The 56805-nt window shown below is 69.9% G+C and carries 51 protein-coding genes (2 of these 51 cut by a window edge); 18 read left to right on the forward strand and 33 right to left on the reverse strand.

Annotated features, from left to right (window positions below; genetic code table 11):
• The 5 genes from ASE16_RS05215 to ASE16_RS05235 form a co-directional block, all read left to right on the forward strand.
• Positions 1 to 1488, forward strand: the 3' portion of a protein-coding gene (locus tag ASE16_RS05215) for an ABC transporter substrate-binding protein (protein WP_055891825.1). Its footprint begins 36 nt before the window's first position; the window shows 1488 of its 1524 coding nt (coding positions 37–1524); the start codon falls outside the window, past its left edge; its stop codon occupies positions 1486 to 1488.
• An 87-nt stretch (positions 1489 to 1575) separates the two neighbouring features.
• Complete coding sequence (locus ASE16_RS05220) at positions 1576 to 2517, forward strand: ABC transporter permease (protein ID WP_055891829.1); 942 nt, start codon at positions 1576 to 1578, stop codon at positions 2515 to 2517.
• On the forward strand, positions 2514 to 4355 hold the full coding sequence (locus ASE16_RS05225; RefSeq protein ID WP_055891832.1) for a dipeptide/oligopeptide/nickel ABC transporter permease/ATP-binding protein: 1842 nt from the start codon (positions 2514 to 2516) through the stop codon (positions 4353 to 4355). Before ASE16_RS05220 ends, ASE16_RS05225 begins: the two co-directional genes overlap by 4 nt.
• Positions 4352 to 5191 (forward strand): ATP-binding cassette domain-containing protein, encoded by an 840-nt coding sequence (locus ASE16_RS05230; RefSeq protein ID WP_055891836.1) that lies wholly within the window; start codon positions 4352 to 4354, stop codon positions 5189 to 5191. The genes ASE16_RS05225 and ASE16_RS05230 overlap by 4 nt, the downstream gene beginning before the upstream one ends.
• On the forward strand, positions 5188 to 7524 hold the full coding sequence (locus ASE16_RS05235) for an arylsulfatase (RefSeq protein WP_055891840.1): 2337 nt from the start codon (positions 5188 to 5190) through the stop codon (positions 7522 to 7524). The genes ASE16_RS05230 and ASE16_RS05235 overlap by 4 nt, the downstream gene beginning before the upstream one ends.
• Before the next feature lie 75 nt (positions 7525 to 7599).
• On the opposite strand, the gene ASE16_RS05240 is transcribed toward ASE16_RS05235, so the two are convergent.
• A complete protein-coding gene (locus tag ASE16_RS05240) occupies positions 7600 to 9039 on the reverse strand; it encodes an aldehyde dehydrogenase family protein (RefSeq protein ID WP_055891842.1) in 1440 nt (479 codons plus the stop codon).
• 284 nt (positions 9040 to 9323) lie between these two features.
• On the opposite strand from ASE16_RS05240, the gene ASE16_RS05245 reads away from it, so the two are divergent.
• Positions 9324 to 10832: a GMC family oxidoreductase gene (locus ASE16_RS05245; RefSeq protein ID WP_055894289.1), complete on the forward strand. Its 1509-nt coding sequence runs from the start codon at positions 9324 to 9326 to the stop codon at positions 10830 to 10832.
• Here the strand turns inward: ASE16_RS05245 and ASE16_RS05250 are convergent.
• The 5 genes from ASE16_RS05250 to ASE16_RS05270 form a co-directional block, all read right to left on the reverse strand.
• Positions 10813 to 12075 (reverse strand): multidrug effflux MFS transporter, encoded by a 1263-nt coding sequence (locus tag ASE16_RS05250; protein WP_235500378.1) that lies wholly within the window; start codon positions 12073 to 12075, stop codon positions 10813 to 10815. The genes ASE16_RS05245 and ASE16_RS05250 overlap by 20 nt on opposite strands.
• Positions 12072 to 13088, reverse strand: coding sequence for an alpha/beta hydrolase (locus ASE16_RS05255; RefSeq protein WP_055891845.1), 1017 nt, complete (start codon positions 13086 to 13088; stop codon positions 12072 to 12074). Before ASE16_RS05255 ends, ASE16_RS05250 begins: the two co-directional genes overlap by 4 nt.
• A gap of 112 nt (positions 13089 to 13200) precedes the next feature.
• Positions 13201 to 14202, reverse strand: a complete 1002-nt coding sequence (locus tag ASE16_RS05260) for an alpha/beta hydrolase (protein WP_055891847.1) — start codon at positions 14200 to 14202, stop codon at positions 13201 to 13203.
• A gap of 58 nt (positions 14203 to 14260) precedes the next feature.
• On the reverse strand, positions 14261 to 15241 hold the full coding sequence (locus tag ASE16_RS05265) for an aldo/keto reductase (protein ID WP_235500379.1): 981 nt from the start codon (positions 15239 to 15241) through the stop codon (positions 14261 to 14263).
• 78 nt (positions 15242 to 15319) lie between these two features.
• Entirely contained in the window at positions 15320 to 16486 is a 1167-nt protein-coding gene (locus tag ASE16_RS05270) for a zinc-binding dehydrogenase (RefSeq protein ID WP_082581260.1), read from the reverse strand.
• Positions 16487 to 16598: 112 nt separating this feature from the next.
• On the opposite strand from ASE16_RS05270, the gene ASE16_RS05275 reads away from it, so the two are divergent.
• Entirely contained in the window at positions 16599 to 18068 is a 1470-nt protein-coding gene (locus tag ASE16_RS05275) for an amidohydrolase (RefSeq protein ID WP_055891850.1), read from the forward strand.
• Between the two features lie 170 nt (positions 18069 to 18238).
• Here the strand turns inward: ASE16_RS05275 and ASE16_RS05280 are convergent, their stop codons facing one another.
• Complete coding sequence (locus tag ASE16_RS05280) at positions 18239 to 18979, reverse strand: SDR family NAD(P)-dependent oxidoreductase (RefSeq protein WP_235500380.1); 741 nt, start codon at positions 18977 to 18979, stop codon at positions 18239 to 18241.
• 101 nt (positions 18980 to 19080) lie between these two features.
• Here ASE16_RS05280 and ASE16_RS05285 point away from each other — a divergent pair, with 101 nt between their 5' ends.
• On the forward strand, positions 19081 to 20055 hold the full coding sequence (locus tag ASE16_RS05285) for an aldo/keto reductase (protein ID WP_200949577.1): 975 nt from the start codon (positions 19081 to 19083) through the stop codon (positions 20053 to 20055).
• A 129-nt stretch (positions 20056 to 20184) separates the two neighbouring features.
• Here ASE16_RS05285 and ASE16_RS05290 read toward each other — a convergent pair whose 3' ends face one another.
• Positions 20185 to 20925, reverse strand: a complete 741-nt coding sequence (locus tag ASE16_RS05290) for an alpha/beta fold hydrolase (RefSeq protein WP_055891856.1) — start codon at positions 20923 to 20925, stop codon at positions 20185 to 20187.
• Positions 20926 to 21079: 154 nt separating this feature from the next.
• On the opposite strand from ASE16_RS05290, the gene ASE16_RS05295 reads away from it, so the two are divergent.
• Both ASE16_RS05295 and ASE16_RS05300 read left to right on the forward strand, forming a co-directional pair.
• Complete coding sequence (locus tag ASE16_RS05295) at positions 21080 to 22069, forward strand: acetylserotonin O-methyltransferase (RefSeq protein WP_235500381.1); 990 nt, start codon at positions 21080 to 21082, stop codon at positions 22067 to 22069.
• Positions 22070 to 22095: 26 nt separating this feature from the next.
• The gene (locus ASE16_RS05300) at positions 22096 to 23115 is read left to right on the forward strand and encodes an MBL fold metallo-hydrolase (protein WP_235500382.1); all 1020 of its coding nucleotides are present in this window, start codon (positions 22096 to 22098) and stop codon (positions 23113 to 23115) included.
• Positions 23116 to 23200: 85 nt separating this feature from the next.
• Here ASE16_RS05300 and ASE16_RS05305 read toward each other — a convergent pair whose 3' ends face one another.
• The 4 genes from ASE16_RS05305 to ASE16_RS05320 all read right to left on the reverse strand — a co-directional run bounded on the left by ASE16_RS05305 (position 23201) and on the right by ASE16_RS05320 (position 28510).
• Complete coding sequence (locus ASE16_RS05305) at positions 23201 to 23794, reverse strand: TetR/AcrR family transcriptional regulator (RefSeq protein WP_055891863.1); 594 nt, start codon at positions 23792 to 23794, stop codon at positions 23201 to 23203.
• A gap of 113 nt (positions 23795 to 23907) precedes the next feature.
• Positions 23908 to 25572 carry an amidohydrolase gene (locus tag ASE16_RS05310; RefSeq protein WP_055891866.1) on the reverse strand — a complete coding sequence of 555 codons (1665 nt, stop codon included), beginning with the start codon at positions 25570 to 25572 and terminating at the stop codon, positions 23908 to 23910.
• Positions 25569 to 26468, reverse strand: coding sequence for a molybdenum cofactor biosynthesis F family protein (locus ASE16_RS05315; RefSeq protein ID WP_082581262.1), 900 nt, complete (start codon positions 26466 to 26468; stop codon positions 25569 to 25571). Before ASE16_RS05315 ends, ASE16_RS05310 begins: the two co-directional genes overlap by 4 nt.
• 59 nt (positions 26469 to 26527) lie before the next feature.
• Positions 26528 to 28510 (reverse strand): primary-amine oxidase, encoded by a 1983-nt coding sequence (locus tag ASE16_RS05320; RefSeq protein ID WP_055891869.1) that lies wholly within the window; start codon positions 28508 to 28510, stop codon positions 26528 to 26530.
• 275 nt (positions 28511 to 28785) lie between these two features.
• On the opposite strand from ASE16_RS05320, the gene ASE16_RS05325 reads away from it, so the two are divergent.
• Genes ASE16_RS05325 through ASE16_RS05335 form a run of 3 tightly spaced genes read left to right on the forward strand, consistent with a single transcriptional unit; the run spans position 28786 to position 31861 of the window.
• Positions 28786 to 30231: an APC family permease gene (locus ASE16_RS05325; protein WP_082581342.1), complete on the forward strand. Its 1446-nt coding sequence runs from the start codon at positions 28786 to 28788 to the stop codon at positions 30229 to 30231.
• Positions 30232 to 30254: 23 nt separating this feature from the next.
• Entirely contained in the window at positions 30255 to 31019 is a 765-nt protein-coding gene (locus ASE16_RS05330) for an SDR family NAD(P)-dependent oxidoreductase (RefSeq protein WP_055891876.1), read from the forward strand.
• Positions 31019 to 31861 (forward strand): SDR family NAD(P)-dependent oxidoreductase, encoded by an 843-nt coding sequence (locus ASE16_RS05335; protein ID WP_055894299.1) that lies wholly within the window; start codon positions 31019 to 31021, stop codon positions 31859 to 31861. The genes ASE16_RS05330 and ASE16_RS05335 overlap by 1 nt, the downstream gene beginning before the upstream one ends.
• Before the next feature lie 22 nt (positions 31862 to 31883).
• Here the strand turns inward: ASE16_RS05335 and ASE16_RS05340 are convergent, their stop codons facing one another.
• The 9 genes from ASE16_RS05340 to ASE16_RS20065 all read right to left on the reverse strand — a co-directional run bounded on the left by ASE16_RS05340 (position 31884) and on the right by ASE16_RS20065 (position 40858).
• Positions 31884 to 32579, reverse strand: coding sequence for an ABC transporter ATP-binding protein (locus ASE16_RS05340; protein ID WP_055891879.1), 696 nt, complete (start codon positions 32577 to 32579; stop codon positions 31884 to 31886).
• On the reverse strand, positions 32576 to 34345 hold the full coding sequence (locus ASE16_RS05345) for an ATP-binding cassette domain-containing protein (protein WP_055891881.1): 1770 nt from the start codon (positions 34343 to 34345) through the stop codon (positions 32576 to 32578). Before ASE16_RS05345 ends, ASE16_RS05340 begins: the two co-directional genes overlap by 4 nt.
• The gene (locus ASE16_RS05350; protein WP_055891884.1) at positions 34332 to 35192 is read right to left on the reverse strand and encodes a branched-chain amino acid ABC transporter permease; all 861 of its coding nucleotides are present in this window, start codon (positions 35190 to 35192) and stop codon (positions 34332 to 34334) included. The genes ASE16_RS05345 and ASE16_RS05350 overlap by 14 nt, the downstream gene beginning before the upstream one ends.
• 67 nt (positions 35193 to 35259) lie before the next feature.
• Positions 35260 to 36447: an ABC transporter substrate-binding protein gene (locus ASE16_RS05355; protein WP_055891889.1), complete on the reverse strand. Its 1188-nt coding sequence runs from the start codon at positions 36445 to 36447 to the stop codon at positions 35260 to 35262.
• Between the two features lie 129 nt (positions 36448 to 36576).
• A complete protein-coding gene (locus ASE16_RS05360; RefSeq protein ID WP_055891890.1) occupies positions 36577 to 36966 on the reverse strand; it encodes a nuclear transport factor 2 family protein in 390 nt (129 codons plus the stop codon).
• A 58-nt stretch (positions 36967 to 37024) separates the two neighbouring features.
• A complete protein-coding gene (locus ASE16_RS05365) occupies positions 37025 to 37816 on the reverse strand; it encodes a MoaF C-terminal domain-containing protein (protein ID WP_055891894.1) in 792 nt (263 codons plus the stop codon).
• A 26-nt stretch (positions 37817 to 37842) separates the two neighbouring features.
• Positions 37843 to 38592 carry an SDR family NAD(P)-dependent oxidoreductase gene (locus ASE16_RS05370; protein WP_055891896.1) on the reverse strand — a complete coding sequence of 250 codons (750 nt, stop codon included), beginning with the start codon at positions 38590 to 38592 and terminating at the stop codon, positions 37843 to 37845.
• Entirely contained in the window at positions 38589 to 39722 is a 1134-nt protein-coding gene (locus ASE16_RS05375) for a zinc-dependent alcohol dehydrogenase (protein ID WP_055891899.1), read from the reverse strand. Before ASE16_RS05375 ends, ASE16_RS05370 begins: the two co-directional genes overlap by 4 nt.
• A 164-nt stretch (positions 39723 to 39886) precedes the next feature.
• Positions 39887 to 40858 carry a helix-turn-helix domain-containing protein gene (locus tag ASE16_RS20065; RefSeq protein ID WP_055894300.1) on the reverse strand — a complete coding sequence of 324 codons (972 nt, stop codon included), beginning with the start codon at positions 40856 to 40858 and terminating at the stop codon, positions 39887 to 39889.
• A gap of 168 nt (positions 40859 to 41026) precedes the next feature.
• On the opposite strand from ASE16_RS20065, the gene ASE16_RS20070 reads away from it, so the two are divergent.
• On the forward strand, positions 41027 to 41557 hold the full coding sequence (locus ASE16_RS20070; protein WP_055891902.1) for a hypothetical protein: 531 nt from the start codon (positions 41027 to 41029) through the stop codon (positions 41555 to 41557).
• Positions 41558 to 41588: 31 nt separating this feature from the next.
• On the opposite strand, the gene ASE16_RS05390 is transcribed toward ASE16_RS20070, so the two are convergent.
• On the reverse strand, positions 41589 to 41891 hold the full coding sequence (locus tag ASE16_RS05390; RefSeq protein WP_055891905.1) for a DUF1905 domain-containing protein: 303 nt from the start codon (positions 41889 to 41891) through the stop codon (positions 41589 to 41591).
• 94 nt (positions 41892 to 41985) lie between these two features.
• Here ASE16_RS05390 and ASE16_RS05395 point away from each other — a divergent pair, with 94 nt between their 5' ends.
• Positions 41986 to 42609: a hypothetical protein gene (locus tag ASE16_RS05395; RefSeq protein WP_055891908.1), complete on the forward strand. Its 624-nt coding sequence runs from the start codon at positions 41986 to 41988 to the stop codon at positions 42607 to 42609.
• 70 nt (positions 42610 to 42679) lie between these two features.
• Here ASE16_RS05395 and ASE16_RS05400 read toward each other — a convergent pair whose 3' ends face one another.
• The gene (locus ASE16_RS05400) at positions 42680 to 44119 is read right to left on the reverse strand and encodes a lipase maturation factor family protein (protein ID WP_055891911.1); all 1440 of its coding nucleotides are present in this window, start codon (positions 44117 to 44119) and stop codon (positions 42680 to 42682) included.
• A gap of 77 nt (positions 44120 to 44196) precedes the next feature.
• Positions 44197 to 44868, reverse strand: a complete 672-nt coding sequence (locus ASE16_RS05405; protein ID WP_055891914.1) for an endonuclease/exonuclease/phosphatase family protein — start codon at positions 44866 to 44868, stop codon at positions 44197 to 44199.
• Between the two features lie 147 nt (positions 44869 to 45015).
• Between ASE16_RS05405 and ligD the strand changes: the two genes are divergently transcribed.
• Positions 45016 to 46035, forward strand: a complete 1020-nt coding sequence (ligD, locus tag ASE16_RS05410) for a non-homologous end-joining DNA ligase (RefSeq protein ID WP_200949578.1) — start codon at positions 45016 to 45018, stop codon at positions 46033 to 46035.
• 13 nt (positions 46036 to 46048) lie between these two features.
• Here ligD and ASE16_RS05415 read toward each other — a convergent pair whose 3' ends face one another.
• Positions 46049 to 47119 (reverse strand): ATP-dependent DNA ligase, encoded by a 1071-nt coding sequence (locus ASE16_RS05415; RefSeq protein ID WP_055891916.1) that lies wholly within the window; start codon positions 47117 to 47119, stop codon positions 46049 to 46051.
• Positions 47120 to 47224: 105 nt separating this feature from the next.
• Here ASE16_RS05415 and ASE16_RS05420 point away from each other — a divergent pair, with 105 nt between their 5' ends.
• Entirely contained in the window at positions 47225 to 47671 is a 447-nt protein-coding gene (locus tag ASE16_RS05420) for an SIP domain-containing protein (RefSeq protein ID WP_055891919.1), read from the forward strand.
• Positions 47672 to 47690: 19 nt separating this feature from the next.
• On the opposite strand, the gene ASE16_RS05425 is transcribed toward ASE16_RS05420, so the two are convergent.
• The 7 genes from ASE16_RS05425 to ASE16_RS05455 form a co-directional block, all read right to left on the reverse strand.
• Positions 47691 to 48557, reverse strand: coding sequence for an SDR family NAD(P)-dependent oxidoreductase (locus tag ASE16_RS05425; RefSeq protein ID WP_055891922.1), 867 nt, complete (start codon positions 48555 to 48557; stop codon positions 47691 to 47693).
• Complete coding sequence (locus ASE16_RS05430; protein WP_055891925.1) at positions 48554 to 48919, reverse strand: hypothetical protein; 366 nt, start codon at positions 48917 to 48919, stop codon at positions 48554 to 48556. The genes ASE16_RS05425 and ASE16_RS05430 overlap by 4 nt, the downstream gene beginning before the upstream one ends.
• Before the next feature lie 4 nt (positions 48920 to 48923).
• On the reverse strand, positions 48924 to 50372 hold the full coding sequence (locus ASE16_RS05435; protein WP_055891928.1) for a dihydrolipoyl dehydrogenase family protein: 1449 nt from the start codon (positions 50370 to 50372) through the stop codon (positions 48924 to 48926).
• Between the two features lie 86 nt (positions 50373 to 50458).
• A complete protein-coding gene (locus tag ASE16_RS05440) occupies positions 50459 to 51244 on the reverse strand; it encodes a crotonase/enoyl-CoA hydratase family protein (RefSeq protein WP_055891930.1) in 786 nt (261 codons plus the stop codon).
• Positions 51245 to 51266: 22 nt separating this feature from the next.
• Complete coding sequence (locus ASE16_RS05445; protein WP_082581264.1) at positions 51267 to 52238, reverse strand: arginase family protein; 972 nt, start codon at positions 52236 to 52238, stop codon at positions 51267 to 51269.
• A 52-nt stretch (positions 52239 to 52290) separates the two neighbouring features.
• Complete coding sequence (locus tag ASE16_RS05450; RefSeq protein WP_055891932.1) at positions 52291 to 53067, reverse strand: PspA/IM30 family protein; 777 nt, start codon at positions 53065 to 53067, stop codon at positions 52291 to 52293.
• Between the two features lie 40 nt (positions 53068 to 53107).
• Positions 53108 to 55165 carry a TPM domain-containing protein gene (locus tag ASE16_RS05455; RefSeq protein ID WP_055891934.1) on the reverse strand — a complete coding sequence of 686 codons (2058 nt, stop codon included), beginning with the start codon at positions 55163 to 55165 and terminating at the stop codon, positions 53108 to 53110.
• A 169-nt stretch (positions 55166 to 55334) separates the two neighbouring features.
• On the opposite strand from ASE16_RS05455, the gene ASE16_RS05460 reads away from it, so the two are divergent.
• Positions 55335 to 56084: a gamma-glutamyl-gamma-aminobutyrate hydrolase family protein gene (locus tag ASE16_RS05460; RefSeq protein ID WP_055891936.1), complete on the forward strand. Its 750-nt coding sequence runs from the start codon at positions 55335 to 55337 to the stop codon at positions 56082 to 56084.
• A 64-nt stretch (positions 56085 to 56148) separates the two neighbouring features.
• Here the strand turns inward: ASE16_RS05460 and ASE16_RS05465 are convergent, their stop codons facing one another.
• Positions 56149 to 56805 carry the 3' portion of a protein-L-isoaspartate(D-aspartate) O-methyltransferase gene (locus ASE16_RS05465; RefSeq protein WP_268765803.1) on the reverse strand. Its footprint extends 24 nt past the window's final position, so only the last 657 of its 681 coding nucleotides appear in the window; its start codon lies beyond the right edge, outside the window; the stop codon is at positions 56149 to 56151.

Raw genomic sequence — 56805 nt, forward strand, 5'->3', positions numbered from 1 at the left:
GTGACCGCGCTTGCGTTGACCGCGTGCGGCTCCGGGGGAAGCGACACGAAGACCACGACCGGCGCGTCCGGCGGCCCGCTCAACATCGGGAACTTCGCCGATGTGACGAGCTGGGATCCTTCCCTCGCCGACATCGGATTCGACGGCCCGTACCTGTCGGCGGTCTACGACCCGCTGGTCAGCGTCGACGGGGACGGCAAGCCCACCCCGGCCCTCGCCACCTCCTGGAAGGTCTCGGATGACTTCCTGAAGGTCACCATGACCCTCCGCACCGGCGTGAAGTTCAGCGATGGAGAGGCGTTCGACGCGGCAGCAGCGGTGAAGAGCCTCGACTACCTGAAGAAGGGCGCCCGCTCCGGCGAGGCGTACGAGAACGTCTCGAAGTTCGTGGCGGTCGACGACAAGACGCTGGAGATCGACCTCACCAAGCGCGACGACACCCTCCTCTACTTCATGGGCATCGGCCGCAGCTGGATGATGGCGCCCAAGGCCATCGCGGCAGGTACGCTCGCGAAGACTCCGGAGGGCTCCGGCCCGTACACGCTCGAGTCGTCGAGCGTCGCCGGCTCCGAATACCACTTCAAGAAGGTCGCGAACCACTGGGACGCGAAGCAGTTCCCGTTCGACCCGCTGGCGATCTACCCGATCCAGGATGCGACGGCCCGCGACAACGCGATGGCTTCCGGTCAGATCAACGTGAACTACGCGGACGACACCGCGCTCAAGCAGGCCAAGGAGAACAACTGGAACGTCGCGGCCAAGGTGTCCGGCTGGGTCGGCCTGCAGTTCACCGATCGCGCTGGTGAGAAGTTCAAGCCGCTCGGCAACGAGAAGGTGCGCCAGGCGCTGAACTACGCGTTCGATGGTGCGAGCATCCTGAAGTCGGTCGGCAGCGGGGCCGGAGCCGTGTCGAACCAGGTCTTCCCCGACGGCACGCCTGGCAACGTGAAGAGCCTGAACAGCAAGTACACGTTCTCCATCGACAAGGCCAAGTCGCTCCTCGCCGACGCCGGATACGCCAACGGCTTCGAGCTGCACATGCCGATGTCGCAGGTCTTCCAGGTCTGGCAGCCCGTCGTCGACCAGACCTTCGGTCAGCTCGGCATCAAGGTCACCTGGGACGACATGCAGTACATGGACTACCAGAAGAACGCCCCGACGTACCCGATGTTCGTCTCCTTCCTCGCGATGGACTCGAACCCGGTCGCGACGGTGCAGCGCATGATCAACCTGCCGCAGTGGTTCAACCCGACCCCGCAGGTCGACAAGTTCCCGGACGTGCAGGCTCAGGTCGAGAAGGTCCTCTCCGCCGACCCGAGCGACCAGACCGCCCAGATCGAGAAACTGAACACCCTCGTGACAGGCAAGGCGTGGTTCGACGTCTGGTACCAGGCGAACAACAGCTACGTCTCCACGTCGAACATCCAGATCACCCCGGTGACAGGAATGATGTTCCCGACCCTGCGCCAGATCGCCGTCAAGGGCTGACGCACCCCCAGGCGGGCCGCGCGCGAGCGCGGCCCGCCATCCCCGTTCCACCCCACCCGTTCCACCCAGGCTCCGACAGGACAAGACATGATCAGATTCACGGTCAAGAGGCTCGTCTCCGGCGTGATCCTCCTGCTCGTCGTGGCGACAGGCACGTTCTTCCTCGCCCACGCCGCCATCGGCGATCCGACGGCCGGGCTCCTCGGCACGTCGGCGACCCCGGCCCAGCAGGCAGCGCTCGCGGCGAAGATCGGCACAGACCGCCCGCTTCTCGTGCAATTCTGGGAGTGGGGATCACACGCGATCGTCGGAGACTTCGGCACATCATGGCGCAACTTCCAGCCGGTGAACGCCCAGATCGCGATCAAGCTGCCCGTCACCCTCTCCGTGGTGACAGCGGCCACGCTGCTCTCCGCCGTGTTCGGTGCGCTGTTCGGCGTGCTGGCAGGCCTCCGTCCCGGCTCCGTCCTCGACAAGGTCATCAAGGCGGCGTCGGTGATCCTGTTCGCTCTGCCAGGCTTCTGGGTGAGTCTGGTGCTGGTGATCTGGTTCGCGGTGAACCTGCACTGGTTCCCCGCCGTCGGCTACGTGCAGCCGTCGCAGAGTCTCGACGGCTGGCTGCGTTCGATCACCCTCCCGTCGATCGCGCTCTCGCTCGGCGCCATCGTGATGATCGCCGAACAGCTCCGCAATGCGATCATCTCCGCGAACAACCAGGACTACGTGCGCACCCTGCGCAGCCGCGGCCTCTCCCAGCCGCGCGTCGTCGTGCACCTGATCAGGAACGCTGCCCCCGCATCCCTCACCGTGCTCGCCCTCATGTTCGTCGGTCTGCTCGGCGGCGCGATCGTGGTGGAGCAGATCTTCTCCCTGCCCGGCATCGGAGCGCTCACCAGCGGCTCCTCGCAGAACGGCGACATCCCCATCCTGCTCGGCATCACCGTGGTCACCGTCATCTTCGTGGTGATCGTGAACTTCGTCCTCGACGTGGCGCTCGGCTGGATCAACCCGAAAGCGCGAGTGCAATGACGACGCCGACCGAAGTGATCATCGACCCGCGCGCAGGCCGCCGCGGCTCCACGTTCGTCCGCTTCATCAAGCGACCGGCAGGCGCGATCTCGCTCGCCGTGCTCGTGCTGGTGCTGCTGGTGGCGTTCTTCGCCCCGCTGCTGTCGCCGCACGACCCCAACTTCGTCGATCTCGCGCTGACGAAGGCGCCGCCGAGCCCCGCGCATCCACTGGGCGGGGACAGCGCAGGCCGGGATGTGCTGAGCCGCCTGATCTGGGGGACGCAGTCGACCCTGTGGGGTGCGTTCGTGACCATCCTGGTCGCCGTGGTCGTCGGCGTGCCTGCCGGGCTGGCAGCCGGATACTACGGCCGCTTCTTCGACAGGGCGGCCACCTGGGTGAGCGACGCGCTGCAGGCCATCCCCGCCATGATCATCCTGCTCATCGTCGCCGCCGGCACGCGCAACGACTTCACCGTGCTGATGGCGACGCTTGGTGTGTTCATGGCGCCCGGCTACTTCCGCCTCACCCGCTCGACTGTGCTGGCCGTGCGCAACGAGCCGTACGTGGACGCCGCCAAGGTCTCCGGCCTCGGCAACGCGCGGATCATGGCCAAGCACATCGTGAAGGCGGTGTACGCGCCCGTGATCATCCAGACCGCGCTGACCGCCGGGATGGCGATGGGGATGCAGGCGGGCCTCCAGTTCCTCGGCATCGGCGGGGCCAAGACGCCCGGCTGGGGCGCGATGATGAACGAGGGCTTCCGCAACATGCTGACCAACCCCCTGCTGCTGCTCTGGCCGTCGCTCGCGCTCGGCATCACCATCGCGGCGCTGGCGATCCTCGGCTCGACGCTCGCCGACGTGGTGAGCGTGCGGACGCCGATCGGCAGGCGGAGGAAGGGTGCGCGCACCTCCCGTGCGCGGGCGGCCGCCGCAGGTGCCGAGCCGTCGACGGTCACCTCCTCCACCGGCTCGATCGCGCACAAGTCGGCCGACTCGGCGGTGCAGCTCCAGAACCTGCGCGTGAACTACGCGACGCCGGACGGCGGGACGGTCGAGGTGGTGCACGGCATCACTCTCGACGTCGCGCCGGGCGAGGTGCTCGGCATCGTCGGCGAGTCCGGCTCCGGCAAGTCGCAGACGGTCTTCTCGATCCTCGACCTGCTCCCCGCCGGCGGCGAATACACCGCTGATGCCCTGTGGATCGGAGGTGCAGACGTCACCAGGATGCCGCACAAGGAACGGCAGAAGCTGCTCGGCCACGAGGTGGGGTACATCCCCCAGGAGCCGATGTCGAACCTGGACCCGTCGTACACGATCGGCTTCCAGCTCACCGAGCCGCTGCGCACGGTGCACAAGCTGTCCAAGGCGGACGCGAAGGCGCGCGCCCTGGCGATGCTGGAGAAGGTCGGCATCGTCGACCCTGCCAGGGTGATGAAGTCGTACCCGCACCAGCTGTCCGGCGGCATGGCCCAGCGCGTGCTGATCGCCGGGGCCATCGCAGGCAAGCCGTCGGTGCTGGTCGCCGACGAGCCGACGACCGCGCTCGACGTCACCGTGCAGGCCGAAGTGCTCGAGCTGCTGCGCGAACTGCAGCAGGAGTACCGGATGGCCCTGGTCATCGTGACCCACAACTTCGGCGTCGTCGCCGACATCTGCGACCGCGTCGTGGTGATGCGCGACGGCGGCATCGTGGAGGTCGGGACGGTCGACAGGATCTTCTCGCAGCCGACCGACCCGTACACGGCCGAGCTGATCGCCGCCTCCCTCGACGGAGCGGCCAGCAGGTCGCAGCTCGACGCGCCCCTGGCCGAGCCGACAGAACCCACCGACCCGCGGAAGGCGGTCCTCGCATGAACACCCTCCCGCAGCCGGCGCCCCTGCTCACGGCCGAGAACGTCGTGGTCGACTACGGCACCAGGCGCGGATCGTTCCGCGCCCTGAAAGAGGTCTCGATCGAGGTGGGAGCAGGCGAGTGCGTCGGCCTGGTGGGGGAGTCCGGCTCCGGCAAGTCCACTCTCGGCAAGGCGATTCTCGGCCTCGTTCCCGTCACCAGCGGCACGATCCGGTTCGACGGGGAGGAAATCACCCATCTGAAAGGCGCCAAGCGCCGGGCGCTCGCGTCGAGCATCCAGGTGGTCTTCCAGGACCCGTACGGCTCGCTCAACCCGGCCATGACGATCGGCGACATCCTCGCAGAGCCGCTCGCGACGGCGGGCACGAGCCGACGGGATGCGCGCACCACCGTCGCCGACATGCTCGACAGAGTGAAGCTCCCTTCGACCGTGATCGACCGATACCCGAAGGAGTTCTCCGGCGGCCAGCGGCAGCGCATCGCCATCGCCCGCGCCCTGGTGCGGCGACCACGGCTGATCGTCTGCGACGAGCCGGTGAGCGCGCTCGACCTCACGACGCAGGCGACGATCATCGACCTGTTCATCGAGCTGCAGCGCGACACGGGGGTTTCCTACCTGTTCGTCTCGCACGACCTCGGGGTGGTGCGCAGGATCTGCCACCGCGTGGCCGTGATGTACCGCGGGGAGATCGTGGAGACGGGCGACGGCGAGCAGGTCACGCGCGACCCTGAGCACCCGTACAGCAAGCGCCTGCTGATGGCGTCGCCGGTGGCGGACCCCGCTGGGCAGGCCGCTCGGCGTGCTGCCTGGCTGAAACTGCGCGAGCAGGCAGCGTGAGCGCCGCCGCCGGCAACGGGGCGCCGCGGGAGAGCAGAGGGTACGAGGGGTTCGGCGGCTTCGTCGCGGAGACGGCGAGCGCATCCACACCGTCCTGGCCGGCGCGCGTGCGTGCCAGAGACGGCGCGCCGAACGTGATCGTGGTGCTGCTCGACGACCTCGGATTCAGCGACCTCTCGCCGTTCGGCAGCGAGATCGCCACCCCGGCCGTGCAGGAGCTCGCCGAGACCGGTTACCGGTTCACGAACTACCACTCCACTCCGGTCTGTTCCCCTGCACGCGCAGCGCTGCTCACCGGGCTCAACCCGCATCGCGCGGGGTTCGCGTCCGTGGTGCACGCCGATCCCGGATTCCCCGGCTATGTGATGGAGATCGCGGACGACGTGCCGACCATCGCCGAGTCGTTCCGCGCATCCGGATATGCCACCTTCATGGTCGGCAAGTGGCACCTGACCACGGAGTCGAAGATGCACGACGGAGCGGACAAGGCGTCCTGGCCGCTGCAGCGCGGCTTCGATCGCTACTACGGCTCGATGGACGGCTTCACCACGCTGTTCCACCCGCACCGGCTGGTGAGCGACAACAGCCCGGTCACAGTCGACGAGTTCCCCGACGACTACTACCTGACCGACGACCTCACCGACCGCGCCATCGGGATGATCCGAGGGCTGCGCGCCAACGACGGCGACAAGCCGTTCTTCCTCTACTTCGCACACCACGCCGTGCACGGCCCGATCCAGGCGAAGGCCGCAGACATCGCGACGTATCGCGGCGCGTACGAGCGCGGCTGGGACCACATCCGGTCGGAGCGGTTCGCCAGGCAGGTGCGCGACGGGCTGTTCCCGCCGCACACGGTCCCAGCGCCGCGCAACGAGGAGCCGCTCGCCCCCGTGGCGGCGTGGGACGAGCTCAGCGACGAGCAGCGCGCGCTGTTCGCCCGCTACATGGAGGTCTACGCCGCGGCGGTCGACAACGTCGACCAGAATCTCGCGCGGCTGATGGATGCGCTGCGCGCGTCGGGCGAGTACGAGAACACGATCGTCGTCGTCGCCTCCGACAACGGAGGCACGGGCGAGGGCGGCCCAGAAGGCACCCGCAGCTACTTCAGCCAGTTCGTGCAGCTCGCCGGGCTCCCGGCAGACTGGGAGCGCGACGTGGACCGCGACCCGGAGCTGATCGGCGGTCCGCGCGTGTTCGCGCACTATCCGGCGGGATGGGCGTACGCGTCGAACACGCCGTTCCGTCTTTACAAGGGCGCGACGTACGAGGGCGGCATCCGCGTGCCCCTGGTGGTCTCCTGGCCGGCCGGGCTGCCGCGCGCTGCCGGAGACAGCGGTGTGCGGGACCAGTACACCTACGTCACCGACCTCGGTCAGACCCTGCTCTCGCTCGCCGGGGTCGCGCCGCTGTCCTCCCGCGCGGGTCTCACCGCCAAGGAGGTCGACGGCGTGCCGTTCGACAGCGTGCTGCTGGATGCGTCAGCGCCGGCGGTGCGCACCGAGCAGTACTCGGAGTTCGCCGGCAACCGCGCATTCGTCAGCGGCCGCTGGAAGATCGTCACCGACCACCACTGGGCCGATGCGTTCACCGACGCCGAGTGGCGGCTCTACGACCTCGACGCCGACCCCACCGAGCGTGTGGACCTGGCGGGGACGCATCCAGAGCTAGTCGCCGAGCTGGCCGAGCAGTGGCGTGCAGCGGGCTGGTGGAACACGGTGTTCCCGCTCGGGGACGACGGCTCGCTGTTCACCCAGCGGCCGTCGACGGAGCTGGAGCTCGAGCGGCCGGTGACGCTCTACCCAGGGACGCCGACGCTGGAGCGGTTCCGCGCGAGCAAGCTCACCAAGCTGCGCAGCTTCGACGTCGTCGTGCGCGCCGACCTCGCGTCGGGGGAGGGCACCCTTGTCGCCCACGGCGACCAGGGCGGCGGTTACGTGCTGCGCGTGTCGGACGGATCGTTGACGCTCGCATACAACGAGTACGGCAGGATGCACAGGGTCGCGGTGCCGCTCGTCGCCCTGGGCGGACAGGACGTGACGCTGCGCTTCGAGGCGCTGCCCGGCATCCGGTGGCTGATCGGCGTCGAAGCGGGCGGCGCGCGCGTCGCCTCGCTCGGCCCGGTCCTGCAGCTCGTGGGCATGGCGCCGTTCACCGGCATCAGCGTCGGCGTCGATCGCGGCGGCCCTGTCGACTGGGACGTGTACGAGCAGCGCGGGTCTTTCCCGTTCGGTGGCGCGCTGCGTTCTGTGCGCTACCTGCCGGGCGACAAGGCGGACGAGAACCCGGAGGTCATCGTGCCGATCGAGCGGGAGATCGCGCGCATCTACGAGTGAGCCCACCCAGCGAAACGGCCGCGACCCCCTCCGGAGTCGCGGCCGTTCCTGCATCCGCTCGGTTCACTGCATTCGTCAGTAGTGCAGCCACACCGACTTGGTCTCGGTGTACGCGTCGATCGCCCACGGGCCCATCTCGCGGCCCCAGCCGCTCGCCTTGTAGCCGCCCCACGGCGCCGCCATGTCGGGGATGGACGGCATGTTCACGAACACCGCACCGGCGCGGATGCCGTTGGCGAGCCGCTGCGAGGTGGCGATGTCCTTGGTCCAGACCGTCGCGGCCAGGCCGTACTCCGTGTCGTTGGCGCGGGCGATGATCGCGTCGAGCTCGTCCTCGTCCTCGTAGCTGGTGATCGAGAGCACTGGACCGAAGATCTCGTCGTGCATGATCGTCATCTCGTCGGTGACGCCGGCGAACACGGTCGGAGTGAAGAAGTAGCCGTCGCGGTCGGCGCGGACGCCTCCGGTGACAAGCTCCGCGCCCTGCTGCCTGCCGACCTCCACGAGGCGCTCCACGTGGCCGAGGTGCTTGGCGGAGACGAGCGGGCCGAGGTCGACGCCCTCCTCCATACCATTGCCGAGCCGCAGCCCTGCGACACCGCCGGCGAGCTTCTCGACGAACTCCGCCTCGCGCTTCTTGTCGACGTAGAACCGCGTGTACGCGGCGCAGACCTGCCCGGAGTTCAGGATGCTGCCGGCGATGTTTCCTCCGACCGCCGCGTCGATGTCGGCGTCCGCCGCGATGATCGACGGCGCCTTCCCTCCCAGCTCCAGCGTGAGGCGCTTGAGGTTGGAGTCCGCGCTCGCGCGGGTGATGATGCGGCCGACGGCGGTGGAGCCGGTGTACGACAGATGGTCCACATCCATGTGCTCGCTGAGCAGCGCGCCGGTCGCGCCGTCACCGGTCACCAGGTTGACCACGCCGCTCGGGATGCCGGCCTCCGCACAGAGCTCCACCAGACGGATGCTGGTGAGCGGGGTGACCTCGCTGGGCTTGATGACCACGGTGTTGCCGGTGGCGAGTGCGGGGGCGAGCTTCCAGGCGAGGATCATCAGCGGGAAGTTCCACGGCGTGACCAGCGCGTTCACGCCGACAGGCTCGCGGCGCGTGTAGTGCAGGGTGTCGGGGAACGACACAGGGTTGACGGTGCCCTGGATCTTGGTGACCCAGCCGGCGTAGTAGCGGAAGTGCTCTGCTGCTCCGGTGACGCTGACCATTTTGGAGATGCCGAGCGGCTGGCCCTGGTCGCGCGTCTCCAGGGCGGCGAGCTCGTCGTGATGCTCGTCGATCAGGTCGGCGAGACGGAACAGCAGCGCCGCACGCTGGATCGGCAGGAGCCCTGCCCACTCGGCCTTTCCGAGGGCGGCGCGGGCGGAGGCGACCGCCGCATCCACGTCGGCACGGGATGCGGTGCCGACCTCCTCGATGACCTGCTCCGTTGCGGGGTCGACGGTGGCGATGGCGCCGCCGGACGCTTCCGTCCACTCGCCGTCGATGAACAGTTTGGTGGCCACTTTCGTGCTCCTTTGCGTAGCCGGACGAGACGCGTGGCCGCCGCAGCTGGACGCCCACGCAAGCAGTATCCGTGCGGCGGACGCACGGTGTCTTGACCGGTGCGGCACGAGCGTTGTCGGTGAGCGAATGGTCGGCCGGGGGCCGTTCCCCCGCGTGCGCGTGGCGTGCGACCCTCGGGAGGACTCGAGGGAGAGGAACCGTGGTGGAGACAGTGGATGCGCACGGCCAGGTCGCGCAGGAGCGGGAGCGGGAGCGGGAGCGGTTCGCGCAGGCAGCTCGCAGCGTGATCGTCATCGGAGCGGGATCCGCCGGGTCTGTCGTCGCCAGGCGCCTGGCAGACGCCGGCGTCGCCGTGACCGTGCTCGAAGCGGGAGGGGAGGACACCAACCCGGCCATCCACGACCCCAGCAGGATGGGCGAGCTCTGGCACAGCGCGGACGACTGGGACTACTTCACCGTGCCGCAGGAGCACGCGGCAGGCCGCAGGCTGCACCTGCCGCGCGGCAAGGTGCTCGGCGGCTCGCACTCGCTCAACGCGATGATCTGGGTGCGCTGCGCCCCCGCCGACTTCGACCACTGGGCGTCGCTCGGCAACGACGGCTGGGCGTGGAGCGACGTGCTCCCCGTCTACCGGGCGATCGAGCGCTCCTCCGGTGGCGCATCCGAGCTGCGCGGTGCCGACGGGCTTCTCGACGTGACAGACGACTACCCTCTCGACCCCATCCAGCAGTCGATCGTCGACGCCGCGGTCGAAGAGGGGTTGGAGCGCAATCCGGACTACAACGGCGATCACCTCGACGGCGTCTCGCAGCAGCAGATCACCGTGCGAGACGGACGCAGGCTCAACACCTACCTCGCCTACCTCAAGCCGGCGCGCGACCGCGTCGACGTGCGCACGGGATGCTGGGTGCACCGCCTCCTGATCGCGGACGGGGACGACGGACTCCCGCGCGTGGTCGGCGTCGAGTTCGAGCGGAACGGCGAGGTGCAGGAGCTGCGCGCCGACGAGGTCGTGCTGTGCGCCGGCGCGCTGGACTCTCCGCGCATCCTGCTGCGCTCCGGCATCGGACCCGCAGGCGAGCTCGCTGCCGTCGGCATCGACTCCGTCGTCGACCTGCCGGGCGTGGGGAAGAACCTGCACGACCACCTGCTCTCCCCGGTGATCTTCACGACGGAGCGCGAGGTCGGCGCACCGAGGGAAGGCGTCTCGGTGACCCAGTCGCACCTGTTCTGGAAGTCCGACCCCGGCCTCGACGTGCCGGACACCCAGCCCATCCACTTCTCCGTGCCGATGTACCAGGACGGCATGACGGGACCGGCGGACGGGTTCAGCCTGATGGCCGGGATCGTCTCCCCGAAGGCGCGCGGCAGCGTGACCCTGTCCGGCCCAGGCGCGCACGACCCGCTGCTGATCGATCTGGATGCACTCGGTCACGCCGACGACGTGGCCTCCCTGGTCGCATCGGTGCGGCAGTGCCGCAGCATCGGCCGACGCCCGGCGCTCGCCGCCTGGGGCGCGACAGAGCTGTACCCTGGCCCCGACATCGGCGACGGCGACGACCTCGCCGACTACGTGCGGTCCACCGCCGTCACGTACCACCACCAGGTGGGGACGTGCGCGATGGGGGTGGATGCGCAGGCCGTGGTGAGCCCGCGGCTGCGCGTGCACGGGCTGAACGGCGTGCGCGTCGCCGACGCGTCGATCATGCCGCGGGTGACGACCGGGAACACGAACGCGCCGAGCGTGCTGATCGGGGAGAAGGCGGCGGCGTTCATTCTGTCGGGGGAATGACAGGAGAGACAGGAGTGGCGGGAGCGCGGAGCAGGCGCGGCACGACGGCCCAGGCGAGCACCCCTGCGATGGTGGCCGCGATGGCCACAGTGAGCGCCATCGCGATCGCCGTCGACCCGCCGAGCGAGGCGAACGGCCCGACGATCGGCCCGACCGTGAACGTGACGGTGCCGAGCACCGCCGCCGCTGTTCCCGCGCGCGCCGAGTGGGAGCCGAGGGCGAGCGTTGTGCCGTTCGGTCCGCCGACGCCGGCCGAGAACAGGAACAGCGCGAGCGAGGCGAGGATGCCGGGCAGCCCCCAGCCGAGCAGCACGGAGCAGAGCAGCAGCAGAGCGGCCGCCGCTGTCGCAAGCTGGCCGGTGAGGTACATCCGCGCCGGTCCGATTCGCCGGACGAGCAGGCGGCTGAGCTGCGCGCCGAGCAGATTGGCGAGTGCGTTGACGGCGAAGAACAGGCTGAAGAACTGCGGACTGAGGCCGTACTGGTCCTGCAGCACGAAGCTCGACATCGACAGGTAGGCGAAGAACGCGGCTCCACCGGCGGCGGCCGCGATCACGATCACGACGAACAGCCGGTCGCGCAGCAGTTCGCGCAGGTGGGTCGCCGTGGTCCGCAGACCGCCGCTGTGCCGCATCCCGGGCGGCAGCGACTCCGTCAGGCCGGTGAGGGCGATGACGAACAGGGCGAGGCCGATGCCGGTCAGCACCAGGAAGATCCCGCGCCAGCCCATCACCAGGGCGAGGGTGCCCCCGACGACCGGCGCGACGATCGGAGCGGATGCGCTGACCACTGCGAGCAGCGACAGCATCCGCGAGAGGTCGACGCCGCTGTACATGTCGCGTGCGACCGCCATCGTGATCACCAGCCCAGCCGACCCTGCGAGCCCCTGCAGCAGCCGGGCGACGAGCAGCACCTGGATGTTCGGGGCGAGCACGCAGGCGAGGGAGAACAGCGTGAACAGGGCGACGCCGATCAGCAGCGGCCGGCGTCGACCGTACCGGTCGCTGAGCGGCCCGGCGACGAGCTGGCCGATGCCGAGGCCGATCATGCAGACCGACATGGTCGCCTGGGCGAGCGCGTCGCTGGTGCCGAGAGAAGCGGCGAGCTGCGGCAGCTGCGGCAGATAGAGGTCCATCGACAGCGGCCCGAACGCCTCGAGCAGGCCGAGCACCAGGATGCTGCGGCGCACGCTCATCACCGGAATCACCGCCGTCTGCTGCGCGGCGGGCGACGGCGTGGTCACGCGACCGGTGTCGAAGCTGGAAGGCGCAGCGTGCGGCGCAGCCAGCTGTCCCTGGCGTCGAGGGCCGCTCTCGACACGATGGCGTCCGGCGAGAAGCCGGAGAAGCCGTGGTAGGCGCCGGACCAGACGTGGAGCTCCGCCTGGCCGCCCTCCGCCCAGATCCGGAGCGCGTACGCGATCGACTCGTCGCGGAACACCTCGGCGGCGCCGACCTCGATGTATGCGGGAGGCAGGCCGGACAGGGCGGCTGCCCGAGCGGGCGCGGAGTACGGCGACACCCGGTCGGTGAACCGGTCGGAGCCGAGGATCGCATCCCAGGCCGTGTCGTTGTTGTTGCGATCCCAGGCGCCGATGCCGTCGTACTGGCGGCTGGAGACGGTCTCGTTGCGGTCGTCGAGCATCGGGCAGTTGAGGAGCTGCCCGGCGAGCACGGGACCACCCCTGTCCCTGGCCATCAGGGCGACGGCGGCCGACAGGCCGCCTCCCGCGCTCGCCCCGGACACGATGATGCGCGCAGGGTCGACGCCCAGCTCTGCCGCGTTCGCCGCGAACCAGAGGAGGGCGGCGTAGCAGTCCTCCCCGGCTGCCGTGCCAGGGTGCTCGGGGGAGAGCCGGTACTCGACGGCGACGCCGACGGCGCCGTACTGCTCGGCCAGGTCGATCAGCTCGCCCGTGCCGAAGAACCGCGTGCCCAGCACCTGCCCTCCTCCGTGGATGCTCAGCACGCCTGGCGCATCCTGTGCCGGTCCGGCGGACGCCCGCTGCGGCCGGACGATGGTGATCTCCACGTCTGGCGCGCCATCAGGGCCGGGGACGACCCGATGCTCCGCCGTGACAGCGCGCCCGGCGACCTGCGCCTCGATCGGCGGGATGATCGTGGCGAAGTGCGCGCGGTTGGCGAGGATGGTGTCAGCCCGCAGCGGGATGCCTTCCACCAGCTCGAGGAACGCAGCGAGGCCCGGCTCGAGCGCGGGGTCGTACGGCACCGGGCGGATTGTGGAGTCGAGCGTCATTGCTGTCCCTTTCGTGCTGGCGGGGGGTGGTGGTGCGCGCTTTCGTGCTGGTGCGCGCTTTCGTGCTGGTGCGCGCTTTCGTGCTGGTGCGCGCTTTCGTGCTGGTGCGCGGTCAGCGGCCGAGGATGCGGCGCAGCCAGGAGAACCGGGAGGCGAGCGCCGCCCTGGTCAGCTCGCTGCCCGGCGCATACATGTCGAAGCCGTGGAATCCGCCTGACCAGACGTGCAGCTCCGCTTCGCCGCCGACCGCCCAGATGCGCGAGGCGTATTCCACGTCTTCGTCGCGGAACGGCTCGGCCGCGCCCACCTCGACGAACGCAGGCGGCAGGCCGCTCAGATCGGCGGCGCGGGTCGGCGCTGCGTAGGCTGGCGCCTCCGTGCTGTACGCGAGCTCTTCGCCCAGCACGCACTCCCAGGCGAGCAGATTGGCCTCGCGGGTCCAGGTGCCGATCCCCGCATACTGGTGGCTCGACACGGTGGTGTTGGTGTTGTCGATCATCGGGCAGAGCAGCAGCTGCCCTGCGATGGCAGGGCCCCTGCGGTCGCGCGCCATCAGGGCGACGGCGGCGGAGAACCCTCCACCGGCGCTGCCGCCCATCACGACGATCCTGTCCTGGTCGACGCCCAGCTCGGCGGCGTGCTCCGACAGCCAGGCGATGCCGGCATAGCAGTCCTCGACACCGGCGGGGAACGGATGCTCCGGAGCGAGCCGGTACTCGACGTTCACCGCGATCACGCCCAGCTCGGCCACCAGCTCGACCAGCCGCGCCGTCTCCCAGCTGCGGTGACCGACGATCATGCCGCCGCCGTGGATGTTGTAGAGCGCGGGAAGCGCTGCGCGGGTCGCGTCGTGGCCGCGCGGGGTGAGGACGGTGATCTCCAGGTCGGGGGCGCCCTCCGGGCCGGGGATGACGAGGTCGACGGCGTCGATCGGGAGGTCGCCGATGACCTCGGCGGCGCTCGGGAACAGGGTGTCCGCGCCCTCCCTGGAGAGGTGCAGGGTCTCCCTGCTGAGCGCGGGCTGCTGGTTCTGCGCCATGGCGTCGAGGACGGGGGCGATCTCCGGGTCGAACGGGACGCGGGTGACGGTGCTGGACTCTGCTGCGATGGTCATGCGTGCTCCTGGGGTGTGTGCTCTGCTGGATGGACGTGCCGGGGGTGCTTCGCCGTGCTCACGGGCCCTCGGGGTCGACGATGCCCTTGTCCGCCCAGAACGGTTCGACTGCGGCGCGCAGCCGGGCGGCGCCGACGCGCTCGACCAGGGCGACCGCATCCAGGTTCTGCTGCACCTGTTCGAGCCTGCTCGCGCCGAACAGCGTTGTCGTGGTGGCCGGGTGGGTGAGGGTGAACGCGACGGCGAGCTGCGCCGGCGTCGTGCCGAGCTCGTCGGCGACGGCGGAGAACGCGGGAACGTCGGCGACGATGCGCTCCCTGATCGCGCCGGGATCGCGGCCGACCTCACGGCCTGGCGTGACGTTGCCCGCCAGGATGCCGCCCTCCATCACATCGGACGCCTGCATGGTCAGCCCGTTGGCGAACAGCCGGGCGAACGGCTCGCCGTCCGGGATCGAGCGGCGCGCGACGCTGTACTTGAGCTGCGCGATCTGCGGGCCGGCGACCCCTTCCGCCGCTGCGATGTCGCTGAGCGACTGGATGTTCGCCGCCGACCAGTTGTTGACGCCCCACGCCCGGATCAGCTCGGCGTCGGCGAGTGCCGCCAGGTCGAGGACGATGTCGCGCAGGTCCAGGTCGTCGCGGCGCAGGTCGCCGAGGATCACCAGGTCGGCGTGCTCGCTGCCCACCCTGAGCAGCGCGTGCTCGAGCTGCGGGCGGAAGCCGCCGTCGCCGAACCCCTCCAGCCACAGCTTCTCCGACAGCAGGTAGTCCTCCCGCGGGATGCGCGCCGCCCGCACGATCGCGGAGAACAGCACGTCGGTGAACACCGGAGGCTGCATCCCGCGGAACCCGTACACGCCGACGTCGAACAGGTTGACACCGCTCTCGACGGCGAACGACACCATGTCGACCGCGTCGGCGAAGTCCATCCTGTCGTAGGTGTGCCAGGAGCCCAGAGACAGGACGGAGGCGTCGATGCCCGATGTGCCGATCGGGCGGCGGGGGATGGGGGCGGTGCTGGTGTCGCTGATGGTCACGGTGTCTCCTCGGTGGGGTTCGATGCTGGTGCGCGCATCCACGGGGTCGCGCGTGCGCGGGTTCTGGCACCCATGTGCTCAGCCGATGCGCGGGTCGATGACCGCTTTGATCTCGCCGAGCGCGGCCATCGTCGCGACCTTCTGCGACGCCTCAGCCAGCCCGACCGGCGCGCTGAACAGCTCGTCCCACGGCAGCCTGTCGCCGAAGCTGCGGAAGAACTCGATGGCCCGGTAGTAGTCGGAGATGTCGCCGTTGAGCGAGCCGACGACGGTCAGCTCCTTGCCCATGATCGTGCTGAGCGACACGGGGTCGCCCGTCGGTCCTGTGCTGCCGACCACCACGAAGGTGCCGCGCTGCGCGGCCATCGCGACCGCTTCCGGTCCGACGCTCTGCGCGCCGGCGAGGTCGAGCACGAGGTCCGCGCCCTGGCCGTCCGTCAGGTCGAGCACACGCTGCACGGTCGCCTCGGAGCCACCTGCGATGTCGACGACGTGGTCGGCTCCGAAGCGCTGCGCCACGGCGAGCCGGTCGGCCGGTGCGCCGACCGTGACGACAGTGCCTGCGCCGGAGAGGTGCGCGACCGCCGTCGCGAAGATGCCGAGCGCGCCGGAGCCCTGAACGACGACCCGCGACCCTGGACGAACGCCGCCCGCCCGATGGAAGGCGCGCAGCACGGTCTTGGCAGCGCATCCCGCCATCGACGCCCAGGTGTCCTCCACCTCGTCCGGGATCAGCAGTTTGGCTGCGCCGGGCGTCACATAGGCGTAGTCGGCGAGACCGGCGGTCGCGAACGGGGGCACGTCGGACCGCTGCAGGAAGCCGTAGCCGCGCTTCGAGCAGGCGACAGGCTCGCGCAGGACGGTGCAGCCGAAGCACTCCCCGCAGGTGGACTCAGACCAGCCGATGCGGTCGCCGACGCTGAGCGCGCGACCGAGCGCATCCCTGGTGCCGGTGCCGACCGCGACGATCTCGCCCACCATCTCGTGCCCGAGGATCATCGGCAGCATGCCGGGGAAGGTCATCTTCCCTGACCAGATCTCGATGTCGGTGCCGCACAGCGTCGCACAGTGGATGCGCACGAGCGCCGCGCCAGGTTCGAGCGTGTCTGGCAGGGGCACGTCCTGCATGGTGAGCGGTTCGCCGTGCGCCGTGAGGACGGCGGCGCGGGTGCTGCGCGGGAGGGCGGGCGCGTCGGTCGCCGACGCGTCGGTCGTTGGTGCGGTGGTGGTGCCTGGATTCGCCATCGAAGTCTCCGTTCCGTTCGACGGAATCCGGTGGCCTCACTGCGCATCCGGTCGTCGATGTGGGTTATTCTACATACGTTGACCAAAATAGCGAGCCTCTCGAGGAGGAGAAGTGCAGCGACGCGACACCCCAGACCCCAGCGCAGACCTCGTTCTGCGCGGCGGGACCGTGCACACCCTCGACGAGGACGACACAACGGGCACGGCCATCGCCATCCGCCACGGCCGGGTGCTGCGCGTCGGAAGCGATGCGGAAGTGACCGCATCCATCGGCCGCCGCACCCGTGTGATCGAGCTCGACGGGCGCGCGGTGATCCCTGGCATCAACGACTCCCACCTGCACGCGACGTGGCTGGGCGCGATGTGGCCGGAGACGGTGTTCGGGGCGGCGGGGGCGGCGGTTTCCGGCTCGACGGGGGATGCGGGTGGCGATTCCGCTCCTGCTGCCCCGGAGTCCGCGGATTCCGACCCGCACGACACCTCCCGCTCCGCGCCTCTCGTCACCACGCGCGCCGAGCGCCGGGCGGCGATCCTCCGCGCGGGAGAGCTGATCGCCTCGCTCGGCATCACCAGCTACACCGAGCCGGGCATCGGCCCCGGCGAGGACGCAGGGGCGACGGGCTGTTTCGCCCAGGACGTGTTCGATGCATACGTCGAGCTCGAAGCGGAGCGCCTCCTCACCGCGCGGGTCAACGTGCTCGCGCTGTTCGGGGTGCTCGACGGCCCGAGCACCCTCCACGAGGTGACAGCGGGTCTGCGTTCCCTGGAGCGCGAGACCACCAGGCCGGCCTGGCTGCGCGTCGCCGGCGTCAAACTGTTCGCCGACGGCATCCCGCCGATGCACCAGGCGTGGACCAGGCACCGCTACCCCGATGGCACGTCCGGTGGTCTCCTGGTGGCCGGTCTCGACGCTGACGAGCGAGCGGACAACCTCCGCAGGATGATCCTCGAAGCCAATCGCCTCGGCTACCAGGTGGGCATCCACGCCACGGGAGACCGCACCATCGACACGGCCGTCTCCGCGGTCGAGGACGCCATGCGCGACAGCAGGATGGAGCTGCGGCACTACATCATCCACGGCGACCTGGTGACCCCTGGCGCCCTCTCCAGGATGGCCGCGCTCGGGATGGGCCTGAATGTGCAGCCTGGGATCGCGGTCGCGACCGCGTCCTGGCTGGCGGCGGTCCTGGGCGACGAGGTCGCCGCATCCGCGTGGCCGATCGCGGCGGCGACCCGGGCGGGCGTGTCGGTGTCGCTCAGCTCCGACGCCCCCATCCTCGCCCCGGACTGGCGTCAGGGCATCGCCGACGCCGCCGCCTGGCTCGGCGCACCTGCCAGCGGCCACGAGGCTGAGGTCGACCGGATGCGCGCCATGCTCCGCGGCTACACGGTCGCCCCGGCGCGTCAGGACGGCGCCGACCCGTGGAAGGGCACGCTCGAGCCCCGCAAGGTCGCCGACTTCTGCGTGCTCGAGACCGACCCGCTGCACGTCCCGGCCGCGGAGCTGCCGGCCGTCGGCGTGGACCTGACGGTCGTCGACGGCGAGCTCGTCTACGAGCGCCTGCCCACGTACTCGCGCTGACGCGCTGCGTTGCGCTGCGCTATCGGCCTCCGTCCGGAAGGCGAATCCGCGCGAACCGTCGCGAAGCTCCGTCCAGACGGAGATTCCGCGCGAACCGTCGCGAAGCTCCTTCCGGACGGAGGATGGTGCGGCGTGTCGCTCGCGATCTCCTTCGGACGGACCGCGCGCCGTCAGACCAGCAGCTGGCCGCCGTCGACCGCCAGGCTCGTCCCGGTGATGTGCGCCGCTCCCTGGCCGGCCAGGAAGAGGACGGCCGGGGCGATGTCGTCCACGTCCGCGAGCTTTCCGAGCGGGATGCGCGCCGCCCAGGCCGCGCGCTCGGGCGACCCTTCCGGCATACCGAGCTGCAGCATCGGGGTGAGTACCGGCCCTGGCGCGACGGCGTTGACGCGGATGCCGGCCGGCGCGAGTTCGATGGCCGCCCAGCGGGTGATCGAGTCGACCGCCGCCTTGCTGGATTCGTACGCGCCCATCCCCGGCGTCGGCTGGCGTCCTCCGATGGAGGAGATGTTGACGATCGCGCCGCGGGTCCCCGCCGCGGTCATCTGGCGGGCGACTGCCTGCGTCACGGCGAACGTGCCGAGGATGTTGACGCGCACGATCGCGTCGTATGCGGCGACGCTGAGGTCGGTGAGGCGTCCGTGCACCGACAGGATGCCCGCGTTGTTGACGAGCACGTCGATCGGGCCGTGGTCGGCGGCGATCTCCTCGACCGCCGCGGCCACGGCGGCCTCGTCTGTGATGTCGGCGGCGATGGCGGATGCGCCGATCTCGCTCGCGACGCGGGCGACGGTGTCGGCGTCGACATCGGCGAGGACGACACGGTCGCCGTTCTCGATGAACGCCTCGGCGATGCCGCGGCCGATGCCGCCGCCTCCACCGGTGATGAGCACAGTGCGGGTTTCGGTCACGGATCTCTCCCTCTCAGGCATCGCGCCACCATGTCATGACGCCGACTGCAGTTATATTATACAAACGTAGAAAAAAGCGAAGCTGCTTCAGGAGGCCAGTCGTGTCATTCACCGGAACCGTCCCCACCCGCGCACTCGGCCCAGGCGGCCCCGAGGTGCCCGTCTTCGCACTCGGGTCGTGGAACACCTGGGACAGGATGGAGTTCGACGACGCGGTCTCGCTCATCCGGCGCGCGCACGAGGTCGGGGCAGCGTTCTTCGACGTCGCGCACTACAACATGGGCCCGCACGCGGAGAACGCGAAGACCGACCTGATCTTCGGCGAGGCTGTGCGTGCATCCGGTCTCGGCCGCGACGAGTACCTTCTCTGCGGCAAGCTCTGGCTGTGGGAGTATCCGCAGACGACGTTCGCCGACCAGATGCGGACCTCGCTCGACCGCATCGGCGTCGACAAAGCCGACCTGGTCGTCGTCGGCGACTATTTCGGCGAGGTGGATGTGCGCTCCATCGTCACCGATGTCGCCGCCGAGATCGCGGCAGGGCGCTTCGACGCCTGGGGCGTCAACAACTGGGCGATCGACGATGTGCGACTCGCCATCGCGTTCGCGCACGAGAGCGGACTGACCCCTCCGACCTTCGCGCAGCTCAAGTACGGGCTGGTCCGCCGCACGATGGCGGAGGGCTCGTACTACGGCGATCTGTTCCGCTCCGGCGCGCTCGCGCTGCAGGCGTCGGACGTGTTCGAGGGCGGTATCCTCGCCGGAAAGCTCGCGCCGTCCCGCAAGATCGGCGCGGACGTCGGCGGCATCCGGGAGCGGATCGTGGCTGCGTACCCGCGCGTGCTGCAGATCGCGGACGGCTTCGGCGCGACCCCGACACAACTCGGTCTCGCGTTCGTGCTCGCGCACCCCGCGACGGCCAATGTCCTCTTCGGTGTCAGCCGTGCCGACCAGCTGGAAGACAACCTCGGCGCGCTGGCCATGCTCGACCGGGTGGGGGTGGACGCGCTTCGTGCGGCGACAGAGGAACTGTGGCTTGACCGCGAGGTGAACGCGGACGGCACGTGGAGCATCTGATGCGTGTGATGCGTCTGGTGCGTCTGATGCGTCTGGTGCGTCTGATGCGTCTGGTGCCTCTGATGCTGGTGGGGTAGCGCGAGGCGGATCGCCGGGCGTCGAGGCAGGCGTTGGGGCCTGGCGGATGTGTCACTCCGCCAGGTACGCCACCGCCGCCTCCCGGAACTCGGCGCTGTCCAGCGCGCCTCTGTGGTCGCCAGGCACACGCACGATGCTCGCCCCCGGCACGGCGGCGACGAGCTGCTCGATGCCGCCCGACATGGGATCCTCCGAACCGGCGACGAACAGGGTCGGCACGTCCGGCGCGCCGTCCTGGGGTGAGAACGGTTCAGAGCCGAGTCCGGCGATGAGTGCCACGAGGGACGCGGTGTCCCTGCCAAGCGCGGACACCATGCCCGCCATCATCCCGGTCAGCGGGTCGATGGTCGCGCCCGCCTCCGCCCCCGCCCCTGTCGCCAGGAGGAGCGCATCCACATCCACTGCCGCGAACGGCTCGAACGGGCTCAGGCCGCCCAGCACCATGCGGCGCACCCGGTCCCCGGATGCGGAGGGCAGCTCCCAGGCGAGGCGCGCGCCGAGCGAGTACGCGACCACATCCACCTGGTCGACGCCGAGCGTGTCGATGGCGGCGACGATGGTGTCGACCACCGCCGTCGTGGTGGCGGATTCGGCGGCGACCGCCGGGGAGGCGCCGTGGCCGGGGAGATCGACGAGGTGGCTGGTGCGGCCGGCGTCGGCGAGCGCCTGGGGCCAGCCGGTCGCCGCGAAGTCCTCGTGTCCGCTCGATGCGAAGCCGTGCAGGAGCACCACAGGGGGCAGGGACGCGCCTGGCGCGACGATGGTCTGAATGCTGAGGGGAGGGGTGGGCATGTTGGTCTCCTTCGACGACTACCTGTTTTTCTATGTTAGTAGAAAATAAACGTCAACGTCTGTAGAGTCAGGTCATCTCCACTCAGACATCGCCGTCCGGAGGTCATCGCAATGGAAGGCCAGCGGCGGCGCCACGACAGAAAGAGCGTGACAAGTGACCTCAACCCGTGCAGCAACGCCAGAAGCGATCGTGGACATCGCCATCGGTTTCATGGGCGCGAAGCAGCTCTTCGCCGCCAGTCGCGTCGGCCTGTTCACCGCCCTCGCGGACGGCCCCCTCGACGTGGCGGGTCTCGCAGCGGCGACCACGGTCTCCGAGCAGCAGATCCGCGTGCTCGCTGACAGCATGGCGGCCCAGGGCCTCCTCACCAGGACGGATGGGCGCTACGAGCTCACCCAGGATGCAGCCGCCTACCTCACCGGCGATCGCGCGGACATCGACCTCGCCCCGTTCCTCGCCTTCCTCAACGCGACCAGCTACCCGCAGTGGCTCGGCTACGACTCGACCGTCGACACCAACGACGCAGGCGTCCTCGACCTCGACGACGCAGGCTGGGGAGCGTTCCTCGACGGCGTCATGACATACAACGAGCTGCACGCGGCGATGCTCGTGCGCCACTTCGACTTCGCGCCATACCGCAACGCGCTCGACCTCGGCGGTCTCAGCCCGGCGTTCGCCGCTCAGGCGATGCGCGCGAACCCCGACCTGCGAATGCGTTTCGTGTTCGACCAGCAGTCGGTGCCGTCCGTGCAGGCGGCCGTGGATGCGGCGGGGCTCGCCGACCGCTCTGTGGTCGAGGGCGCGGAGACGGCGACGGCGGAGCCGGGAGGGGAACACGACCTCGTGCTCGTCAATCACGTGATCCACCGCTTCAGCGACGCGGAGAACCGCGCGATTCTGCAGCACGCCCGGGCCGCAGCCGCGCCCGGGGCGACCCTGGTGGTGCTCGACTTCTTCCTCGACGACGACCAGGAGCAGCGCAAGATCGACGCCCTGCACGCCGGCGAGTACTACAACATCGACGGAACGGTCGTCTACCAGGAGTCCGTGGTGCGCGAGTGGCTCGCGGCAGCGGGCTGGACACCGCGCGGCACGATCGCCCTCCCCGGCAGCCCGCGCATCCTGGTCGCCGACGCCGCCTGACCCCGCGCGGCCGGTAGCCTGACGGGGTGACGGAGACGCGGGCCCAGGAGGTCGGTGCTGGCGTGCACGCGGTTCGCGTGCCGATGGCGCCTGGCGGTCTCCCGTACAGCCTGTGCTACCTGGTCGAGGACGCGAGCGGGCGCATCCACGTGGTCGACCCTGGCTCTGCAGGCGCTGGCAATCTCGCCTGGCTCACCGAAGCCCTGCAGGGCATCGGCCACGGGATGCGGACGGTCGCCTCGATCGTCGTGACCCACCTGCACCCCGACCACCTCGGCCTCGCGTTCGACCTGAGCGCTGCCGCCGGAGCGCCCATCCTGCTGCACGAGCGGGAACGGAATGCGCTGCTCGGGGCCGGGGCCGGGGCCGGGAACGGGGACGGGGACGGGGACGGGGGCTGGCCCACCGCGCCTGACCCTGCCGCGCGGCTCGACGGCTGGGGCATCCCGGACGAACGGCGGCAGGAGCTGTTCGCGGCGATGGCCAGACCAGCGGTGTCGGCCGCGGTGCCGGACGGGGCCGCCGAGCGGATCGTCGGCGTCGCAGACGGCGACCTGCTCCCGGTCCCCGGACGCAGCATCCGGGTGCTGTGGACACCGGGGCACACGGCCGGCCATCTGTGCCTCGACGACGCCGATAACGGGATGCTCTTCACCGGCGACCACGTGCTGCCCACGGTCAACCCTGGCATCGGGCTCGGCGCCGGGTTCACCAGGAACCCGATCGCCGACTACCTCGAATCGCTCGAACGCGTCGCTGCTCTCGGCGATCGCACGGTGGCTCCCGGCCACGAACGGGTGTTCGGCGCGCTGGGGGAGCGCTGCGACGAGCTGTCGCGGCACCACCTGCGACGGACGCGGGAAGTGGTGGCGCGGCTGGCGAAGGGCGACGAGCCCAGTGTGTGGCAGATCGCGCGATCCCTGACCTGGACGGGCGGCTGGGAGGGCCTCGGCGGCTTCACCCTCCTGTCCGCGCTCGCGCAGACCGCGATGCACGCGGAGTTCGCGCGTTCCGCTGACGCACGGCGATACGTGGGCGCCGGGTAGTCGCTCGCGGTACAGGGGCGCGTCGGCTAGCCGCGTCACGCTCGCGCCGCGCTCTGCGCCGCGGCGCCTCGCTCCGTCGCGGACGTCAGGCGGTCGTGATCCGGTCGAAGAACGCGTCGAGCTGAGCCTCCAGCAGGGCGGGGGTCGACAACTCCGGGGCGATCAAGCTCATCACGTTCGCGCCGACGTTGATGAGGACGATCTCATCGACCAGCTGCTCGTCGGGGGTGGGCGTGACGATGTCGCCGTCCGCCCTGCCCTGCTCGATGTACGTGCGCAGGCCACTGCGCCAGCTGGTCAGGTGGGAGAGGTACGCCTGGTGCAGGTCGTCGTTCGACATCGCCCGCTCCCAGAAACTCAGGAGGACGCGGCCGGCGACGATCGCCTCCTCGGTGAGCGGCGCTGACGCGTACACGATCGCGCGGAGGGCGGCGAGGCCGGTGGCGTCGCCGACGGCAGAGGCCACCCCCTCGCTCATCATGCCGAGGGCGCGGTCGTACGTGCCCTGGATGATCTCGTCCTTGCCGGGGAAGTAGTGCTTCAGCGCGCCGTTGGCGAAACCGGCCTCGCTGGCGATCTCCCGCATCGTCGCCGCCTCGAGGCCGCCTTTGACGATCAGCGCCCAGGTCACGTCGATGATGTCGGAACGGCGCTGATCGTGGTCGATCACCTTGGGCATACGGCTCCCCTCGAAAACGCGCTGCGACTCGGCCCCGATGGCGTCGTCGGCACGAACAGCAGCGTTGTCAACAAGTGTAGGGTAACCGCCCTCCCACACGGCGGAAGCGGGGGTCAGTTGCGCGAGAAGACCTGCTCACCCCCGAAATACGTCTGCTCGACGGTGACCAGGTGCAGCTCATCGGCCGGAATCCCGAACGGATCCCGGTCGAGCACCACGAAGTCGGCGGACTTGCCCGGCTCTATCGAGCCTGTGACGGCTCCGAGGCCCATCGCCGTCGCGCCGTTCACGGTGAACACCTCGATCGCCTCCGCGAGCGTGATGGCCTGCTCGATCCCGAGCACACCGTCGCGCTGCCCGGACGGGTCTGCGCGCGTCACGAGCCCTTCGATGCCCTCCCAGGCGTTCGGCGTCTCGCTCACCGGCCAGTCGGAGCCTCCGGCGACGAGGGCGCCGGAGTCGATCAGTGCGCGGTTCGGCTGCAGCCCTGCGACCTCGTCCGCTGGACGAACGGTGCTCAGCGCGTCCGCGATCACGCCGGGGAACCACAGGAAGGGCGAGATGTCGGCGGACACCTCGAGCTGCGCGAATCGCGGCAGGTCGCTCTCGGCGATGAACTGTCCGTGCGCGATCTGGTAGAGCGGGGCGGCGTGGCCCTCCGCGCGCACGGTCTCGACCGCATCCAGGACCATGCGCACAGCGGCGTCGCCCGAGCAGTGGATCTTGGCGGAGATGCCCTGCGCCGCGGTGCGGCGCAGCCAGTCGAGCAGCTCGTCAGCAGGCATCGTGGTCGTGCCGTGGAAGTGTGCGCCGTGTGCGTCGGACGGCAGGTACGGCTCCAGGAAGGCGCCGCTGTGGGCCGGCGGCGTTCCATCCAGGAAGATCTTGATGAAGTCCGGTCGGTGATGCTCGCCGGTGAGCTCAGCGCGGTGCGCGATCAGCGCATCCCCGAGCTCGGCGTATCCGAAGATCTGATCGTTGACGGTCATCGAGGACACGACCCACGCGCGCAGCTCACCCCGGTCGTCGAGAGCCTTCAGCGCCCGCATCTGGTCGAGCGAGATCGCCGCATCCTGGAACGCCGTGATCCCGTAGGAGTGCACGATGCCGATGGCGTGCGCAGAGGACTGCTCCTGCTGCGCGGCGGTCAGTGCGACGGCAGGCCTGGCGACGTCCTCCACGAGCAGGCCGGCCGCTTCGAGCAGCACGCCGCTCGGCTCGCCCGTCTCCGGGTCGCGCATGATGACGCCGCGCTCCGGGTCTGGAGTGGCTGCGTCGATCCCGGCGAGTTCGAGCGCCCGCGAGCTCGCCCAGCGGTTGTGGTGGCTGTCGTCGGTGAGGAGCACGGGACGTCCCCCTGCTGCTTCGTCGAGCCCGCGCCGCGCCTGGGCGTGCCCGAGCAGGTCGAGGAGTCCCGTGCCCCAGCTGCTGCCGACGATCCACTCGTCTGGACCCTTCGTCGCGGCGTACGCGCGCACCGCGGAGAGGATCTCGTCGTAGCTCGCGGTGTTCGAGAAGGTCAGCTCGAACAGCGCGGCCCGCCCGGCGTGGGAGTGGTGGTTGTGCACGTCGACGAGGCCAGGCATGACGAACGCTCCGTGGAGGTCGAGCACGGTGGTCGACGGACCGCGAAGCGCGGCGACCTCGTCCGACGAACCGACCACGACGATGCGTCCTCCGCGCACCGCGAAGGCTTCAGCGTGCGAGCGCTCGCCGTCCACCGTGTAGACGGCGGCGTTCGTGACGAGAAGGTCGGCCGCCCCGTCGACGTTGCTCATCGCGTCGTGCCCGCAGCGTCGGCAGAGCCGCCCGCGGAGTCGGCGCCCGCACCCGAGGCGCCCTCTGTCGCGCCGGCGGCCGGGTCGTACGGCTCCGGATGCACGGTGTTACTCAGCAGCCGCCCGTACGCCCCGAAGGTGAAGTGCGTCGGCACCTCGCCCGACTCGTCGAGCCCGAACAGCACGCCGTGCGACCGGATCGAACGCACGTTGCGGTGGTCGGCGATGGTCACCGACGCGCACGGGATGACCTTCTCGCGCCAGGTGAACACGTAGATGCCCGGCCGGATCTGCCAGACCGAGTTCTCGTCGGTGTCCGCCAGCCCCTTCTCCGGCCCCGCGAGGCACTGCCAGGTGTACCACTGGGGGCTCAGGTAGACGTGCTCGTATGCGTGCTGGCTGCTGTACACCCACATCACGCGGCGGCCGATCAGGGCCGTCGTCGGGGCGGGCTCGGCTCCTGTCGTCTCGATCCCGTCGATCAGGGACGGAACGAACAGCTGACGCACGGCTGTGGTGCCGGGGAACTGGTCGCCGATGCCCTGGATGACCGACAGCGCGCGTCCGTTGGTCAGGTCGAGGACGAGCGATACGGCCTCGTCCGGCTGATGCTGGTGGTGGAACTGCGCGAAGTACAGCCCGGTGTCGACCTCGAACGCCTCGTACGGATCGGTGCCGGAGGACGCGGGGATCGCGTCCGCCGGTCCAGGCTGGTACTCCCACTCGACGCTGTCCGCGCCGAACCGGTGCACGATCCGCGTGCCACGCTCGTCGACGAGTGTGACGGTGCGTCCGGCGAGGTCCCCGCTCGGCTCTGCCTTGTTGGCGTCGAACCCCGGGGCGAGCCCGTCGAGTGGCAGCCAGGTGGAGGTGTCCGACAGGGTGAGTGCGCTCATGATGTCTCCGTTTCGATGTGGCGAGTGAAGCGTGTGAAGTGAGTGAGGTCGGTCCGCGGTCAGTGCTCGCAGCTGCACGCGGCGCCGCCACCGCAGCAGGAGGCGGCAGCAGCACCGTCCGGCAGATCGAGCGCCGGGTTGCGGTCGAGGAAGCCGTACGGCTTGAACAGGAAGCCCGAGTAGTCGACCGGCATGATCGGCCAGTCTTCCGGGCGCGGGATATGGGTTGGACCGAACACGTGCCAGAGCACGATGTCAGCGTCTTCCAGCGAGCGGTCGGCAGCGGTCCAGGCCGGCAAGCCGGCGCCGCCGGCGTGCGCGTTCGGGTAGTCGCCGGCGGGGAAGCGCTCTGCAGGGTCGAACGCCGTCGCCCACAGGTGCTTCGTGGCGAACGTCGCCCGCCCGTAGACGGTCGATTCCGGCTGCGCCATCAGCGTCGCCCCCGGTTGCGGGATGAGGTGGTACGCCGTCGGCTTGCCGACCAGGTTGCGCCGCTCTGCGCTGGTGATCTCCCACACCCGCGACGACGCCGTGTTCGCCAGGCGGGCCGCATCCCGTTCGCTCCGGATGGGCGTGGTGCTCCAGGTGAACGCGTTGCCGTATGGGTTGTCCTCGCCGATCGGGATGCCGACCACATCCACTTCGGAGAGCGAGTTGCGCTCACCGTCGATGGCGACGTCGAGCCTGGCGCAGAACAGGTGCTGGTGCACGGGGGCGAACAGTCCTGGCGCTATCTCGGTGGCGTGAGGGTCGTCAGAGCCGGGGATGCCGGCCCCCGCGAACACGATGCCGGTCGCCTTCGCCTCCACCTGGATGGTGCCGTCGAGGTAGAAGTACCAGAAGAAGCCGTAGTCATAGTTGCCGATGGTGGAGAAGTAGGAGACGACGAGCCTGCGCGAACGTCGTACCTCTGCCTTGCCGTTCAGATCGGTGTGCTTCCAGAGCACGCCGTAGTCCTCTTCGTGCATGCAGACGACCTGCGGGATGGTCATCGGGTTGCCGTGGTCGTCTGCCACGACGCCGTCGAAGTAGTGGATGACGCCGAGACAGTCGCAGCCCAGCGTCAGGCTGTTGGCGTTCTTGCCGAGCAGGTACTCTCCGGCGTCGAAGTAGCTGATCCAGAAGCGCGTCGGCGTCGTGTCGCCGTACGGCACCACCATCTCCGGTACGGAAGCGCGCGAGAGCACCGGCCTGTGCTCGTCGCCGTCGCGGAAGCTCACCTGATTGAGCACGAGCCCTTCTCGGGCGTTGAACCCGACGCGGAACCTCCAGTTCTCCCACTCGACGGACTGCCCGTCGACATGGAAGCTCGGGCCGTCCGGCTGGGTGATCTCGATCGGCTTGAGCGAGGTGCGCGCTGGTCCGACCGTCGCAGCGTCGTAGTTGCCGTCCAGAGCGGGGACGGGCACATCGCCGTCGTCCTCGACCCGGATGACCTCGCCCTTCGTGAGGTCGATGTGCACGATGAGCCCCTCGACGGGGTGCGACCACGGCGAGTCCTCCTGGCTCGACCGCAGGAACGTGAGCGACCGGATGGCGCGCCTGCCCGCCTCGTCCGCCCTGTTGAAGAACCCCGGCGCGAGCGGCGCGCAGAACGCCAGCTCGATGCGATCGGCCAGCCCGCGGCGCGTCATGGCCGCCTGCCACTCCGGCGAGGCCTTCGCGATCCGTTCTGCGGCCTCGTACTCCTCGAGGAGGTACTGCGGCTGGCCGTACGGCGCGTCCGCCGTCGCCAGTGGCGTGTGGCTCACCAGCTCGGACGTCGTGACGGAGACCACGGCCTCCGCTGACGCCCCGGTTGCGGTGTCGAGCAGCACGAACAGGATGCGCCGCTCGATCGCATCCCCTGGCTGGAAGGCGGCGACGGCCTCCTTCGACGGCTCGACCGGCAGGACGGACGGGAACCGCGTGTCTGGGCCGATCAACCCTGCCGCATCGAGGACGTCGCGACCGCGCGAGAGCTCGGCGGCGGTCAGCGGGTCTAGAGGGTGTGCGACAGCGGTGGGTGCGGTCGAGGTGCTGGTGTGGTGGTGCGCGGACATGGACATCCTTCTCGTGGTGGTCTGTTCAGTATCGAAGCCGTACTCCATCCTGCGGAATGGGGCGCTGGACGATGTTCCCTTTGAGTCAAGTTGTGTGCAGTTGAAGCCAAGGCCAACCTGTGGAGGAAACGGGAACATCGCAGTAGCCGTGGCGAATCCCGTGCCGCGCCGACCGAGGAGTACCTCCCGTGACCTCCACAGAACAGGCAGACGACGTCGTCGCCCTGACACCGACCACGCGTCCGAGGCGCCTCGGAGTCCCCGCCGTCACGTTCATGATCATCGCGGCGTCCGCGCCGCTCACCGTGCTCGCCGGCGGCGTCACCACCACGTTCGCCGTCACAGGGGTGACCGGCGTGCCGCTCTCGTTCCTGATCCTCGGTGTGACGCTCGCGATCTTCGCTGTCGGCTACGCGGCGATGAGCCGGTTCGTCACCAATGCGGGAGCGTTCTACTCCTACGTCGCGCGCGGCATCTCCCGCCCGGCGGGCGTGGGCGTCTCGATCGTGGCCTTGGTGTCGTACAACGCGATGCAGATCGGCGTCTACGGACTGTTCGGCTTCCAGGTCTCGTCCCTGCTGAACGCGAAGTTCGGCTGGGATGTGCCGTGGTGGGTGCCGATCATCGTCTGCATCGCGCTGATCGCCGTGCTTGGCGTGAACCGCGTCGACCTCTCGGCGAAGGTGCTCGGCGTGCTGGTCGCCCTCGAGTTCGTCGTGGTCATCGTCTACGACGTCGCCGCCTTCATCGTCGCGCCGGAGGGTGTGAGCGGCGAAGCGCTCAGCCCGTCGAGCCTGTTCGTCACCGGCATCGGCGCCGTGTTCGCGTTCGGCATCGCCGCCTTCATGGGCTTCGAATCCGCCGCGATCTACGGCGAGGAGTCCAAAGACCCGAAGCGCACGATCGCCAGGGCGACGTATACCGCTGTCGGCATCATCGCTCTGTTCTACGCGCTGTCGTCGTGGGCGATGACGGTGGGCTCCGGCCCGAGCACGGTCATCGCCGACGCCACCAAGCAGGGCCCGGACCTCATCTTCACCTTCCTGTCCACGAACGTCGGCGTGGTCGTCAGCGACATCGCCCAGCTCCTCTTCGTGACCAGCCTGTTCGCCTCTCTCGTCAGCTTCCACAACGCCGTCGCCCGCTACTTCTTCTCGCTGGGCCGCGAGGGCGTGCTGCCCGGCTGGCTGTCCAGGGTTCGGGCGCGCAGCGGGGCGCCGTGGGCAGGCTCGGTGACCCAGACGGTGCTCGCCGTCGTCGTGATCGCCGTGTTCGCCATCGCGAGCGTCGGCTGGGTGCCTCCCGAGGGCGCACCGGCCGCGCTGTTCCCCGTGCTGACCCTGTTCTCCTGGCTGACCAACAGCGGCGCGATGGGGCTGGTGCTGCTGATGGCGATCGTCTCCGTCGCTGTGATCGGCTTCTTCCTGCGCGACGGCCGCGGCGTCGGCGTCTGGCAGCGGCTCGTCGCCCCGATCGTCTCCGGAGTCGCCCTGCTGGTGGTGTTCGTGCTGATCCTGGTGAACTTCAATGTGCTGCTCACCAGCGACCCGACGGCCCCTCCGACGGCGACCACCTTCATCCTGCCCGCCATCGTGATCGTGCCTGGCATCCTCGGCATCGTCTGGGGCGTCGTCCTCAAGAAGCGCAACCCCCGCGTGTATGCGCAGATCGGCCACGGCACGGAGGAAGCAGGAGCCCCCGAGCTGGGCCAGGAAGACTGAGCGACGAGGACCTGGCACAGCAGATGGAGCTCCAGCTCGACGGCCGCGGCGTGCTCGTGACGGGCGCGGCCAGCGGCATCGGCCGGGCGTGCGCGTTCGCGTTCGCCGCGGAGGGCGCACGGGTCGCGCTGCTCGACAGGGATGCGCGGGGGCTGGCGTCCGCGGAGGCCGAGCTGCGCGCATCCGGTGCTGCGGCGGTCGCGATCCAGGTCGACGTCACCGACGAGGCGTCCGTGTCCTCCGCTGTCACGGCTGCGTCCACCGCACTGGGCACAGTGGATGCGGTGATCGCGTGCGCGGGCATCTCCGGTCCGTTCGGTTCCCCCGTCGACGAGATCGCGCTGGCGGACTGGAACGCGGTGCTCGCCGTCAACGTCACAGGGCCGTTCCTGATCGTCAAGCACGCGCTGCCGCACCTGCGGTCGGCCGAGGCGCCGTCCATCGTGCTGCTCGCGTCCGATTCGAGCTTCGTCGCCGCGCCGGGGATGGTGCCGTACAACGCATCCAAGGGGGCGGTGCTGCAGCTCATGCGGGCGCTGTCCGTCGACCTCGCCGCGGACGACGTGCGGGTCAACGCCGTGTGCCCGTCGATCGTCGACACCCCGATGGCGCGTGCCGATCTCGGCGTGCAGCCTGGCGGGTTCGCGGACGCGGAGTTCCGCGTGCAGAGCCCAGCCGAGGTCGCCAGGCACGTGCTCTACCTCGCGTCGCCGGTGTCCCGGCCGGTGAACGGGCACGCACTCGTCTCCGACTTCGGGTATCTGGCGCGTTCGTCCTTCCCCGCGTGATGCGCGCGGGGCCGACAACCAACAGAGAGCAGGCAGCCGTGCCACTGAGCCGAGCATCCGTCGACGGCAAGGTCGTCGTCATCACTGGGGGAGGGACCGGCATCGGCGCCGCGACCGCCCGCCGCTACGCAGCGGAGGGTGCGCACGTCGTGCTGGTCGGACGGCGACAGGGACCGCTCGACGCCGTGGCCGCCGAGACCGGCGGTGTCGCCGTCGTCGCCGACGCGAGCGCGCGCGAGGACGCGGAAGCGGTGGTGCGCAGAGTCGTGACAGAGCTCGGCCGCATCGACGTGGTGGTCGCGAACGCCGGCGGCCACGGGGTGGGGACGGTCGACGAGACCGACGACGCCGCGTGGGAGCTTTCGTTCCGCACGAACGTCACCACGGCGTTCGTGCTCGCCAGGGCTGCTCTGCCGCAGCTCGTCGAGTCGCACGGGCAGATCGTGATCGTGTCGTCGCTCGCCGGGCTGTTCGCCGGTCCAGGCGTCGCCGGCTACACGGTCGGCAAGCACGCGCTGATCGGGCTCACGCGCTCGCTCGCCCGCGACTACGGCCGCTACGGCGTGCGGGTCAATGCGGTCTGCCCCGGCTGGGTGCAGACGCCGATGGCCGACGAGGAGATGGACGATTTCGCTCGCGCTGCCGGGCTGGCGAGCCGCGAGGACGGCTACCGCATCGTGACGGCCGCCGTTCCGCTGGCTCGTCCCGCCCAGCCGGACGAGATCGCCTCGGTGATCCGCTTCCTCGGCTCAGCAGAGTCCTCGTACGTGACGGGCGCTACCATCGTCGCGGACGGCGGAGCCCACATCGTCGACGTCCCCACCATCCCGCTCGACGCCTGACCCGCCCGTCCGCGAGGAGAGGTCAGGGGGCGCCGAGGTATGCGCGGTGCAGGACCTCGGGGGAGGACTGCAGGGCAGCCGCGGTGCCCGCGTACGTGACGCGGCCACCCGCGACGACGAGCGCGTCGGTGGCGACGCCGAGGGCGAGGTGCGTGAACTGCTCCACCAGCAGCACGCCGACCCCGGATTCGCTGAACTGCTTGATCATCGGAAGCAGCCGCATGAACACCACCGGGGCGAGCCCGAGCGACATCTCGTCGATCAGCAGGAACCGCGGCTTGGATGCGAACGCACGCGCCAGCACCACCATCTGCTGCTCGCCGCCGGACAGGAGGCCTGATGCGCTCGTCCGCCGCTTCTCCAGCTCTGGGAATTGGGCGAGCGCCTCGTCGACGCCCTCCTGCGTGCCGGCGGTGAGCCGGATGTTCTCCTGCACCGTCAGCGACGGGAAGATCGCGCGCCCCTGCTCGATGTGCACGATGCCGCGCCGTGCGCGCTGCACCCTCGACAGCTTGGCGATCGACTCGCCGTCAACGCTGATCGTCCCTCCGCTCGGCGCGACGATCCCGGAGATCGACTCGAGCAGACTGGTCTTCCCGGCGCCGTTCGGGCCGACGAGCGCGGTGATCCGCCCCGGCTCCACGGCGAGGCTGACCTCGCTGATGACGGGACCGGCGCCCCGGCTGACCGTGACCGATTCCAGGACGAGCGCGTTCACAGCATCTCCGTTTCACCCATGTACGCCTTCATGACAGCGGGGTCGGCGAGCACCTCCGCCTGCGGCCCGCTGGCGAGCACTTCGCCGAAGTCGAGCACCGTGATGGTCGAGCAGACGGAGCGTACGAGGTCGAGGTCGTGCTCGATCAGCACGATGGACATGCCGAACCTGGCCGGCGCCTGCAGCAGCCGAGCGCCGAGTTCCAGGTGCTCCTCGTGCGAGAGCCCCGCGGCCGGCTCGTCCAGGATCAGGATGCGCGGGCGGGCGAGCACGTTGGCCGCCACCTCCACGAGGCGTCTGGTGCCCACATCCACGTTCTGCAGGCGGGTGCGGGCGGTGGGGCAGCCGAAGAACGCGAGTGCGTCGTCGATCTCCGCGATGGTGAGCCGTCTGCGGGCGACGAAGCGGACGTACGCCTCGACGGTGAGCGTCGGCGGCACCCTGTCCTGCTGGAAGGTACGCCGCACGCCGAGCCTGGCGCGCGCCGTGGCAGACAGGCCGCGCAGGTCGCGTCCGTCGAGCGAGACGGAGCCGGTGTGCTGCGGCAGGAATCCGGTCACCGCGTCGACGAACGTCGACTTGCCCGCTCCGTTCGGCCCGATGAGTCCCATGATCGTGTTCGGCGGCACCGCGAGGCTCACGCCGTTCAGCGCCTTGACCTGCCCGAACGCGACGCCGAGATCGGTGACGACGAGCACGGGAGCGGCGGAAGGGTCTGCTGGCGCGGGAGCCGTCGCCGGGGGAGCGGCGGTCACCGCATCCCTTCCTGGCTCCTCGGCGAGCGGAGCGGCCAGCTCCACCGGACGCTTCGCGGCCTGACGCTTCCACCAGGCGTTCCGGATGCTCTGGCCCAGGTTCGACCCGCTGGTCAGCGCCTGGACGCCGAGCACACCGAAGATCACGAATCCCCAGTCCTGCGGGATGCCCCACCGCTTCAGCAGCTCAGGCACCGCGATCCAGACGATGCCGCCGAAGATCGCCATGTCGATGAGGTACGCGCCGGACATGATCGCCAGCACGTAGAGCGCCAACGACTGGATGGGCGAGAAGCTGCTCGCGAACGGCAGCCCCACCTGCCCGGCGATCAGTCCGCCGCTCACTCCTCCGAGGGTGGCGCTGACGGCGAACGCGGTGAGCTTGGAGCCGGGGACGCTGGCGCCGACGGATGCGGTGCCGCGCTCGGAGAACGCGACCGATTTCCAGCTCGAGCCCCACCGCCCGCTCTGCAGGAAGTACACCCCGATCCCGCAGATCACCAGCACGAGCACGCTGAAGAAGAAGTACGACCTGTCATCGCTGAACGCGTCCGGCCGGAGCACGGAGACGCCGTCCGTCGAGCCGGGGAACTGGATCTGCACCAGGGTGACGTCGGCCGCCGCGGCGAAACCGAGGGTGACGACCGCGAGGTTCACCCCGCGCAACCGCAGGGCAGGCAGGCCGACGAGCACGCCGACCACCCCGGCCGCCAGGCCGCCGAGGATCAGCCAGACGATGAAGCCGCCCGGCGCGTTCAGCACGTTGAGCAGCGAGACGATCCACGCGCCGACCGCGGCGAAGGTCAGCTGGCAGAGGGCGATCATCCCGGCGCTGCCCGTCACGATGCCGAGTCCGAGGATCGCGATGGCGGCGACGACGGCGCTCACCGCGAGGAAGACGAAGTAGCCGGAGAGCGAGACGCTGAGCAGGTATCCGGCAGCGAGGCCGATGGCTCCGACGATGAACGGCAGGGCGATCCGTGCCGCCGGGGTGCCGCTAACGCGCCGCATCCCACACCTCCTTGCGCTGCGTCCACAGCAGGAATCCGATGATGAACAGGAACGGCAGGAAGTTCCGGATGAACGACACCTCGTCGATCTGCGCCACCAGCCCGCTCAGCAGGCCGAGCACGAGGCCGCCGATCACGGCGAGGTCGAGTCGCCGGAACGCCCCGAGCAGCGCGGCGGCGGAGGCGGGGACGATGAGCATCGACAGGCTGGTCGCGTCGTTGGACTGCGATGGGGCGACGATGATGATGACGAGCGCCGAGATGATCCCGGTCACCGCCCACACCGCCACGCTCAGCGGCCGGGCTGGGATGCCGATCAGCTCGGCCGTCGTTGGTCGCTCTGAGAGTGCGCGCAGCTTGGTGCCGATCGAGGTGCGGGTGAGCACCAGGCGGCAGGCCAGTGCGACGGCGATCGCGAGCACCACCGTGGCGACCGTGACCTGGCTGACCACCACCCCTCCGATCGAGAACGCCGGCCCGGAAAGGATGGGGCTGAACGGCTGCGGCTTGTTGCCGAACAGGATGAAGGAGAGCGAGATGAGCAGCAGCAGCGGCCCGACGGTCACCGCCGAGCGCGTCGTGGTGTCCGCCTCCGGCAGCCAGGTGGCGATGATGAGCCCGATCAGGGCACTCAGCGCACCGCCGATGAGCACGCCGACCAGCGAGCCGAGCCAGATCGGCCAGCCGGCGTGGCTGACCAGCCAGACGGCCACGAAGCCGCCGAACATCCCTGTCGCGGCCTGGGAGAAGTTGACGACCCGCACCAGGCGGGACATCAGGGTGAGACACACCGCGAGCACGGCGTATAGTCCACCGGCGGCGAGGCCGGCGAGGGCGCCCTGCAGCATCCGGGCTCCTTTCAGAAACAGTGGATGCGGGGCTCGCCTCCGCACGGAAGGCGAGCCCCGCTGGTGGTCACTTCTTGGGCATCGTGATCCAGTCGTCGCCGTTCAGCTCCCAGGCGTTCTTGCCTGTGACGAGCTTGATCGGCCAGCCGGCGGTGTTCCCGTCGTGCACTTTCGCCGTTCCGAAGGTGTACGGCGTTCCGACCATCGGGTTCGTGATCGGCTGCATGTCGTGCAGTGCCTTCGTCACCGACTCGCGGGTGATGTCGCCCTTGATGCCCTCCGCCACCTGGATGAAGTACTTGGCAGCGAGGTATCCGCCCTGCGAGAACGACGTGAGCGGGATGTTGTTCTTCGTCATCAGGTCGCGCCAGTCCTTGTTGATGTCACTGGATGCGTCGGTGAACGGGTAGAACTCGGCAGGAACGTAGATGCCGGCTCCCGCGTCACTGACCGCCTTGGCGAAGTTGTCGCTGTAGACGCTGGTGAGGTAGAGCCAGTTCACGTCCTTCCAGCCCTGCGCGTTCGCCGCCTTGACCTGGGCGATGGCGTCCGGCTCGACCGGGTTGATCGCGAGGGCCTTGCAGCCTGCGTCCTTCGCCTTGACGATGTACGGCGTGTAGTCGCTCGCGCCGTACGGCACGGTGTCGTCGATGTACAGCGGCTTCTTGCCGGTGATCTCCGTCCAGGTGTCGATGGCCTTCTGGTACGCGGGGCGGGTGCTTCCCGCGATCTCCAGCAGCACGCAGATGTTGTCGAGCTTCGCGACCTCCGAGCCCCAGTAGAGCGTGAGCGTCATGTCGTTGAACGGCCCGACGTTGGCCGGGGAGATGTTGGGGCTGTCGAAGCAGCCGGTGTCCACCCCGACTCCTGGGATGCTGAGGACCTTCTGCTGCTCGTAGTACTTCGCGTTGATCTCGCACTCGATCAGGCTCGCCGAGCCGACCATCGCCACGGCTTCGTCGCTTCCGACGATCTCGCGCGCATTGGCGGATGCCGTGGCAGGGTCGCCCTTGTCGTCGAGCGCCTTGTAGTCGATCTTGTGACCGTTGATCCCGCCCTTGGCGTTCTGGTCGGCGAAGACCGCCGCTGCGGCGAGCGACGCCTCCGGGAAGGTCGCCGGTCCGCTCTTGGTGTTGACCGATCCGACCACGATCGGTGCCTTGCCGTCTCCGCTGCCGCCTGCGCTGCAGCCGCTCAGCACGAGTGCTGCGGATGCCGCGAGCGCCGCGGTGGCGTAGAACACGTGTTTCCTCATGCGCTTCCCTGCCTCTCGGGTTGCGCCACGACCACTTCGTCGTGGCATCTCGTTCTGAAACCTACGGCCGGGTGCCATGCCGTCAGTTGCCTGTGGCTGCACCCTTCTTGCCCGTGCGCGCTCTGGTGCCTACGCGAGCGCATCCCGGACGCGCGCGGTGTCTGTGAACTGCTCGAACGCGACGACCTCGCCGCCGGAGAGCCGCCAGACGTGGGCGACTCTGGCCTCGAACCACCGGCCGGTCGCCCTGAACGTTCCGCTGTACGTGCCGAGGCCGACGATGGTGTCTCCGCCGTCGATCAGCTCGGTGATCGCGGCCGTGTATCCGTCCCACTCCGCCCCGATGCGCTCGAAGACGCCTGCGCGCACCTCGTCAGGGCCGACGTATGTGCCTGCGTACGGGAACCCGGCCATCTCGGTCCAGCGGGCGTCGGCGGCGAGCGGGGCGAGCATCCCGTCGATGTCTCCGCGGTCGCTGGCGTCGTAGTGGGCCTTGATGATGTCGTGGTTGCTGGTCATGGTCGTGCTCCGATCGGTGGATGCGCTTGGCTGTGGATGCTGCTGGTTGCGGATGCGTTCAGACCGGGTGCGCGTCGGGGTACGACACGGAGCCGAGCGGGTAGATGTGGCCTCCGGCGCGCGAGTGCTCCGACTCGCCTGCGCCGTTCAGCCCGAGGAAGATCCCCGTGGTGCGCAGGTCGTAGCCGAGGTCGTGCAGCCAGACGCTCGCCACCGCGATCCGGAATTCCCTGAAGCAGAACAGGTAGAGCCCGTCGGTGAACTTCCACACGGTGGACAGGTCCATGTCGCCGTGTCCGCGCTGCACGCCCTCCAGGCACTGCCAGGCGTAGCGCTGCGACGACACGTAGACGTGCTCGTAGAGGTGGTGCGGGCTGTAGCGGTAGATGTTGCGCTTGCCGATGAGGTCGCGGGACGGCCCTGGGACCTCTCCGGTGGGCTCGCCGGCGTCGGTGACGGCTGCGTGGAACGTCTGACGCACGCGGGGCGTACCCTCAACCTCCTCCTCGCCGATCACCGAGTGTGCGACGAGCGCTCGGTGCGTCGTGGTCGAGTAGACGACCGTGATCGCCGCCCGCTCCACGCTCGTCAGCGGCAGGTTGACGAAGATCACGTCGTCGCGGGCGGAGACGGCGTCGTACGGGTCACGGCCGCCGCCGGCAGCGGAGGAGGTCCACACCACGGCATCCGTCTCGAACGCCAGTGTCAGCGTCGAGCCGTCGTCGAGGGTGAGTGCGAGCTCCGTGCCAGAGAGGTCGGTGTTCGGCAGCCGGTAGGTGTCGATCCCCGCGGCGAACTCGTCGTATGTGCGCCATTCGTCGGTCGCAGGGTCGTGCTCGGTGTCCGTCATCGTGTTCCTTTCGTTGTCCGCGCGTCTCAGCGCAGGGAGTATCCGCCGTCGATCAGCAGGTCGGTGCCGTAGCAGTATCCGGCGTCGTCGGAGAGGAGGTAGAGGGTGCCTGCGGCGATCTCGTCGATCGTCGCGAAACGGCCGGGGACGGTGTTCGGCAGCCACTGCGCGTGCATGGCGGTGTCGCCGTCGAGGAACGGGGTGGACACGTAGCCGGGGGAGACCGTGTTGACCCGCACCCCTCTGCCGCCCCACTCCACGGCGAGCGTGCGCACCATCGCGGTCACCCCTGCCTTGGCCGTGTTGTAGTGCACCGTGCGCTGCGGCACGTTCACCACCCGGTTGCCCGACATGGATGCGACGGCCACCATGCTGCCCCGTCCAGCGGCGAGCATGGTCGGCGCGAACGCCTGCAGGGTCAGGAACACCCCGCGGAGGTTCACGGCGAGCACGGCGTCGAAGTCTGCGATCGGCAGCTCCTCGGCCGCCGTGTCCGATCCGCGAATGCCCGCGTTGGCGACGAGGTGGTCGATGCGGCCGCCGGTGAGTGCGAGCAGGTCGGCCGCCGCGTGCGCCACGCCGGCGGCGTCGGAGGCGTCGCAGTACACGTGCTCGCCGATCCCGCCCGGCTCCAGGTCGAGCCCGAAGACGGTCGCTCCCTCTGCGGCGAGCCGGGAGGCGATCCCGCGGCCGATCCCGCTGGTGGTGCCGCTGACGGCCGCGATGCGTCCGGCGAACCTCTCGGTGCTCCCGGTGCTCCCGGTGCCCCCGCTCATCGCGCCGACACCCCGACGCTCGGGTCGATCACGGCTTTCAGCACGCCGCCGTCCCGGTTCTCGATCACGTCGTATGCCTCCCGCACCTCATCGAGGCCGAACCGGTGGGTGACCAGCGACGCGTAGTCGAAGTCCGCGCGTTCGAGCATCCGGATCGCCGGCTCGAAACCGCCGGCAGACAGGAACGAGGGCAGCAGGTCGATCTCGCGCGTCAGCAGGTCCTCGTCGGCGAGGAAGGTCACGGGAGCGTTCGCTCCGCACGCCCCGGCGAGCACGACGCGTCCTCCGCGCCGCACCAGCCGCACGGCCTGCTGCTGCGCGCCCGTCGCGCCGGCGATCTCGATCACCACGTCTGCCAGCCGTCCGCCGAGCTCGGCGTGGACCGCATCCACCGCGTCGGTCTCGCGGGAGTTCACCACCGCGTCAGCGCCGAACCGTCTCGCGAGCTCCAGCCGGTTCGCCCGCGTGCCCACGACGATCACCCGTCCTGCGCCTGCCGCGCGTGCGGCGGCGGCGGCGAGGATGCCGACCGGTCCTGGTCCGATCACCACCACGGACTCTCCCGGCGCGACCCTCCCTCTGGCGATGGCCCGGCAGGCGACCGCCAACGGTTCGACCAGCACGGCGCTCTCCCAGGCGAGCGCATCCGGCAGCCGGTGCACGATCGCCTCGCGGGGCACGTACAGGTGCTCCGCGTATCCGCCCCACAGCCCTGGCGAGACGGTGCGCGGGATGTTCACCCCGAGCTGGCGGCCGTGCGGGAGCCCGGAGGACGGGTCATCCGCCTCGCACAGGTTGTACCTGCCTTCCCGGCAGCGCGCACAGCCATGGCAGGGCAGCAGCATCTCGACGGCGACCCTGTCGCCGGCGGACAGCCCCCTGGTCACGGCAGCAGCCTCGCCGATGGCCGCGACCTCTCCGACGAACTCGTGACCGGGCACCAGAGGGAACGGGTCGCCGATATGCCCGGCGAGGAGGTGCAGGTCCGTCGCGCACACGCCAACCAGGGCGACGCGCAGGATGAGGTCGTCCTGTCCGGGGGAGGGGAGCGACTGCTCGGCGGTCTCGATCACCCCAGCGGAGGGGAAGACCACCTGACGGCTGGTCGGGGGAAGGGCGGTGCCTGGCATGCGGGTTCCGTTTCCGCCCGCGCTGCGTCGCGCGGGTCTGACCCATCGTGCGCGGCAGAGTCCACCGGCATCAATGGCGGACGCCGCATCGTGCCCCGACCGTCAAGCCCAGTTCCCTCCCCGACAAAATCGAGGTGGATGCGCGCCCAGGCAGCCCGGGCGCGTCAGGCGGCGCGGCCGGAAGCGCGCAGCTCGCTCGGCGACTCCGCGTACGTCGACTTGAACACGCGCGAGAAGTGCGCGGCGTCCACGAACCCCCAGCGTGCGGCGATCGCCGCCACCGGACGGTCGCCGTAGAGCGGGTTGAGCAGGTCGCGCCTGCAGCGTTCGAGTCTCCTGGTGCGGATCCACGAGGAGACGGTCGTCCCCTGCTCGCGGAACAGTCCGTGCAGGTGCCGCGTGGAGATGAAGTGCGCGGCGGCGATCTGCGTCGGGCCGAGGTCGGTGGAGGCGAGATTCGCGTCGATGTACGCCCGGATGCGCTGCATCAGGGCCTGGTGCGCGTTGCCGGGGCCGCTGGCGATGTCGAGCTCGTTGGCGAACATCGTGGTCACCAGGTCGAGGGCGCTGTGCGCGAGCCGTGCGCCCGTTGCTCCGTTGAGCTGCTCCAGGTTGCCGACGAGCTGGGCGAGGAACGGCACGATGATGCTGCCGACGCCGCTCTTCCCGCTCATCGTCACAGCGGTGAGCTGGGCGACCACGTCCGCAGGAAGGTCGATCAGGTGCTTCGGGAACATGACGACCATCGTGCGGAAGTCGTCGTCGAAGACGAGCGAGTACGGCCGGTGGGTGTCGTAGACGGCGAGGTCGCCCGGTTGCAGCACGGCCTCTCTGTTGTCCTGGATGAGCAGGCCGGTGCCGGAGAGCTGCAGGCTGAGCTTGAAGTAGTGCCGGTCGGAGCGCGCGATGAGCTCCGGCGTCCGCTCGACGACGTGCTCGGCGGCGCTCACCTCGGAGACGTGCACCTCGTCGGCGTCCGCCGACCGGATACGCCCCCAGAACGGGTCTGGGCGGGAACTGGTCACGTGCAGGGGAACGAACGACTCGGACACCGCCGTGCGGAACTCGCTGAAGTTCCTCGCGACGGACGTGGTCACGCGTGACGCGCTGACGGCCTGCGTTGTCGGGTATGGCACGGTCACCTCATCTGAATCGGGACGACACTGTATACGATCCGTGACACGGATCGTATCACGCGTGCCGGTGCACGCCTCTGCCCGCCGGACGACGAATCGTGCCGGGGCACGCAAGCGGGATGCGCGGGCGGCACACCACGGGCGACTGCCTGGATCTAGCGTGGCGGGATGAGCAGCGTGACGGTCGCCAGGGCGGCGAAGCGGATGGGACCGCGCCGTGCTGCTGCCGCGCCGCTGATCGCGCTTCCCGCACTGTCGCTGCTCGCCTCCGCGGCGATGCTGGCCTCCGCCTTCGGCGTCGCCCCCATTCCCGGTGGGGTCTGGGCGGCAGCGCTGGTGGTGACGGCCGCGGTGGTCGCCGCGACCGGACGCGGACGCGGCACCGCGCACCTCGCGCTCGAACCGTTCGCGATGGCGCTCATGTTCGTGCTGGCCGCCGTGCACGGCCACGCGGTCCCCGCATCCGTCACCGACGCATCTGCCGCATCCACCGCACCCGCCGCATCCACCGCGCACGCCGCCCACCTCGGCGGCCCCTGGCTCGTCGTCGCGCTCGCCGTGGCCGTCGCCGTGCTCTCCGCTGCGTGCCTGGCCTGCGCGCTGCGCGTCGCCGTCACGCACCGGCCGCGCGCCGCCGTGCTGCCGGTCGCGTCCGCCGCCGCGATGTGTGCGATGGCGGTGTGGATGCTCGCGGCCTGACCGCAACCCGCACCCTGCAGACCGCATCCCGTTACAGCAGCGTCTCGATCCCGAGCCGCACCACATCGCCGAGCCCGACGCCCTCCTTCGCTCGCACCGAGCCCTTGATGGCGACGATGTACGCGCCGTCCGCCGATTCGGGGAACACCGAGGTGGACCAGCGCGAACCGCCCAGCGTCACCATCACCTTCACAGAGCCGAACCCGGCAGGGGGATGCGGTTGCAGCCGGATGTCCTCCGACACGTCGAGCGGCAGCCTGGCGAACACCCACAGGTCGCGCCGCGCCTCCCAGCGCCACAGCTCCGCCTCGAACTCGTATCGCACACCGGCCATGTCACCACTCTGCCGCACCTTCGCCGTTTTCCGACAGAATGGGATGGCAGGGCGGCACCGCTTCTTTCGTGCCGCCTGCGATCCGAGGAGAGGGATGCGCTGGCCGAACTGGTTCCGCAAGCGCGCGGTCACGCCGCGCACCCGGCCGTTCGATGAGGACGCGCTCGAGGAACCGGCTCCGCCGACCCTCGAACAGTCCGTGGAGGAGGGGATGCTCCTCGCCGACTACGCCACGAGGATGGCGGTGAAGAACCACATCGTGGTCGACACCATCCAGCAGGACAACCCGTTCGACCCTGCCAGGCACATCGCGCAGGCGGCGGAGATGCTGCGCGAGCTCGCCGACGAGCAGGACCAGGCCGCCGAGCGCGCTGCTGAGGCGCGGCTCGCGGTCGTCGGGCTGGGCGGCGACGCCACCCATCCGCACGACTACCGCGACATCGACACCAGCAACCTGGCGCTCCGCGAGGCGGCAGCGAGGGCGCTGGCGGACGGACTCCGGGCCAAGGCGGACTCCGAGCAGGAGCTGCTGACGATCGTCGAGCGCGCCAGGCAGGACGCCTGGGACGAGGTCGGCCGCGCGATCCAGGCGGGCCTCGACGCCTTCTCGGGCGTCGAGGCCCTCAAGGCGAACTACGAGGAGGAGCGCCCTGCCAGACTGCGACTGCTGATCTGGCGCGACCTCGCCAAGCTGGAGGAGGAGCGCGGCGGGTACTGACGCACGGGGGCCGACACCGCCGCCGCACGGGGCCGACACCGCCGCCGCACGAGGGCGAGAGCCCCGGCGCTCAGCCGCGCAGTGACACCGGCGGCACGAGGTCGGCGATCTCCACGCGCATCCACCTGGCGCCGGATGCGCGTTTCTCCGCCCTGGTCGTGAACCGGTAGAGGAACATCCTCGCCCGCACGGCGCGAGGCGGACGGCCGCCGAACGGGTCGACACGCAGCAGCCGCAGCGTCGGCCGGTCTGCCTCGAGTAGCCGCAGCAGGAACATCTCGAACCACTCGGTGTCGCGCGAGCCGAGCGCGAGGAACCACATCAGCCAGTCGAGCCGCAGGTGGTAGGGCGCGAACTGCCGGGGGAGACGTTTCACGTCGCCCGGCTTGCCCTTGAAGGCGTACTCCTGCCAGCGCGCATCCGGATCGTGGGGGTCGTCGTCCGTGCCATCGACGATCACCTCGTAGCGTTCCTGCGTCACGGTGCCGAACGCCCCGTACGCATTGACGAGATGCCAGCGGTTGAAGCTCGCGTTCATCAGCTGCCTGTGCGCGAACAGGTTGCGCAGCGGCTGCCAGCTCAGCCCGACGAGCAGGATGCTCGCCACCAGCACCACGACCGCGTACCAGCCGGGCACGGTGTCTGCCCCGATCCCGCCGACCCCGCCACCGCCGAACACGAACCGGAACGCGGCATCGTCCACCGCAGAGAACGCGAGCACGATCGTGATCACGTTCAGCCACGCGAAGTTGCCCGTCGCCACCAGCCACAGCTGGGTGAGGATGACGACCGCCGCCGCGATGCTCGCCACCGGCTGCGGCGCGAACAGCAGCCACGGCACGACGAGCTGGGCGAAGTGGTTGCCGAGCACCTCCACCCTGTGCCACCACTTCGGCAGCAGGTGCGCTGTGCGGCTCAGCGGGTTCGGCATCGGCTGGGTCTCGTGGTGGTAATAGAGCGCGGTGAGGTCGCGCCAGGAGCGGTCGCCGCGCATCTTGATCATCCCAGCGCCGAATTCGAGCCGGAACACCAGCCAGCGCAGCAGGAACACGATGGTGACCGGGGGAGCGGTGTCGAGAGCGCCGAGCATGGCCACGGTGAACCCTGCCTCGCACAGCAGGCTCTCCCAGCCGAACCCGTAGAAGGTCTGGCCGACGTTCACGATCGACAGGTAGAGGAACCACACCACCAGGAAGACGGGCAGGAACACCCAGGTGGGTGCGAGCTGCACGACACCGGCGACGATGAGCAGGGAGAGGAAGGCGCCCGTCCACGCGACGGCGAGGAGCATCCGGTCGGAGTACCGCCAGCGGAACAGGGTCGGCTGCCTGCGCGCGTACGCGGTCTGCAGGAACCGCGGGGCGGGCAGCAGGCCGCGTTCTCCCAGCAGCGCGGGGAACTGGTTGGCGGCCGAGACGAAGGCGATCAGGTAGATGAGGGCGACGCCGCGCTCCAGGATCTCCCGCGCGATCGTGTAGTCGCCTGCGGCGAGCCACCCGAGATCGTCCATGCGCACCACCTCGCCTGGGAACGCCGTTCACGATACGCCGGGCTGCGGCGATGGTCCAGGCTGCTCGCGCTCGCGGGTCAGGCGGCGAGCTCGGCGTCCAGGCTGATCGCGCGGTGGTCGGAGGCGCCGCGGGGCAGTACGTCCACCCGCTGGATCTCGAAGCCGGTGGAGGTGACGAAGTCGAAGTATCCGGTGAAGAACTTGTAGCGCAGGTAGGTCGGCTCGCTGCTGCGGCTGAGCGCGTAGCCCGCCGTCGTCAGGTGGCGTTCCAGCCCGCGGATGAACCAGGGGTAGTTGAAGTCGCCGACCATCACAGAGGGGATGTCGGCCGCCAGCGACCGCATCCCGGCGTGGGCGGCAGCGATCTGCTTGCGCCGCAACGAGTTGGATGCGGTCAGCGGCGCCGCGTGGAACGACCCGACCAGCACGTCCTCCTCGGTCTGCCTGTCGTGCAGGCGCACAGCGAGGAGCCGTTCGTTGGCGGGGGCGAGCACCCGGTCGTGCACCGACTTCTGCACGGCGAACACCTTGGTGTCGAGGATGTCGTAGCGGTCTTCACGCACGTAGACGGCGAGACCGAGGCGGTTGGTCTTGGTGGTGTCCGCCAGGACCAGGTGGTGCAGGCGCTCCGGCAGCATCTCGCTGTCGCACTCCTGCAGGCAGAGCGCGTCGACGTCGTATGTGGCCGCGATGTCCGCGAGCTCGTGACCTGCCGCGTGCTTGCGGAGGTTGTAGCTGACGATCTTCAGGGGAACTCCTCGGGTCGTGCACGCTCCGTCCTCGGGGGTGCGAGAACATTCTCACCCACTTTTGCGAACGCACGCGCTCCGACGCCGCATCGCACACGGAATTCACACGACTGTCATCGACGCCCCGGCGACGGGTACGGTGTGAGCATGGCAGGCGACGCAGTTGTCATCACGGTCCCGGGTCCGCACGGCGACAGGGAGGTGCGGATCTCCAGTCCTGGCCGCGTGCTCTGGCCGCAGCTCGGCATCACCAAACTCGACCTCGCGAACTATTTCGTGGCGGTGGGGGATGCGTTCGTGCGCGCGAACGGCGACCGTCCCGTGTCGCTGCAGCGCTTTCCGGACGGCATCGACGGGGAGCAGTTCTTCTCGAAGAACCCGCCGCGCGGCGCACCGGACTACGTGCGGTCGGTGATGGTGGTGTACCCGAGTGCCCGGTCGCATCCACAGCTCGTCATCGACGAACCGGCGGCTGCGGTGTGGGCGGTGCAGATGAACACGGTGGTGTTCCACCCGTGGCCGTCGCGTGCGGAGGACTCCGACAATCCCGACCAGTTGCGCATCGACCTCGACCCGCAGCCGGGGACCGACTTCGGCGACGCGATCCCAGCGGCCGTCGAACTGCGTGCGGTGCTGCGCGAGGCCGGCCTGGAGGCGTTCATCAAGACCTCTGGCAACCGCGGCCTGCACGTCTTCGCCCCGATCGAGCCGACGCACGAGTTCCTGGAGGTGCGGCACGCGGTCATCGCCGCCGCGCGCGAGCTCGAGCGGCGGATGCCGGAGAAGGTGACGACGGCGTGGTGGAAGGAGGAGCGAGGCGAACGCATCTTCGTGGACTTCAACCAGGCCAACAGGGACAGGACGATGGCGGGCGCGTACAGCCCGCGCGCTCTGGCGCACGCGCCGGTGGCGACGCCGATCGCCTGGGAGGAGCTGGCGACGACGGACCCGCGCACGCACACGGTGCTCACGATCCCCGAGCGTCTGGCGACCGTCGGCGACCCGTGGGAGTCGTTCGGCGAGAAGCCGGGCACGATCGACGTGCTGCTCGACTGGTGGCAGCGCGACCTCGACGACGGGCTCGGCGAACTGCCGTTCCCTCCCGACTATCCGAAGATGCCGGGGGAGCCGCCGCGCGTGCAGCCGAGCCGCGCGAAGAAGGTGTGACGGTGGCGGCGCGCTAGTCGAGCACGTCGGCCAGATCGTACGCGATCGGGCGGTCGAGCTGGTCGTATGTGCAGGAGCGCGCATCCCGGTCGGGACGCCAACGCTCGAACTGCACTGTGTGACGGAACCGCATCCCCTCCATCTGGTCGTAGCGGACTTCCAGCACGCGCTCCGGCCGCAGCCGCACGAACGAGACGTCTTTCCCGGACGAGAACCGGCTGCGCTCCGTCTCACCTGTGACGGTCTGTCCGTCGTCGTCGCGGAGCACGAGCGGGTCGAGCTCGTCGATCAGTTCGAGCCGGCGCTTGTCGGTGAACGCCGAGACGCCGCCGATGTTGCGCAGCTCGCCGTCCGATCCGTAGAGCCCGACCAGCAGCGACCCGACGCCGCGCCCGCTGGTGTGGATGCGGTAGCCGAGCGCGACGACGTCTGCCGTGCGGTGGTGCTTGATCTTCAGCATGGTGCGCTTGTTCTGCGCGTACGGTGCGGCGAGCGGCTTCGCGACAACGCCGTCCAGGCCCGCGCCCTCGAACTCGACCAGCCATTTCCTGGCGAGGTCGACGTCTCGGGTGGTCCTGGTGAGCTCGATCGGGGCCGGCAGGCCGCCGGCGAACTCTTCGAGGGCGGCGCGCCGGTCGGCGAACGGCCGGTCGAGGTACGACTCCTCGCCGAGCGCCAGCAGGTCGAACGCGACGAACGTGGCAGGGGTCTCCTCTGCCAGCAGCTTGACGCGGCTGGCGGCGGGGTGGATGCGCTGCGACAGCGCCTCCCAGTCGAGCCGTTGCTTTCCTGGCTCGCCCGTCGGCACGACGATCTCGCCGTCGAGCACGCAGGGTCCGGGCAGGATGCGCGTGAACGCCTCGACCAGCTCGGGGAAATACCGGGTGAGCATCTTCGAGCCGCGGCTGCCGATCTCGACGCTGTCGACGACGCCGGGGGTGGATGCGGTGGCGTAGACGATGGCGCGGAAGCCGTCCCACTTCGGTTCGTAGCTGAGGCCGCCCGCGACTTTGTCCGGCTCCGGGACGGTCGGGACGGCTTTCGCCAGCATGGGCGCGATGGTGTTCGTGGCCGTAGGCTCCATGTCTCGATCATGCCGCGTCGGGCGGGAGGGCGGAAGGTGCGGCTGGCTGGGCATCCGCTCGGAGCGCTTCGAGGTTAGGTAAGGCTGACCTATACTGAAGGCACGATGTATCGACCCGATCACGCGACCCACACCGCGACCACAGCTCACCACGACGACCGTGTGCAGTTCCTGGTGGTCGCCGATGAGTCGTCGCTGACGGAGCTGGAAGCCGAGCTCTCGCTGCTTCCGCTGTGCGCCCGCGGCCGCGTGTTCGTCGAGGTCGAGGACGAGTCGGAGATCGTGGCGCTCGCCACTCCGATGCGCATGACGGTCACCTGGCTCACCCGCCGCAATCGCAGCGGCCGCCCGGGAACCGGAGAGCGTTGCGCCAGGGGAGAGGCCGCGACGCGTGCCGTTCGCGCCTGGACCACCGAGATGCTCTGCGACGGCCCTGGCGAGACCCGCGTCATCCTGACCGGTGGCTTCGCCCTGGTCACCGAGGTGCGCGAGCACCTGCAGTCGGTCGTCGGCATGACCGCCGACGCGATCGTCGCCCCCGCCTACCACTGACGCGGAGCACGGGCCGCCGTCACACCCGGCTGTCCACTCCCACCAGCTGCTCCGAGATCGTCCACAGGTCGCGGCCGAGTTGCGCGTCCTTCGCCTGCGCGGTCGTTGCGCCGTTGGCCTTGAGGCGGTCGAAGTAGGTTCCGCTCGGCGCACCGACCGGCGCCTCGCCCGCGAGCCTGATGAGGGGCAGAGCTCCCTGCTCCACAGGGATCCCGTAGGTGTTGCGCGTGACGAACGCGCCGAACCGGATGAGCGGCGACGTCCTGCCGAAGTTCGTCGCGATCGTGCCGGGGTGGAACGAGAACGCGTCGACGCCCGTCCCGGTGAGCCGTTCCGCCAGTTCCGAGATGAACAGGATGGTCGCCAGCTTGGCCGTTCCGTACGCGCGCCAGCCGCCCAGCCACGGCCGCTTCTCGAAGTCGAGGTCGTCGAGGCGGAGGTGACCGAAACGGTTGGCGAGGCTTGCCGTGGAGACGACGCGTACATCACGCCCGGCCGCCGCCGTCTGTTCCAGCCGCGGGCGCAGCAGGTGAGTGAGCAGGAACGGCGACAGGTGGTTGGCCTGGATGGTGCGCTCGTGCCCGTCGACCGTGAGCTCGCGCTTGGCGTTGAGACCGCCGGCGTTGTTGGCGAGCACGTCGATCGTCTCGTATCTGTCGAGCAGGGCGCTCGCCAGCGCACGCACGTCGTCGAACTTCTCGAAGTCGGCGAGGAACGGCGTCGCGCCGATCTTCTCGGCGACCGCGCGGGTGCGCTCGGGGTTGCGGCCGACGACCGCCACCTCGTTGCCCTGCTCTGAGAGCCGCTGGGCGGCGACGACCCCGATCCCGGAGCTCGCCCCCGTCAGGACGATCGTGCGCCGGTAGCCGTCTGCCTCAGCAGTCATCGGTAGCCACCTTTCTCGAGACCGGCCTCGATCTCGAATCGGTTCTTCAGGGGGTCGCGGCCCGCGACGAGGTAGAGCAGCGGGAACGCCATTCCGTAGCGCTGCCACTGCCGTTTGTGCACGGCCTCGTGTTCGAGGATGTCGTCCGAGACGTTCTGCGCCGTGAGGTAACAGCCTCCCACGCACGAGCCTCCTCTGCCGAACGTGCGCTGCGGCATCCCGCGGAAGACGAACAGTCCTGCGCGACGTTCGACCCGTCCTGTGCTCCAGATGAAGCCCCAGACCAGGCCGACCGCGGTGGCGTAGAGGTAGCCGAGCCGGCTGATCGGGGAGTCGAACAGCAGGCGGGTGACGATGCGCATCCCGTCACTCCTCCGGTCGGCCGTATGCTTCGAGCAGCCGCAGCCAGACCTCGCTGAGGGTCGGGTACGAGGGCACGGCGTGCCACAGCCGGGAGAGCGGAACCTCTCCCACGACGGCGATGGTCGCCGAGTGCAGGAGCTCGCCGACGTCCTGTCCGACGAAGGTGGCGCCGAGGATCACCCCCCGGTCTTCGTCGACGACCATCCTGGCCTTGCCGACGTAGTTGTCCGCCACGATGCTCGCTCCGGCCACTCCGCTGATCTCGTAGTCGACGACCCTGGTGCGGTAGCCGGCCCTCTCCGCTGCGGCAGCGGTGAGGCCGACAGAGGCGACCTCGGGATCGGTGAAGGTGACCTGGGGCACCGACTGGTGATCGGCGGTCGCGACGTAGGTGCCCCACGGCTCCAGCGACACGTTCGCGCCCTTCGCCCTGGCCGCGATGGCGTCGCCTGCCGCCCGTGCCTGGTACTTGCCCTGGTGCGTGAGCAGGGCGCGGTGGTTCACGTCACCGACACCGTAGAGCCAGCCGCCGTCCACCGGCTCGCCGTCCGAGCCGAGGACGCGCATGGAATCGTCGACCGACAGCCAGGCGCCGCCTTCGAGGCCGAAGGCTTCGAGACCGAGATCGGCGGTGTGGGGGATGCGGCCGGTCGCGACGAGCAGTTCGTCCGCCTCGACCGTGCTGCCGTCGTCCAGGGTGAGCAGGAAGCCGTCGTCGTCCGTGCGCGCGACCGACGTCGGCGAGGCGTCCAGGTGCAGCGTCGCGCCGAGTTCGCGCAGCGAGTCGGCGACGAGCTCTCCTGCGAACGGTTCGTTGCCGCCGAGCAGCCCGCTGCGCGAGATGAGGTGGACCTCGGTACCGAACCCGGCGTACGCGGTCGCCATCTCGACGCCGACGACGCCTCCGCCGAGGATCGCGAGCGACACGGGAACCCGCTGCACGCTCGTGGCGTCCCTGCTCGTCCACGGCTCGCTCTCGCGGAGTCCCGGCACGTCGGGGAGGAGCGCGGCAGAACCGGTGCAGACGGCGACGGCGTGCTTGGCGGTGAGCACCGTCACCGTGCCGTCGTCCGCCGTCACCGTTACTTCCCTGGCTGCGGTGATCACCGCGTGCCCGCGGACCAGGTCGATGCCTGCTCCGTTGAGCCATTCGACCTGCCCGTCGTCCTTCCAGTCGCTCGTCATCACGTCGCGGCGCCGCAACACGGCCTCGACGTCGAGGGGACCAGTGACGGCCTCACGCGTTCCGCCGACCTTCTGCGCCGCCCGAAGGAGCGCGCCGCTGCGCAGCAGCGCTTTCGACGGCATACAGGCCCAGTACGAGCACTCGCCCCCGACCAGCTCCGCCTCGACGATGACAGTGCGCATCCCGCCCTGCACCGCGCGGTCGGCGACGTTCTCGCCCACTGCCCCAGCGCCGATCACGATGACGTCGTACTCGTTGCCGCTCATGCTCTCTCCTGTCGTTACTTCGTGTTCGGTGCGCTGCGATGTTCGGTGCGCTGTCGTGGTCGGTGGCGCCGCGGTGGCCGTCGGGCTCAGCGCCCCACGAACTCCGCTTCCGTCCTGGTGAGGAAGGCCTGCATCCCGATCGCCGCGTCTTCGCTGGTGGCGAGACGCACGAGCGCCGGCTGCAGTTCGGCCTCTGCTGCCGCGTCTCCGTCGCGGACGGCGCGCTTGGCATTGGCGAGCGCCGCCTGCACGGCAAGAGGCGCCTGGGCGGCGACCCGTTCTGCGATGGCGAGCGCTCTGTCGAACTGCTCCCCGTCGTCGACGAGCTCCTGCACCAGTCCGATGCGGTGGGCCTCCTCGGCGTCGAAGCTGTCTCCGGTGAGGATGTAGCGCATCGCGTTGCCCCAGCCGACGGCGCGAGGGAACCGGATGGTGGCGCCGCCGAACGGCAGGATGCCGCGCGAGACCTCAATCTGGCCGAACGTGGTGGACCGGGCGGCGACGGCGATGTCGCTCGCCAGGATCAGCTCGATCCCGAGGGTGAGACAGGTGCCGTGCACGGCGATCACGACCGGCTTGCTGAGCTGCTGGCCGGAGACCTGCCACGGGTTGATGCCGTCCGGACCCTCGATCGTGAGGCCGTCCGCTCCGATGCGCGGCCCGATGTCCCCGAGGTCGAGGCCGGCGGTGAAATGATCGCCGACCGCGTACACCAGCCCGACCCTCAGCTCCGGGTCCCTTTCGAGGACGCCGTATGCGTCGGCGAGCTGTCGGAGGAGCTCGAAGTCGGCGGCGTTGCGCTTCTCCGGTCGGTTGAATCCGATGAGCAGGATGTGTCCCCGCCGCTCGGTGATGATCTTGGGTGCGGTCATGTCTCCCAAGCTACCTCGACGGTCACGACCCGTCATCGGCGGGGCGAGGATCTGTGGAGAGATGCCGCGCAGAGCCGGTTGTGGAGGAACCGCCCGCCGAGGACCCACCCGTGGAAGTCCCACCCGTGGGCGCCCCGCCGCCGTTCGCCTCCAGCCGCCCGGTCAGCGCGCCCAGAATCCGCAGGATCACCGCCATGTCGTGCCCTGCCGCATCCGGAGACTCCGGCGCGAACTCCGTGATCGCGGCCCCGGCGAGCCCGAACCGGCCGCGCAGGGCGCGCACAGCGTCGCACAGTGCTTCCGGCTGCACCCCGAACGGCTCCGGATACCCGACTCCGCTGATCGTGGCAGGGTCGAGGACGTCGAGGTCGATGTGCACGTACACCGAGGTCGCCCCTGTCGCCTCGACGGCGGCGACGATCACCGCTGGGTCGTCGAGCTCCCCTGGCCCGAGCATCCTGATGCCCGTCTCCTCGATATACGTTGACTCGCCGTCGTCGATGGCGCGCGTCCCCGCGAGGACGACGTTGCCGGGGGAGAGGAGCGATGGACCGGAGGACGCGAGCCCGTCGGGGGCGTCGCCGAGGAGGGCGCGCACGACCATCCCGTGGAACGCGCTCGACGGCGACGAGCCGACGTCGTTGATGTCGGCGTGGGCGTCGAACCAGACCAGCGCCACCGACCCAGCGGGGGCGCCCGCCACCGCGTGCTGCACGCTCGCGAGGTCGGCGGCGCAGTCTCCGCCGATCGTGACGACGGGCGCCTCGAGCAGCATCAGCTCCGCCGCGGCGGCGTCGCGCACCGTCGCGAGCGCGGAGAACCTGCTCACGCCCGTCCCGAGCGACTCACCGGCCGCGGCAGGCACGGGAACGACCGTCGTCGCCGCAGCGGGCAGGTCGCCCCTGATCGCCTCGGCGCCGTCGATGAGCCGCATCGCCCTCGACGAGCCTGAGCCCTGCCACTGCGGCACCACCAGGAAGGATGCGCTGCTCATCTACGCCTCGCATCCTTCCGGGGGTCAGCGCCCTGCCGGGCGCAGCGTGCGGTCACTGGCCGGGGGTGTACGGAGCCGACGACGCCGGATCGGCCGTCACGGCGGCCTGCGCCGGCGCCCCGCCTGTCTTGAGGGCGGCGAGGCGCGCCTCGACCTCTGTCAGCTCTCCGAGATCGTCGAGCTGGTTGAACTGCGCATCCAGGCTGGACGCCGCGAGCTCCGACGCCCCGCGCACCTTCGCCTCCTCGCGGCGGATCTTGTCCTCGAACCTGCCGACCTCGCTGGTGGGGTCGAGGATGTCGATGCTCTTGACCGCATCCATCACCTGCGACTGCGCCTGCGCGCTCTTGGCGCGCGCGATCAGCTCTGAGCGCTTGCTCTTGAGCTGCTCGAGCTTGGTCTTCATGCCGTTGAGGCCCGACTTGAGCTTGTCCACCACCTCGGTCTGCGCGGCGATCTGCGGTTCTGCGGCCTTCGCCTCGTTCTCCGAGGAGATCTGGCGCTGCAGGGCGACCTTGGCGAGGTTGTCGAACTTGTCGGCGTTGGCCGCGTCTCCTCCCGCCCGGTAGGTGTCCGCCTGCTTGCTGGCCGCGAGAGCCTTCTGACCCCACGTGGATGCGGCCTCGACGTCTTCCGCGTGGTCGTCTTCGAGCAGGCGGAGATTGCCGATCGTCTCTGCGATCGCGCTCTCGGCGTCGGCGATGCTGTTGGTGAAGTCGCGGACCATCTGGTCGAGCATCTTCTCCGGGTCTTCCGCCTGGTCGATGAGCGCGTTGACGTTCGCCTTCAGCAACTGCGAGATGCGCCCGAAAATGGACTGTTTTGCCATCTTTCCTCTTCCTTTCGCTTCAGGCCCCCTGTCAGGCGCCCTAGAACCTTCCACCGCCTCGGCGCGAGCGCGTTCCTCCTCCGCCGAAACTTCCCGAGCTGAATCCGCCGCCGCCCCCGCCATGGCTGCTGCGACCCCCGCCGCCGCCGCCGCCGCCGCCGAAGAGGCCACCGCCTCCGCCTCCTCCGCCGAGCACGGAGTTGATCAGAATGCCGCCGAGGATCGCGCCCATCGCGCCGTTGCCGCCTCCGCCGGAGCTCCCGCCGCCGAAGCCGCCTCCGCCGAACATCCCACCGAGCCCGCCGGCGTCCGGCTGGAACCCGCCGACGTCGCGCTGCGCGAGCTGCGTCGCCTCCTCGGCGAGCTGGGCGGCGCGCTGCGCCTGGGCGAGCGCAGTGACAGGATCGGCGACCGCCGTCGATTCCGCCTGCACGACGAGGCGGCCTGCCTCTGCGAGCCTGGTGCGCGCTTCCGGCCCGACAGCGCCGCGACGCGCCGTGATGAAGTCCTCGCACGCCGACACCCTGGAGCGCGCGGCGAGGAGTGTCTGCTGCAGCGACGCCTGCGCTCGCTGGGTCTGCTGCCGCGCATCCCGCACGCTCTGCAGCACACCGTCGATGCCCTGGTTGGCCGCGGCGAGCCGCTGCGCGATCTCCAGTGGGTTGATCGGGCCGGCGGCGATCTTGGCCTTGACGTCGGTGAGGGTCTGCTCCGTGGCGGCGACGACGCCGGCGACGGAGCCGTTCGCGTCGTCCGCCGCCGCGATCGTGCGGGCCTCGGCGAGGTCGCTCTCCAGCTCGGCGATGGTGGCGTCGATCGTCTGCTGTGCTGTGCCGAGGTCCGACCCGACCCTGTCGACGGCGTCGAGGAGGAGCTTGGCCTGGTCGACGGACTCTTCCGCGGCGCGCACGCCGATGGCGGCGGCACTGGTGTCGCCTGCTGCGCTCTTCTCTGCGGCGGCGCTGAGCGCGGTGCCGACGAACGTGAGCCGCTCCGTCGCCTGGGCGATGTTGTCGTGCACCGTCGCGAGCGATGCCGCGGTGTACTTCGCGGACAGCGCCGCGAACGTCGCTGTCGACTGTTCCAGCCTGCCGTGCACGGTCTGCGCCGCTGCCTGCACCTCGGCGCTCGCCTGCGGGATGCGCTTCTCCAGCGACCGCAGCTCGTCGAAGGCGTCAGCCTGCTTGTCGAGCGCGTCGTTCGCTTCCTGGCAGAGCTGGACGATCTGGGCGTTCCACTCGCGCTTCTGCTGCTCGGTGTCGGGTTCGGCGTCGTCGAGCTTCTGCTTGATGGTGAAGGCGTCTCTGAGCTGTGCCTTGGCCGCATCCAGTGCCGCCTGGAACGGGACGACGGAGTCGGCGCCGTACTGCGCCGTGGCGAAGCCGAGCTCTTCCTCACTGGTGCGGATGGCGTCGTCGGTCTGCACCAGGGCGGAGCCCGCCCGCCGTTCGAGGTCGACGAGCGGGATGGACTGCAGCTCGCTCTGCGGGGTCTGTGCTCCCGGCGTCTGCGGGCCGCCGGCGGCGACCTTCTTGCGCGACCGCGAGCGGACCACGATGAAGATGATCACCCCGATGACGATCACCGCGACGATGAAGATCCAGAAGAAGCTCGCGCCACCTCCGCCGCCGACGGCGTCCCCGAGCCCGGTGGCCGCCGCGGTCGCCGCGCCTGCCCAATCGCCGGCGCGCAGCTTCGGCTCGATGTCGTTCTGCTCGATCTGGGTGAGCTGGTCGGCGGAGACAGGTCCGGCGTCGTCGCCGGACAGGTAGTACGCCCGCCCGTCGGTCGCGACGGCCAGCAGGTAGTCGGACGGCCCGAGGTTGTTGCGCGCGGCCGTCTCGTTGGCCCAGTCCGCCGCATCCGTCGGATTGGTGAACCGGTCGACGTAGACGACGAAGAGGTCGATCTTGTGGTCGGTGTACAGCTTGTCCGTCGCGGCCTCGATGGTCGACACCTGCGACGTGACCACACCCGCCTGATCGAGCACGTGACCGGAGCCCAGGTCGACGGGATCGGCGGCGCTCGCCATCGACGCCGTGCCGAAGATCAGCCCGATCGTCAGCAGGAACCCGCCAAGTACGCGTCGTCGGTGCATCTGCTCACTCTCTCGAGTCGGTGGTACCAGCCGAGTCTATTGGGGGCGCGCGAGGGCGCGCCAGGGCTGCTGCACCGCCCGACTGTTGCAGCCTGTTACGCACGGGATGCGCCGCCGGCCGAGCCCCGAACACAATGGAGCAGGCAGTCACGACGGGAGAGGAGCAGGCATGGGCATCCAGGGTCGCTCCCTCGCGGTCGTCGAGGCCACCCGGTTCCGTGGCCACGACCCCGAGTACCACGGCTACGTCCAGCTCCTCGTCGGCGCGGTCATCGCCGAGGCTGAGTCGCAGGGCTGGACCGTCTCCCGCCTCGCGGCGGACGACGGTGTGGATGCACTGCTCACCCGCACGGAGACCGCGGACGCCATCGTCGTCATGGGCGGAGAGGACATCGCACCGCGCTTCTACGGCGGAGGCACGGGATACGAGGGGGAGAGCCGCCACCTGGAGACGGCGGACGCCGCCCAGCTCGCGCTCGTGCGCCGTGCCGTCGAGCGGGAGACGCCGCTGCTCGGCATCTGCCGCGGCCTGCAGATCCTCAACGTCGCGTTCGGCGGCAGCCTCGTGCAGCACCTCGGCGAGGAGACAGCGCACAGGAACCACGGCGTCCCCATCCACGAGATCATGGCGTCGCATCCCGTCGAGGTCGAGGCGGACAGCCGCACAGCAGAGCTGCTCGGCTCCACCCGCGTGGATGTGCAGAGCGCCCACCACCAGGCCGTGGATGCGGTGGGCTCCGGCCTGCGCGTCACCGGTCGCGCCGCCGATGGTCACGTCGAAGCGCTCGAGCACGAGACCGCCCCTGTCATCGCGGTGCAGTGGCACCCGGAAGACCCAGGAGCACCGGTCGGCCAGCTCGCCGCCCTGCTCGGTCACCTCAGCATCGCCGCGCGGATTCCGCAGGCCACCGCCGCCTGACGGCCACAAGCCACCAGTAGCCGCGCCAATTCGGGTCAGAATCGCAGCAGGTACCGGTGTCTCGTCACCAGCCTGACTCGCCGAGGAGGGGGACGAAGGCCACGGCGCCGAGGTTCGTCTCAGTGAGGTCGCCGCTGGCGGCGATGGTGAAGGCGGCGAGGTGCTGCGCGCCGCCGGTGTGGCCGATCGGCATGACGATGCGGCCGCCCGGCGCGAGCTGGTCGAGCCAGGCCAGCGGCACGGACGGGCCTGTCGCCGCGGCGACGATGGCGTCGTACGGAGCGCCTTCTGCCCAGCCGAGCGTGCCGTCGCCGGTGACGACGTTCACCCGGTAGCCGAGCGCTTCGAGCGTCGCCGCCGCGGTGACGGCGAGGTCGGGGTGCCGTTCGACGCTGACGACGCGGTGCCCGAGTTCGGCGGCGACGGCGGCCGCGTATCCGGAGCCGGTGCCGATGTCGAGCACGGCGTCCTCCGGCCCGATCCGTGCCGCCTCGAGCATCAGTGCCACGATGTACGGCTGCGAGATGGTCTGGCCGTCGCCGATCGGGAGCGGGTGGTCGTCGTAGGCGTACCTGGCCTGCTCGTCCGGCACGAACAGGTGCCGCGGCACGCGTCGCATCGCGTCGAGGACCCGCTGGTCTTCGATCCCGCGGGGGACGAGTTGCTGCTCGACCATCCGCCTGCGTTCGTCGGCGAATTCGGTGTTCGTACCGCTATTGAA

The organism is Leifsonia sp. Root227, from assembly GCF_001428745.1.
Taxonomy (GTDB): Bacteria; Actinomycetota; Actinomycetes; order Actinomycetales; family Microbacteriaceae; genus Leifsonia.

Bases quoted from the DNA above. Each gene is read 5' to 3' on its own strand.
- ASE16_RS05460 (WP_055891936.1), top strand. From the start codon at position 55,335: ATGGGCATCCAGGGTCGCTCCCTCGCGGTCGTCGAGGCCACCCGGTTC.
- ASE16_RS05310 (WP_055891866.1), bottom strand. From the start codon at position 25,572: ATGAGCAACGTCGACGGGGCGGCCGACCTTCTCGTCACGAACGCCGCC.
- ASE16_RS05390 (WP_055891905.1), bottom strand. From the start codon at position 41,891: ATGGCCGGTGTGCGATACGAGTTCGAGGCGGAGCTGTGGCGCTGGGAG.
- ASE16_RS05415 (WP_055891916.1), bottom strand. From the start codon at position 47,119: ATGGAGCCTACGGCCACGAACACCATCGCGCCCATGCTGGCGAAAGCC.
- ligD (WP_200949578.1), top strand. From the start codon at position 45,016: ATGGCAGGCGACGCAGTTGTCATCACGGTCCCGGGTCCGCACGGCGAC.
- ASE16_RS05220 (WP_055891829.1), top strand. From the start codon at position 1,576: ATGATCAGATTCACGGTCAAGAGGCTCGTCTCCGGCGTGATCCTCCTG.
- ASE16_RS05345 (WP_055891881.1), bottom strand. From the start codon at position 34,345: ATGCGGCGCGTTAGCGGCACCCCGGCGGCACGGATCGCCCTGCCGTTC.
- ASE16_RS05395 (WP_055891908.1), top strand. From the start codon at position 41,986: ATGCGCTGGCCGAACTGGTTCCGCAAGCGCGCGGTCACGCCGCGCACC.
- ASE16_RS05400 (WP_055891911.1), bottom strand. From the start codon at position 44,119: ATGGACGATCTCGGGTGGCTCGCCGCAGGCGACTACACGATCGCGCGG.
- ASE16_RS20070 (WP_055891902.1), top strand. From the start codon at position 41,027: ATGAGCAGCGTGACGGTCGCCAGGGCGGCGAAGCGGATGGGACCGCGC.
- ASE16_RS05350 (WP_055891884.1), bottom strand. From the start codon at position 35,192: ATGCTGCAGGGCGCCCTCGCCGGCCTCGCCGCCGGTGGACTATACGCC.
- ASE16_RS05440 (WP_055891930.1), bottom strand. From the start codon at position 51,244: ATGACCGCACCCAAGATCATCACCGAGCGGCGGGGACACATCCTGCTC.
- ASE16_RS05360 (WP_055891890.1), bottom strand. From the start codon at position 36,966: ATGACCAGCAACCACGACATCATCAAGGCCCACTACGACGCCAGCGAC.
- ASE16_RS05260 (WP_055891847.1), bottom strand. From the start codon at position 14,202: ATGACCATCGCAGCAGAGTCCAGCACCGTCACCCGCGTCCCGTTCGAC.
- ASE16_RS05335 (WP_055894299.1), top strand. From the start codon at position 31,019: ATGCGCGCGGGGCCGACAACCAACAGAGAGCAGGCAGCCGTGCCACTG.
- ASE16_RS05365 (WP_055891894.1), bottom strand. From the start codon at position 37,816: ATGACGGACACCGAGCACGACCCTGCGACCGACGAATGGCGCACATAC.
- ASE16_RS05445 (WP_082581264.1), bottom strand. From the start codon at position 52,238: ATGAGCAGCGCATCCTTCCTGGTGGTGCCGCAGTGGCAGGGCTCAGGC.
- ASE16_RS05375 (WP_055891899.1), bottom strand. From the start codon at position 39,722: ATGCCAGGCACCGCCCTTCCCCCGACCAGCCGTCAGGTGGTCTTCCCC.
- ASE16_RS05450 (WP_055891932.1), bottom strand. From the start codon at position 53,067: ATGGCAAAACAGTCCATTTTCGGGCGCATCTCGCAGTTGCTGAAGGCG.
- ASE16_RS05355 (WP_055891889.1), bottom strand. From the start codon at position 36,447: ATGAGGAAACACGTGTTCTACGCCACCGCGGCGCTCGCGGCATCCGCA.
- ASE16_RS05325 (WP_082581342.1), top strand. From the start codon at position 28,786: ATGATCATCGCGGCGTCCGCGCCGCTCACCGTGCTCGCCGGCGGCGTC.
- ASE16_RS05270 (WP_082581260.1), bottom strand. From the start codon at position 16,486: ATGGCGAATCCAGGCACCACCACCGCACCAACGACCGACGCGTCGGCG.
- ASE16_RS05255 (WP_055891845.1), bottom strand. From the start codon at position 13,088: ATGACGCTCGACTCCACAATCCGCCCGGTGCCGTACGACCCCGCGCTC.
- ASE16_RS05315 (WP_082581262.1), bottom strand. From the start codon at position 26,468: ATGAGCGCACTCACCCTGTCGGACACCTCCACCTGGCTGCCACTCGAC.
- ASE16_RS05430 (WP_055891925.1), bottom strand. From the start codon at position 48,919: ATGCGCATCGTCACCCGCCTGCTGTTCGACTCCCCGATCAGCCGGCTC.
- ASE16_RS05320 (WP_055891869.1), bottom strand. From the start codon at position 28,510: ATGTCCGCGCACCACCACACCAGCACCTCGACCGCACCCACCGCTGTC.
- ASE16_RS05435 (WP_055891928.1), bottom strand. From the start codon at position 50,372: ATGAGCGGCAACGAGTACGACGTCATCGTGATCGGCGCTGGGGCAGTG.
- ASE16_RS05420 (WP_055891919.1), top strand. From the start codon at position 47,225: ATGTATCGACCCGATCACGCGACCCACACCGCGACCACAGCTCACCAC.
- ASE16_RS05370 (WP_055891896.1), bottom strand. From the start codon at position 38,592: ATGAGCGGGGGCACCGGGAGCACCGGGAGCACCGAGAGGTTCGCCGGA.
- ASE16_RS05305 (WP_055891863.1), bottom strand. From the start codon at position 23,794: ATGCCCAAGGTGATCGACCACGATCAGCGCCGTTCCGACATCATCGAC.
- ASE16_RS05290 (WP_055891856.1), bottom strand. From the start codon at position 20,925: ATGCCCACCCCTCCCCTCAGCATTCAGACCATCGTCGCGCCAGGCGCG.
- ASE16_RS05455 (WP_055891934.1), bottom strand. From the start codon at position 55,165: ATGCACCGACGACGCGTACTTGGCGGGTTCCTGCTGACGATCGGGCTG.
- ASE16_RS05330 (WP_055891876.1), top strand. From the start codon at position 30,255: ATGGAGCTCCAGCTCGACGGCCGCGGCGTGCTCGTGACGGGCGCGGCC.
- ASE16_RS05230 (WP_055891836.1), top strand. From the start codon at position 4,352: ATGAACACCCTCCCGCAGCCGGCGCCCCTGCTCACGGCCGAGAACGTC.
- ASE16_RS05425 (WP_055891922.1), bottom strand. From the start codon at position 48,557: ATGACTGCTGAGGCAGACGGCTACCGGCGCACGATCGTCCTGACGGGG.
- ASE16_RS05225 (WP_055891832.1), top strand. From the start codon at position 2,514: ATGACGACGCCGACCGAAGTGATCATCGACCCGCGCGCAGGCCGCCGC.